General features: G+C 73.9%; 44 protein-coding genes and 1 pseudogene (2 of these 45 only partly in view). 5 read left to right on the top strand and 40 right to left on the bottom strand.

Features of this window, described 5'->3' with window-relative positions; all coding sequences use genetic code 11:
* The 3 genes from B056_RS0125160 to B056_RS0125150 all read left to right on the top strand — a co-directional run.
* Window positions 1-4,078: the 3' portion of an ATP-dependent helicase gene (locus B056_RS0125160; RefSeq protein ID WP_154677230.1), read on the top strand. It extends 725 nt beyond the left edge of the window; 4,078 of the gene's 4,803 nt are visible here — the last part of the coding sequence; its start codon lies off the left edge, out of view; its stop codon occupies window positions 4,076-4,078.
* Window positions 4,075-5,463 (top strand): MFS transporter, encoded by a 1,389-nt coding sequence (locus B056_RS0125155; protein WP_018504623.1) that lies wholly within the window; start codon window positions 4,075-4,077, stop codon window positions 5,461-5,463. The genes B056_RS0125160 and B056_RS0125155 overlap by 4 nt, the downstream gene beginning before the upstream one ends.
* Window positions 5,464-5,542: 79 nt before the next feature.
* Complete coding sequence (locus B056_RS0125150) at window positions 5,543-6,586, top strand: DNA-formamidopyrimidine glycosylase family protein (RefSeq protein WP_018504622.1); 1,044 nt, start codon at window positions 5,543-5,545, stop codon at window positions 6,584-6,586.
* Here B056_RS0125150 and B056_RS0125145 read toward each other — a convergent pair.
* The 35 genes and pseudogenes from B056_RS0125145 to rimP form a co-directional block, all read right to left on the bottom strand.
* Entirely contained in the window at window positions 6,543-7,115 is a 573-nt protein-coding gene (locus B056_RS0125145; protein ID WP_026240123.1) for an RNA polymerase sigma factor, read from the bottom strand. The two genes, B056_RS0125150 and B056_RS0125145, sit on opposite strands and share 44 nt — an antisense overlap.
* Window positions 7,116-7,525: 410 nt before the next feature.
* Window positions 7,526-8,518: a phage shock envelope stress response protein PspM gene (pspM, locus tag B056_RS37895; RefSeq protein ID WP_026240122.1), complete on the bottom strand. Its 993-nt coding sequence runs from the start codon at window positions 8,516-8,518 to the stop codon at window positions 7,526-7,528.
* A 64-nt stretch (window positions 8,519-8,582) separates the two neighbouring features.
* The gene (locus tag B056_RS37890) at window positions 8,583-9,512 is read right to left on the bottom strand and encodes a PspA/IM30 family protein (RefSeq protein ID WP_018504618.1); all 930 of its coding nucleotides are present in this window, start codon (window positions 9,510-9,512) and stop codon (window positions 8,583-8,585) included.
* Between the two features lie 169 nt (window positions 9,513-9,681).
* Complete coding sequence (locus B056_RS0125130) at window positions 9,682-10,149, bottom strand: Dps family protein (RefSeq protein ID WP_018504617.1); 468 nt, start codon at window positions 10,147-10,149, stop codon at window positions 9,682-9,684.
* Between the two features lie 90 nt (window positions 10,150-10,239).
* Window positions 10,240-10,560, bottom strand: coding sequence for a helix-turn-helix domain-containing protein (locus B056_RS0125125; RefSeq protein WP_018504616.1), 321 nt, complete (start codon window positions 10,558-10,560; stop codon window positions 10,240-10,242).
* A gap of 172 nt (window positions 10,561-10,732) precedes the next feature.
* Complete coding sequence (locus B056_RS0125120; protein ID WP_018504615.1) at window positions 10,733-12,049, bottom strand: competence/damage-inducible protein A; 1,317 nt, start codon at window positions 12,047-12,049, stop codon at window positions 10,733-10,735.
* Complete coding sequence (locus B056_RS0125115) at window positions 12,039-12,761, bottom strand: CDP-alcohol phosphatidyltransferase family protein (RefSeq protein ID WP_018504614.1); 723 nt, start codon at window positions 12,759-12,761, stop codon at window positions 12,039-12,041. The genes B056_RS0125120 and B056_RS0125115 overlap by 11 nt, the downstream gene beginning before the upstream one ends.
* On the bottom strand, window positions 12,758-14,341 hold the full coding sequence (locus B056_RS0125110; RefSeq protein ID WP_026240121.1) for a MiaB/RimO family radical SAM methylthiotransferase: 1,584 nt from the start codon (window positions 14,339-14,341) through the stop codon (window positions 12,758-12,760). The genes B056_RS0125115 and B056_RS0125110 overlap by 4 nt, the downstream gene beginning before the upstream one ends.
* Window positions 14,342-14,457: 116 nt before the next feature.
* Entirely contained in the window at window positions 14,458-15,468 is a 1,011-nt protein-coding gene (locus tag B056_RS0125105; protein WP_018504612.1) for a helix-turn-helix domain-containing protein, read from the bottom strand.
* Window positions 15,469-15,577: 109 nt separating this feature from the next.
* Window positions 15,578-18,379, bottom strand: a complete 2,802-nt coding sequence (locus B056_RS0125100) for an FtsK/SpoIIIE family DNA translocase (protein WP_018504611.1) — start codon at window positions 18,377-18,379, stop codon at window positions 15,578-15,580.
* A 142-nt stretch (window positions 18,380-18,521) separates the two neighbouring features.
* Entirely contained in the window at window positions 18,522-19,640 is a 1,119-nt protein-coding gene (locus B056_RS43725) for a hypothetical protein (protein ID WP_018504610.1), read from the bottom strand.
* Window positions 19,641-19,654: 14 nt separating this feature from the next.
* Window positions 19,655-20,053: a PadR family transcriptional regulator gene (locus B056_RS0125090; RefSeq protein WP_018504609.1), complete on the bottom strand. Its 399-nt coding sequence runs from the start codon at window positions 20,051-20,053 to the stop codon at window positions 19,655-19,657.
* 121 nt (window positions 20,054-20,174) lie between these two features.
* Window positions 20,175-21,860, bottom strand: a complete 1,686-nt coding sequence (locus B056_RS0125085) for a ribonuclease J (RefSeq protein WP_018504608.1) — start codon at window positions 21,858-21,860, stop codon at window positions 20,175-20,177.
* Window positions 21,857-22,843: a 4-hydroxy-tetrahydrodipicolinate synthase gene (gene dapA, locus B056_RS37885; protein WP_051105732.1), complete on the bottom strand. Its 987-nt coding sequence runs from the start codon at window positions 22,841-22,843 to the stop codon at window positions 21,857-21,859. The genes B056_RS0125085 and dapA overlap by 4 nt, the downstream gene beginning before the upstream one ends.
* A gap of 429 nt (window positions 22,844-23,272) precedes the next feature.
* Complete coding sequence (locus tag B056_RS0125075; protein ID WP_018504606.1) at window positions 23,273-25,039, bottom strand: hypothetical protein; 1,767 nt, start codon at window positions 25,037-25,039, stop codon at window positions 23,273-23,275.
* Window positions 25,040-25,145: 106 nt separating this feature from the next.
* Complete coding sequence (locus tag B056_RS0125070; RefSeq protein WP_018504605.1) at window positions 25,146-26,312, bottom strand: acetate/propionate family kinase; 1,167 nt, start codon at window positions 26,310-26,312, stop codon at window positions 25,146-25,148.
* 84 nt (window positions 26,313-26,396) lie between these two features.
* Complete coding sequence (locus B056_RS0125065; RefSeq protein WP_018504604.1) at window positions 26,397-28,805, bottom strand: phosphoketolase family protein; 2,409 nt, start codon at window positions 28,803-28,805, stop codon at window positions 26,397-26,399.
* Between the two features lie 405 nt (window positions 28,806-29,210).
* Window positions 29,211-29,945, bottom strand: coding sequence for an FAD-dependent thymidylate synthase (gene thyX, locus B056_RS0125060; RefSeq protein WP_035752738.1), 735 nt, complete (start codon window positions 29,943-29,945; stop codon window positions 29,211-29,213).
* A gap of 670 nt (window positions 29,946-30,615) precedes the next feature.
* Complete coding sequence (gene hisS, locus B056_RS0125055; protein ID WP_020572696.1) at window positions 30,616-31,935, bottom strand: histidine--tRNA ligase; 1,320 nt, start codon at window positions 31,933-31,935, stop codon at window positions 30,616-30,618.
* 186 nt (window positions 31,936-32,121) lie between these two features.
* Window positions 32,122-34,734, bottom strand: a complete 2,613-nt coding sequence (locus B056_RS0125050) for a hypothetical protein (RefSeq protein WP_326828246.1) — start codon at window positions 34,732-34,734, stop codon at window positions 32,122-32,124.
* A 74-nt stretch (window positions 34,735-34,808) separates the two neighbouring features.
* A complete protein-coding gene (locus B056_RS0125045) occupies window positions 34,809-36,695 on the bottom strand; it encodes an Hsp70 family protein (protein ID WP_018504600.1) in 1,887 nt (628 codons plus the stop codon).
* A gap of 147 nt (window positions 36,696-36,842) precedes the next feature.
* Entirely contained in the window at window positions 36,843-37,586 is a 744-nt protein-coding gene (dapB, locus tag B056_RS0125040; RefSeq protein ID WP_026240120.1) for a 4-hydroxy-tetrahydrodipicolinate reductase, read from the bottom strand.
* A 43-nt stretch (window positions 37,587-37,629) separates the two neighbouring features.
* Window positions 37,630-39,063 (bottom strand): M16 family metallopeptidase, encoded by a 1,434-nt coding sequence (locus B056_RS0125035; RefSeq protein ID WP_018504598.1) that lies wholly within the window; start codon window positions 39,061-39,063, stop codon window positions 37,630-37,632.
* Between the two features lie 10 nt (window positions 39,064-39,073).
* Window positions 39,074-41,263 (bottom strand): polyribonucleotide nucleotidyltransferase, encoded by a 2,190-nt coding sequence (locus B056_RS0125030; protein WP_018504597.1) that lies wholly within the window; start codon window positions 41,261-41,263, stop codon window positions 39,074-39,076.
* Between the two features lie 247 nt (window positions 41,264-41,510).
* Window positions 41,511-41,780, bottom strand: a complete 270-nt coding sequence (gene rpsO / locus B056_RS0125025) for a 30S ribosomal protein S15 (RefSeq protein ID WP_018504596.1) — start codon at window positions 41,778-41,780, stop codon at window positions 41,511-41,513.
* A gap of 464 nt (window positions 41,781-42,244) precedes the next feature.
* The gene (locus B056_RS0125020; RefSeq protein WP_026240119.1) at window positions 42,245-43,174 is read right to left on the bottom strand and encodes a bifunctional riboflavin kinase/FAD synthetase; all 930 of its coding nucleotides are present in this window, start codon (window positions 43,172-43,174) and stop codon (window positions 42,245-42,247) included.
* 49 nt (window positions 43,175-43,223) lie between these two features.
* A complete protein-coding gene (truB, locus tag B056_RS0125015) occupies window positions 43,224-44,159 on the bottom strand; it encodes a tRNA pseudouridine(55) synthase TruB (RefSeq protein ID WP_407672417.1) in 936 nt (311 codons plus the stop codon).
* Window positions 44,156-45,253, bottom strand: coding sequence for a DHH family phosphoesterase (locus B056_RS0125010; RefSeq protein ID WP_018504593.1), 1,098 nt, complete (start codon window positions 45,251-45,253; stop codon window positions 44,156-44,158). The genes truB and B056_RS0125010 overlap by 4 nt, the downstream gene beginning before the upstream one ends.
* Window positions 45,250-45,816, bottom strand: a complete 567-nt coding sequence (rbfA, locus tag B056_RS37880) for a 30S ribosome-binding factor RbfA (protein ID WP_035752698.1) — start codon at window positions 45,814-45,816, stop codon at window positions 45,250-45,252. Before rbfA ends, B056_RS0125010 begins: the two co-directional genes overlap by 4 nt.
* A 279-nt stretch (window positions 45,817-46,095) precedes the next feature.
* Window positions 46,096-46,425 carry a DUF503 domain-containing protein gene (locus B056_RS0125000; protein ID WP_035752735.1) on the bottom strand — a complete coding sequence of 110 codons (330 nt, stop codon included), beginning with the start codon at window positions 46,423-46,425 and terminating at the stop codon, window positions 46,096-46,098.
* 77 nt (window positions 46,426-46,502) lie between these two features.
* Complete coding sequence (gene infB / locus B056_RS0124995) at window positions 46,503-49,418, bottom strand: translation initiation factor IF-2 (RefSeq protein WP_407672422.1); 2,916 nt, start codon at window positions 49,416-49,418, stop codon at window positions 46,503-46,505.
* 72 nt (window positions 49,419-49,490) lie between these two features.
* Window positions 49,491-49,634, bottom strand: a pseudogene (locus B056_RS46180) (translation initiation factor IF-2 N-terminal domain-containing protein); the annotation flags it as partial.
* A 232-nt stretch (window positions 49,635-49,866) separates the two neighbouring features.
* Entirely contained in the window at window positions 49,867-50,187 is a 321-nt protein-coding gene (locus B056_RS37875; protein WP_230203170.1) for a YlxR family protein, read from the bottom strand.
* A gap of 64 nt (window positions 50,188-50,251) precedes the next feature.
* The gene (gene nusA / locus B056_RS0124985) at window positions 50,252-51,337 is read right to left on the bottom strand and encodes a transcription termination factor NusA (protein WP_018504587.1); all 1,086 of its coding nucleotides are present in this window, start codon (window positions 51,335-51,337) and stop codon (window positions 50,252-50,254) included.
* Window positions 51,334-52,239: a ribosome maturation factor RimP gene (gene rimP, locus B056_RS0124980; RefSeq protein WP_026240116.1), complete on the bottom strand. Its 906-nt coding sequence runs from the start codon at window positions 52,237-52,239 to the stop codon at window positions 51,334-51,336. The genes nusA and rimP overlap by 4 nt, the downstream gene beginning before the upstream one ends.
* A 295-nt stretch (window positions 52,240-52,534) precedes the next feature.
* Between rimP and B056_RS0124975 the strand changes: the two genes are divergently transcribed.
* On the top strand, window positions 52,535-53,104 hold the full coding sequence (locus B056_RS0124975; RefSeq protein WP_018504584.1) for a hypothetical protein: 570 nt from the start codon (window positions 52,535-52,537) through the stop codon (window positions 53,102-53,104).
* On the top strand, window positions 53,101-53,559 hold the full coding sequence (locus tag B056_RS0124970; protein ID WP_018504583.1) for a DUF4439 domain-containing protein: 459 nt from the start codon (window positions 53,101-53,103) through the stop codon (window positions 53,557-53,559). The genes B056_RS0124975 and B056_RS0124970 overlap by 4 nt, the downstream gene beginning before the upstream one ends.
* Window positions 53,560-53,575: 16 nt before the next feature.
* On the opposite strand, the gene B056_RS0124965 is transcribed toward B056_RS0124970, so the two are convergent.
* From B056_RS0124965 to B056_RS0124945, 5 genes are all read right to left on the bottom strand, one after another.
* Complete coding sequence (locus B056_RS0124965; protein WP_018504582.1) at window positions 53,576-54,448, bottom strand: HAD family hydrolase; 873 nt, start codon at window positions 54,446-54,448, stop codon at window positions 53,576-53,578.
* Window positions 54,449-54,459: 11 nt separating this feature from the next.
* Window positions 54,460-54,915 (bottom strand): RrF2 family transcriptional regulator, encoded by a 456-nt coding sequence (locus tag B056_RS0124960; protein ID WP_018504581.1) that lies wholly within the window; start codon window positions 54,913-54,915, stop codon window positions 54,460-54,462.
* Between the two features lie 104 nt (window positions 54,916-55,019).
* Window positions 55,020-56,051, bottom strand: coding sequence for an ABC transporter permease (locus B056_RS0124955; protein ID WP_018504580.1), 1,032 nt, complete (start codon window positions 56,049-56,051; stop codon window positions 55,020-55,022).
* Window positions 56,041-56,802 (bottom strand): ABC transporter ATP-binding protein, encoded by a 762-nt coding sequence (locus B056_RS0124950; RefSeq protein WP_018504579.1) that lies wholly within the window; start codon window positions 56,800-56,802, stop codon window positions 56,041-56,043. The genes B056_RS0124955 and B056_RS0124950 overlap by 11 nt, the downstream gene beginning before the upstream one ends.
* 125 nt (window positions 56,803-56,927) lie before the next feature.
* Window positions 56,928-57,671, bottom strand: the 3' portion of a protein-coding gene (locus B056_RS0124945) for an ABC transporter substrate-binding protein (RefSeq protein ID WP_026240115.1). Its footprint extends 330 nt past the window's final position; 744 of the gene's 1,074 nt are visible here — the last part of the coding sequence; its start codon lies beyond the right edge, outside the window — the gene reads right to left on this strand; it ends in the stop codon at window positions 56,928-56,930.

Genomic DNA, 57,671 nt, shown 5'->3' with positions numbered 1-57,671 from the left:
GAAGACCCTCCAGATAGACGTGGTCGTCCCGGTCGAGGACATGGCGAACCTCGGCGAGGTGGCGGGCGCGGTCCCGGAGGGCTCCGCCGCCGGGGCGGCACCGCGGGCGTCGATCTGGCCGGCGGTCGAGGAGAAGGTGCTCGACCTGATCCTCGGTCACTCCTCGACGATCGTCTTCGCGAACTCCCGGCGGCTGGCGGAGCGGCTGTGCGCGCGGCTGAACGAGCTGTACGCCGACCGTCTCACCGCGGCGGACACCACCGGCGACGCCCACGGGCGGGAGACCGGTGGCTGGGCGGCGCCCGCGGAGATCATGGGAGCGGCCGGGGTGGCCGTGCCGCCGGCCGGGGTGGAGGTGGCGCGGGCCCACCACGGCAGCGTCAGCCGTGAGCAGCGCATGCTGATCGAGGAGGATCTCAAGGCCGGGCGGCTGCCCGCCGTGGTCGCCACGTCCAGCCTCGAGCTGGGTATCGACATGGGCGCGGTCGACCTGGTCGTGCAGATCGAGTCGCCGCCCAGCGTGGCGGCCGGCATGCAGCGGATCGGCCGGGCCGGCCACCAGGTCGGCGCGGCCAGCCGGGGGGTGGTGCTGCCCAAGCACCGTTCCGACCTGCTGGAGTGCGCGGTCGTGGCGGAGCGGATGAGCGACGGGCGCATCGAGGCCGTGCGCTACCCGCGCAACCCGCTCGACGTGCTGGCCCAGCAGATCGTCGCGATGGTCGCGGTCGAGGACCGCGAGGTCGACGAGCTGGGCGCGCTGGTCCGCCGCGCGGCGCCGTTCGCCACCCTGCCCGTCTCCGTCTACGAGGCCGTGCTGGACATGCTGGCCGGGCGCTATCCGTCCGACGACTTCGCCGAGCTGCGGCCCCGCGTCACCTGGGACCGGGCGACCGGGGTCCTCGCCGGCCGGCCGGGTGCCCAGCGGCTCGCCGTGACCAGCGGCGGCACGATCCCCGACCGCGGCATGTTCGGGGTCTTCCTGGTCGGCGAGAAGGCCAGCCGGGTCGGCGAGCTCGACGAGGAGATGGTCTACGAGTCCCGGGTCGGCGACGTCGTACTGCTCGGCTCGTCGAGCTGGCGGATCGAGGAGATCACCCCGGACCGGGTGCTGGTGACCCCGGCGCCCGGCCGGCCCGGCCGGTTGCCGTTCTGGCACGGTGACGCGCCGGGCCGGCCCGCCGAGCTCGGCCGCGCGCTCGGCTCGTTCCTGCGAGAGCTGTCGGCGGCGAGCCCGCGGGACGCCGCCGACCGGGTGCGCTCCGCCGGGCTGGACGACTGGGCGACCACGAACCTGCTGGCCTACCTGGACGAACAGCGTGCCGCCACCGGCCATCTCTCCGACGACCGCCGCGTCGTCGTGGAGCGGTTCCGCGACGAGCTGGGCGACTGGCGGCTGGCCGTCCACTCGCCGTTCGGCGCGCCGGTGAACGCGCCCTGGGCGCTGGCGATCGGCGCCCGGCTGCGGGAACGCCACGGCGCCGAGGTCCAGATCATGCACACCGACGACGGCATCGTCGCCCGTGTGCCCGACACCGCCGAGCCCCCCGAGGCCGAGCTGGTCGTCTTCGAGCCCGAGGAGGTCGAGGCGCTCGTCCGGGCCGAGGTGGGCGGCAGCGCCCTGTTCGCGAGCCGGTTCCGCGAGTGCGCGAGCCGCTCCCTGCTGCTGCCGCGACGCACTCCCGGTCGGCGCACGCCACTGTGGCAGCAACGCCAGCGCAGCGCGCACCTGCTGTCGGTCGCCTCGACCTTCGGCGACTTCCCGGTCGTGCTCGAGACGATGCGCGAGTGCCTGCAGGACGTCTACGACGTCCCGGCGCTGGTGGGCCTGATGCGTGACATCGGCGCCCGGTCGCTGCGGGTGGTCGAGGTCGAGACCCCGTCCCCGTCGCCGTTCGCCTCCTCGCTGCTGTTCGGCTATGTGGCCGCGTTCATGTACGACGGCGACGCGCCGCTGGCCGAACGGCGCGCCCAGGTCCTCTCCCTGGACAGTTCGCTCCTCGCCGAGCTGCTCGGTGAGACCGAGCTGCGCGAGCTCATCGATCCGGCGGCGCTGGAGCGGATCACCGCCGAGCTCCAGCGGCTGGTACCCGACCGGCACGCCCACGACGTCGAGTCCACCGCCGACCTGCTGCGTGCCCTCGGCGACCTGACCGACACCGAAGCCGAGGCGCGGGGGGTGGCACCGTCCTGGCTGGCGGCGCTCGTGGACGCCGGGCGGGTGATCCACGTGCGCATCGGCGGCGAGGCACGCTGGGCGCCGGTCGAGGACGCCGGCCGCCTGCGCGACGCGCTCGGCGTCCCGCTGCCAGTCGGGGTGCCGGCGGCGTTCACCGAACCGGTCCGCGATCCGCTCGGCGACCTGGTCTCCCGCTACGCACGCGCCCACGGCCCGTTCGAGGCCGCGGCCGTCGCCACCCGGTTCGGGCTGGGGGTGGCGGTGGTCGTCGGGGCCCTCGAACGGCTCACCGCGACCGGGCGGCTGGTACGCGGCGAGCTCCACCCGGATCGCGCGGGCGAGCAGTGGTGCGACGCGGGGGTGCTGCGCGCGCTGCGCCGCCGCAGCCTGGCGGCGCTGCGCAAGGAGGTGGAGGCCGTCCCCACCCGGGCGATGGGCGCGTTCCTGCCCGCCTGGCAGTCGGTGACGACCGGCCGCGGGCGCGGTGTGGACGGCGTGCTGCGCGCCGTGGAGCAGCTCCAGGGCGCACCGGTGCCGGCGAGCGCGCTGGAGCAGCTGGTCCTGCCGGCCCGGGTCAGCGACTACTCACCGGCGATGCTGGACGAGCTGTGCGCGACCGGCGAGGTGCTGTGGGCCGGGGCCGGTGGCCTGCCCGGCAACGACGGCTGGGTCACCCTCGTGCTGGCCGACTCGGCCGGGGAGCTGCTGCCCCCGCCCGACCTGGACGCCGCCGGCGGCGACCCGCACCGCGCGATCCTCGACGCTCTCGCCGGCGACCAGGCGCTGTTCTTCCGGACCCTCTCCGACCGGGCCGGCGCGCTCGACGACACCGCCCTGGCGGGCGCGCTGTGGGATCTGGTGTGGGCCGGCCTGGTCACCAACGACACCCTCGCCGCCCTGCGCGTCCAGCTCGGCTCCGGGCGTCCGGCGCATCCCGCGCATCCCGCGCCGCCGCGGCGGCGCTCGGCGCGCGGCCGGCCGGCCCGGTACGGCCGGCCGGCGATGCCGCGCCGGGCCGGCCCACCCACCGTCGGCGGCCGGTGGTCGCTGCTGCCGGAGCGGGAGCCCGATCCGACCCGGCGGGCGCACGCGCTGGCCGAGTCCCTGCTGGACCGGCACGGCATCGTCACCCGCGGCGCGGTCACCGCCGAACGCACGCCGGGTGGGTTCGCGGCGGTGTACCGGGTGCTGTCGGCGTTCGAGGACGCCGGGCGGTGCCGCCGCGGCTACTTCGTCGAGTCGCTGGGGGCGGCGCAGTTCGCCGTCCCCGGCGCGGTCGACCGGCTCCGCGCGATCGCCGGGGCGCAACGCGACGCCGCCGACCAGCCCGCCTGGGCGGTCCCCGACCTGACCGCCTCCGATCTGAGCGCTTCCGGGCTGAGCGCCTCCAGGCAGGGCGCCTCCGGCCTGGGGTCGGGCCATGCCGCGGCGGCGCGGCTGGGCGGGGCCGCGGAACAGTTCCCGGTCGCCGGAGTCGCCGGTCCGCCAGGTCACGGTGCCCGCCGCGGGGACACCGGCGCCACGGCGGCGGTCGTGCTCGCGGCCAGCGACCCGGCGAATCCCCACGGCGCCGCCCTGCCCTGGCCCAAACGCCCGGCGGCCGACGGCGAGGGCTCGGGCCACCGGCCGGGGCGCAAGGCCGGCGCGCTGGTCGTGCTGGTCGACGGTGAGCTCGTCCTCTACGTCGAGCGGGGCGGCCGGACTTTGCTGTCGTGGTCGGACGCGCCGGCCCTGCTCGGCCCGGCGGTGGACGCGCTGGCCGGCGCGGTCCGCGCCGGGTCCCTCGGCCGCCTCGCCGTGGAGAAGGCCGACGGGGCCGCGGTGGTCGGCAGCGGGCTCGGCGTGGCCCTGGAACGGGCGGGATTCCACCCGACCCCCCGCGGCCTGCGGCTGCGGGGGTGACCACGGCGCGGGAGGAGCCCGGCCGCGTGCCCACCCCGTGGGACCCGAGCCTGCGCGGCCTGACGATCGGCCTCGTCAGCACCGTCACGCTGATCGCCTTCGAGGCGATGGCGGTCGTCACCGTGCTGCCGGAGGTCGCCGCCGACCTGCGCGGCCTGTCCCTGTACGGCTGGACGACCAGCGGGTTCTTCCTCGGCCTGCTCGTCGGGGTGGTGATCGCCGGGGCGGAGACGGACCGGGTCGGCGCGGTGCGCCCGTTCACCGTCGGGCTCTCGCTGTTCGGCGCCGGCCTCGCCGTGGCCGCCCTCGCGCCGACCATGGAGATCCTGGTGGCCGGCCGCATTCTGCAGGGTCTCGGCGGCGGCGCGGTGCCCGCCGTGCTGTACGCGACGATCGGGCGCGCCTACCCGGAGTCGCAGCGGCCCAGGATGTTCGCGGTGACGTCCACCGCCTGGGTGGTGCCCGGGCTGGTCGGGCCGGTGACCTCGGCGCTCGTCGCCGAGCACGCCGGCTGGCGCTGGGTCTTCGGCGGGCTGCTCCCGCTGGTGGTGGTGGCCGGGGCGCTCACGGTCCGCGCGCTGGGCGGGCTGGGGCCGCCGCCGACCGCACCCGCCGGTGGGGCGGGGCGGCGTTTCGTCGCCGCGATCCGGGTGAGCGTCGGTGCCGGCCTCATCCTGGCCGGGCTGACGAGCCGGTCGCCGCTGGGGATCGCGCCGGTCCTCGCCGGCGGGCTGCTCGCCTACCGGCCGCTACGTGTCCTGCTTCCGGAGGGGACGCTGCGCGCGCGGCCCGGCATCGCGGCGGCGGTGGCCGCCCGCGGGTTGCTGACCTTCGCCTTCTTCGGCGCCGACACCTTCGTCCCGCTGGCCATCACGGCGGTGCGCGACCAGTCCACGACGGTCGCCGGCACGGCGGTCACCGTCGCGACCGTGACCTGGACCACCGGCTCCTGGACGCAGGCGCGGCTGGCCGGGCGCTACCCGGGGCGGGCGCTGATCCGCTCCGGCCTGCTCCTGGTCGCGGGCGGCACGGCGGGCTTCGGCCTGGTCCTGGTGGACGTCGTCCCGCTGGCGGTGCCGGTCGTCTGCTGGGGGATGGCCGGGCTCGGGATGGGCCTGGCGTACTCGCCGATCGTGAGCCTCGTCCTCGCCGAGACACCGCCGGAGCGGCACGGCACGGCCTCCAGTTCGGTGACCCTCTCGGACAACCTCGGAACGGCGTTCGGGACAGGTCTCGGCGGGGTGGCCGTCGCCGCCAGCGAGGCCTCCACCGGGACCCCCGCGACTGGGCTGGGTGTGGTCTTCGCGCTGACCGCGGCCGTCGCCGTGCTGGGCGCCGCCGTCATCCGCCGGGCGCCGTCCAGGACGTTCCCCGCGGCGTCCTGAGGGGCGCGTCCGGGCGGTCAGGTCGTGACGATCCGTGTCCTGACAGGTCGGCGGGTCCCGGCCGTGGGCACCATGGGGTGTGCCCGAAGGTGACACGGTCTGGCTGGCGGCGCGGCGGATGGACACCGCGCTCGCCGGCCGAATGCTGTTGCGCTCGGACTTCCGGGTGCCGTCACTGGCTACCGCCGACCTGAGCGGACGGCGGGTCAGCACCGTCCGACCACGCGGCAAGCACCTGCTGACCCGGGTCGAGGGTGGCCTCACCCTGCACACCCACTTCAGGATGGAAGGCTCATGGCATCTCTACCGGCCCGGCTCGCGCTGGTCCGGGGGACCGGCCTGGCAGGTCCGGGTGGTACTGGTCACCGCGGAACAGGTGGCCGTCGGCTACCGGCTGCCGGTCGTCGAGATCCTGCCGACCGAGCAGGAGGACCGGGTCGTCGGACACCTGGGCCCGGACGTCCTCGGCGTGGACTGGGACCTCGACCGCGCCGTGGCGAACCTGCGCGCCGAGCCGACCCGGGAGATCGGGTCAGCGCTGCTCGACCAGCGGCTGCTGGCCGGGCTGGGCAACATCTGGCGGACGGAGGCGTGTTTCCTCGCCGGAGTGAGCCCGTGGACCCCGGTCGGCGAAGTAGGAGATCTTGAAGGGCTGGTCCGCCGCGCCCAGGCGATGATCAGGGCCGGGGCACGGGGCGGGCACCAGGTGACGACCGGATCCGCCCGCCCGGGCGAACAGCATTGGGTGTACGGACGCGCAGGCAGGCCCTGTCGGCGCTGCGGCACGCTCGTCCGCCGTCAGGAGCAGCGGACGGCCACCCAGAGTTCGCCCGGGCGCGGATCGCCGGCGCGTGCCGCCGGGCCCCGTTCTCAGGGGTCCCACGGCCAGGCCCGGCGTGACCACGACCGGCGCGAGGACGGCCGGCGTGACGGTGGCCGGCTCGCCCGCGACGTCGGTGGGTCCGTCGACATCGAGGATCAGGACGGTCGGGTCACCGCGTGGTGCCCGACCTGCCAGCCCGGCCCCGCTCCGGGGGCCGCGGCCGGCGGGTGGGATGTTCGCCCCGGCCGCCGGGGCGTCACACCCGGCTGGCCGCCAGCAGGCGGGCACGGCCCCGGGTGAACGCGCCCTCGGCCGCCTTCACGCTGATGGACAGGTCGTCGGCGGCCTGTCGGGTGGTCCGGCCAGCGGCACGGGCCATCATGATCTGCCGCTCGCGGCCACGCAGGCGACGGGTCTGGTCGAGCAACCAGAGCGCCTCCGCGCGGTCGCAGGTCGAGTCCTCGGGGCCGGGGTCACTGGGCGCCGCGACGCTGCGGGCCATCGCACGGTCCGCGCGCATCCGCGCACGGTGATGATCAACGCACAGCCGGAGCACGGTCGTGGTCAGGAACTGACCGACTCGGTGGCTGTCGAGGTTGCGGAACCCCGCCGCGCGCACGAGTGCCTCCTGCGCGCAGTCCTCCGCGTCGGCGGTGCTGGGCAGCCGCCTGCGCGCAATGTGTACCAGTCGTTCGCGGTGCGGCAGGACGAGCGACCACCGGTCACCGCTGAACGGCTGGTCGACGGCAGCGAGCGGTGCCGCCTGAGCTGCCTGCCGGGCCGGCTGTGAGGTCGGGGACTCGTTCTCTTCCCCAATAATTAGCGTCATGGCACTTCCACCTGCCTGGCTGCGTCATGCCATCCGGACGTCCGGGACCGCCGGTCTGGCCATCGCACGGCGGCGATGAAAACGTGGACGACGCTCCCCTCGTCACCCGACGCCACAATCGCCGATCGGACATGTGGGACATTAAGGCAATCGCAGCGTGCGCGCCATAACCCCCGTCACATATTCAAACCCATCTCCCACTCCATGGTGCTAACCCGGGTGTACACCGCGCCGAAGGGAAAGCTAAATCTGCATAGTCACTGTGCACTTAAGCGGATGACCTTTATCTGACCCGGTCGGCGGAAAGTCGCTGTGGGGCAGGCACAACGGCTGGCCGACGCCCGGCCGAACGGCCCGCCGGCTCCGGCCGGACGTTAAGCGGAGGTGACACCTAAGAAGATCCTGCCGGTTCAGGTCGGGCGGCCTCGCCCGGTGGATCCCATCAGTTCGGATAGCCCATCGGCGTAGGCGCGCAGCCGATCGACGTCCTCGGTGAGCCGGCGCAGCTCGGCCGCGGGCGCCGCGACGGTCCCGACGATCTCGGTCGCGGCGGCCAGCAGGCCGTCCAGCGCGTCGGCCGCGCGGTTCATGCCGTCGAGCAGCTGGGCCGAGGTGGCCAGGATGCCCGCGCGCCGGGCCGGATCCGCCACCGCCCGCGCCGCGGCCTCGCAGGCCAGGACCTGCCCGGCGCTGACCCGCAGGCCGTCCACCAGCCGCACGGCGCCCGCCACCGCCGTACGCACCGGGGCCGCGGGTGGGTGGTCCGCCACCGAGCGGGCCAGCGCGACGAGCGCGGCCAGCCCCGCCTCCCCCCGGCGCAGCGGGCGCGCGGCCGCCGAGCGGCGCAGCGCCATCGCCGTCGGCGCGGGGACCACCGGCAGCGCGGGCGCGTCAGCGGTGTCCTGGAATGCCCGCAGCTCCCGATAGGACAGACCGGCCCGGACGAGCGCCGCTCCCCCGAACACGAACCATCCCCAGGAGTGGTCGATGAAGGCCGCCGCGGGTGACGCGGCGGCGGCGGCCGTCCAGGCCTGGGTGGAAATGGCGGCGCGCCGCCGCGCGCGCCGGACGGAACGCCCGAAACGGCGCTCCGACCTTTCCAGCGACCGGCGTTCGACGTCGGCCCTGATCCAGTCGGGCAACGCCGGCGTGACCGCCGCGGCGAGTTCCGCGGCGCGAATTCGATAACCCTCGAACGCGGTCCTGTCGACCGAATCGGCGAAGTGAAAAGAACTTCTTCCTTCTGGCCGCCAATGCGCCTGTTTCCCGCGCGCGCCACGACCGGAATCACCGCTCGTGACCGGCACCCCGGGAAATGCCGACGATTCCGGGCCGACCTGCCGGCCCGTTGGCGTGGCGGAGTCCGCGAGGCCGGCGGTGGGGTCGGCTCCGGAGTCGGTCATCGACAGCCTCCCGCAGTCACCACGGCCCAAACGACCATCGGATCAAACGATCATCGCGACCGGTTCAGGCTGGCGGAGCGTCCTGGGAACCGGGCGCGGGCGGCGTGGCGCCGCCCTGCGACGGCGCGGAGTCACCCGCCGCCTTACCCAACGACAGACGCTCGTCGCCGGTGCCCCCCGGCGCCCGGCCGGCGGAGAGGCCCGGCGGGGGTGGTACGGGCGGCATCGCCGGCCGGCCCGCCGACCCGGGCGCGACCGGGACCGCCCCGTGGCCGCCGGCCATGCTTCCGCGCAGCTCGGCGAGGCGCCCGGCGGCCTGGGCGTCCATGGTCGCGCGGCGCACCTCGAGCATCCGGGCCTCCATGCCCTGCGAGGCGAGCTCCTGGCGGCCGAGCGCCACCGCGTAGCGCTTCTCGACCTTGTCCCGCACCTCGGCCAGCGTCGGCGTGTCACCGGGCGGGGGAAGCGACGACATCCCCTCCATCGCCTTGCTCATCTGCTCGTGCATGGCGGCGTGCTCGATCTGGGTGAGCAGGCGGGTCCGCTCGGCGAGCTGGCGGTGCATGCGGGCGGTGTTGTCCTCGACCGCCACGCGCGCCTGCGCGGCCGACGCCGCGGCCTGCTCGTGCAGGACCTTGAGATCCTCCAGCGCCGCCTCGGCGGCGATCAGCTTGCTGGCGAACGCCTGCGCGGTCTGCTCGTACTGGACCGCCGTGGCCAGATCACCGGCGTCCCGGGCGTTGTCCGCGAGCATCAGAGCGGAGCGCGCCGACTCGGTGAGGTTGGTGACGTCCTCGACCTGGCGGCCCATCTTCATCTCGATCTCGCGCTGGTTGCCCACGACGAGGGCGGCCTGGGAGACGAGTTTCTCGTGCTGCTGGCGGGCCGCCTCGATCGCCTGGTCGATCTGGACCCGCGGATCCGCGCGGTTCTCCAGCTCGATCTCAGCCCGCTTCGACAGGTAGCGGAGGTACTTACGGACGACATTCGCCATACCTCGATCGTCCCACGGCGAGGCCGATCTGGTGAGCCGCCGACAGCCTCGTTCCGCGACCGGGCCGCGCCGAGCCCTGTCCGATTCCCGACGCGGCGCCCGATCCGCCCCGGCTCCAGCCGGATGCCCCGTTCGCCGGAGCGGACCGGGACCGGGCGAACCGGGGCGACTAGACCATCGCCTGGAACATCCAGTGCTGTTCCTCGAGGTCGCGGAGCACGCCGATGAACAGGTCCTGGGTCACCGGGTCCGGCTGCTCGGTCACGTCCATCCGGGTGCGCATCCTGGTGATCATCGCGGCCAGGACGTCCGTGATCAGCCGGATCGCCTTCTCGTCGTTGATGTAGCCGGGCTCGACACCGTGCAGGTGACTGCCGCGGGCGATGGTCCCGGCCTGGCCGTCAGGGTTCACCCCGATCGACACGGCGCGTTCGGCGGCCAGGTCGGTGTGGCGCCGGGCGAGCTCGACCACGGCGTCGAGCTGAAGGTGCACCGTGCGGAAGTTATGGCCGATCACGTTCCAGTGGAGCTGCTTGGCCAGCAGCGACAGATCGACCAGGTCCACGACGGCGCCCTGGAGCGCCTCGCCGGTGACCGTGCGCGCCTCGTCTGACAGCGGACTGCGGATCGCGCTCATGTTGATCCTCTCTCTGGAGCTCGGGCACGTCCCACGAAAAGGCGTGCCCGCAGAGAAGATCCGTACGCTGACCGGACAGGCCCGCGTGGCTCAGGCGGCGCGGTCGACCACCGCCGGGCGGGCCGGCACGACCACGGCGGACGGGCCACCGACCGGTGTCGGCGCGCTCGCCGCCAGCTCGGCGAGTTCCAGGTCGTCACTGACCTCGCGAAGAAGGTCCGCCAGCCGTACCCCCAACGCGTCGCAGATGGACGCGAGCAGTTCCGAGCTCGCCTCCTTCTGGCCGCGCTCGACCTCCGAGAGGTAGCCGAGCGACACTCTCGCCGCCGACGACACCTCCCGCAGTGTCCGGTGCTGATCCTGTCGGCGGCGGCGCAACGCCTCGCCGATCACGCGTCGGAGCAGGACCATCGAGCCTCCTCCTTCGTCCACGGGCTGCGTTCACCGTATACCCGCCGGGCGCCCCTCCGGGGCATCGTTGATAGGACTGTAACGCTGTAAGCACCCCCAAACGGGGATCGGCGCCGCCACCCGGCCGATCGGCCGCCGTCCATTCCACCAACGGGCGGCCGAGAGCGGATGATCAGTGCGCCCGGGCCTGTTCCGGCAGCGCCGACCCGCCGACGGCCGGACGGCCTTCCAGGGTACGGCGCAGCACGTCCAGAGCCTGCACGACGGCGAACTCACGGATCCGCTGCCGGTCGCCGGGCAGCCGCAGCGAACGGGACGTCGTGCCGTCCGGGCCGGCCAGCCCCAGATGCAGGGTGCCCACCGGCTTGCCCTCCTGCTCCCGCGGGCCGGCGACGCCGGTGGTGGCGAGCCCGTAGGTGGCCCCGAGCAGGTCCCGAACGCCGGCCGCCATCGCCTCGGCCGCCGCCGGCGAGACCGCGCCCTCGGTCGCCAGGACATCCCGGCCGACGTTGAGCACGGTGCCCTTGACCTCGGTGGCGTACGAGACGACCCCGCCGCGGAACACGGCGCTGGCCCCCGGGACGTCGGTCAGCCGGCCCGCCAGCAGCCCGCCGGTCAGCGACTCCGCGACGGCGAGCGTCGCCCCCTCCACCCGCAGCAGCTCCAGGACGACGCCCTCCAGCGACTCGTCGTCGCCGCCGTAGACACCGGCGCCGAGCGCCGCGCGCGCCGCCCGCTCCACCGGGGCGATCAGCGTCTCCGCGGCCGCCCGGTCCGCGGCGCGGGCGGTGATCCGCACCCGGGTCTGGCCGCCGCTGGCGAGGAACGCGATGCGCGGGTTCCCGATCGGTTCGAGCCGGGCGACCTCGTCCGCGAGCGCCTCGGCGACCATCGACTCCCACATGCCCGCCGTGCGCAGCACCCGGTGCACAACCACCGCGGGCTGCCCGGCCCGGCGCAGGATGTCCGGCAGCACGCTGCGGGTGAACATCTCGTGCATCTCGAACGGGACGCCGGGCATGGCGTAGACGACACCGGAGCCGATCTCCAGCTGGACGCCGGGCGCGGTGCCCGGGCCGTTGGGCAGCGGCCGCGCGCCGACGGGCAGGTCAGCCTGCCGGAAGTTCATCTCGGGGACCCCGCGGCCCCCCGCTCCCGAACGCGACCGGCCCAGCTCCTCGAAGCGGCGGCGCAGGGTGGCCTCCTCGGCCTCGTCCCGGCGCAGGCCGACGCCGGCGGCCAGGGCGATCCCCTCGCGGGTCAGGTCGTCCTGGGTCGGGCCGAGCCCGCCCGTCATGATCACGGCGTCGGCGCGCCCCAGCGCGACACCGATCGCGGTCGCGATGTCCGAGATCAGGTCACCGACCACGGTGGACGTCGCCACCTCGACCCCGACGTCGGCGAGCTGACGTCCCAGCCAGGCCGCGTTGCCGTTCACGATGTCCCCGTAGAGGAGCTCGTCCCCCACCGCCAGCAGTTCAGCGCGCATCGATCTCTCCTCTTCCGGGCCCGGTCACAGCCCCCTGATCCGGCGCCGTCAGCTCCCGTGCCGTCGGCTCCGGTGCCGTCGACTCCGACGCCACCTGCGCCTGCGCCGCCTGCGCCTGCGGCAGCTCCGGGCCGGCCTGGCGGCGCAGCGCCAGCGCCCGGTAGACGTAGTCCGCCCCGGTCACCACGGCGACCACGACCCCGCAGGCGAGGATCACCGCTCGACCGCTGGCCGCGACGCCCGCCAGCGGCAGCACGTAGAGCCCGAGCGAGATGTTGAGGAGCAGTGTCTTCGCCTTGCCGCCCCGACTGGCCGCGATCACCCCGTACCGGATGACCCACAGCCGTAGCAGCGTCACGCCGATCTCGCGGACGGCGACCACGACGGTGACCGCCCAGGGCAGCTCACCGAGGATCGACAGCGAGACCAGCGCGGCACCGGTGAGCGCCTTGTCCGCGATGGGATCCACCAGAATCCCGAAGTCGGTGACGAGGCCGCGGCGGCGGGCGATCGAGCCGTCGATCTGGTCGGTGACCGCGGCGACGGCGTACGCGCCGAACGCCGCGTAGCGCCAGCCGTCGGTGTCCGGGCCGGCGAACAGGAAGGCCACGAAGACCGGTACCAGCGCCAGCCGGAGGATCGTCAGGACGTTGGCGATGTTGAGAACGGGCGGCTTCGGCGCCGCCCGGTCGCCGGTGCCGGTGCCGGTCACGCCACACCCGAAGGGTGGCCCACCGCGTCCATCGGGCCGACCCCGTCCGGGATCGGCGGCAGCACGGAACCCGCCACGGCCGGCCCGGCCGCCACGGTGCCGGCCGGGCCGGCTCCGGCGCGGTCGAGCATGCCGGTGAACTCCGCGACCAGGTCGACGCCCTCGGCCGCCACGACCCGGGCCGCGATCAGGTCCCCGACGGCCACGCCGCCCGGTGGCCCACCCGCGGGCAGGCGGACCGTGCACGAGCCGTCGGCGTCGGCCTGCTGGTGCCCGGCGCAGCCGTACCCGAGAGCACCGGCCACCTCCTCGACGAGCACCTCGACGGTCGTGCCGATCCGGCGCTCGGCGCGGGCGGCGGTGAGCTGCTCGACGAGGTCGGTCACCTCGGCCCGCCGGTTCTCGATCTCCTCGGGGTCGACGTGGTCCGCCATGCCGGCGGCCTCCGTCCCCTCCTCGTCGGAATAGCCGAACACCCCGACCGCGTCGAGGTCGGCACGCTCGAGGAAGTTCAGCAGGATGTCGACGTCCTCGTCGGTCTCACCGGGGAAGCCGACGATCACGTTCGAGCGGGCGCCCAGGTCCGGGAGCAGCGCGCGGGCCCGCCGCAGCAGGTCCAGGAAGTCGGTCGAGCCGCCGAACCGGCGCATCCGCCGCAGCACCGCCGGGCTGGCGTGCTGGAACGACAGGTCGAGGTAGGGCGCCAGGCCCGGCGTCGTCAGCAGCACCTCCAGCAGGGACGGCCGCAGCTCGGCCGGCTGGAGATACACGGTGCGGACCCGGACGATCCCCGGGACGGCGGCCAGCTTCGGCAGCAGCTTCTCCAGCGCCCGCAGATCGCCGAGATCCTTGCCGTAGGACGTCGAGTTCTCGCTGACCAGGACCAGCTCGCGGGCGCCCTGCCCGGCCAGCCACTCGGCCTCGGCCAGCACGTCCTCCGGGCGGCGGGAGACATGCGAGCCGCGGAAGGACGGGATGGCGCAGAAGGCGCAGCGGCGGTCGCACCCGCTGGACAGCTTCAGCGGCACGACCGGGCTGGAGGTGAGCCGCTGCCGGCCGCTCCCCGCCGTGACCGCGCCCGCCGGCTGGATATGACCGGGGATGTGCGGCGAGTGCGCCGCGCGGGAGGCGTCCCCCCGCTCCACCGGGGAGATCGGCAGCAGCGTGCGCCGGTCGCGCGGGGTGTGCGAGGCCGGCGCCGAGCCGGCGAGCACCGCCTCGAGGTGCGCGGAGATCCGCGGGTAGGCGTCGAAGCCGAGCACGGCGTCCGCCTCGGGCAGGGTGTCGGCGAGCTCCCGGCCGTACCGCTCGGCCATGCAGCCCACGGCCACGACCGCGCGCGGCCCGCCGTCGCCGGGCTCGCGCAGGGCGTCCGCGGCGAGCAGGGCGTCGATCGAGTCCTTCTTCGCCGCCTCGACGAAACCGCAGGTGTTGACCAGGACGGCGTCCGCGTCGGCGGCGTCGTCGACCAGGTCCCAGCCGTCCGTGGCGAGGCGGGCGGCGAGTTCCTCGGAATCCACCTCGTTACGGGAACACCCGAGCGTGACGAGAGCTACCCGGCGTGCAGGACGAGGGGACACGGACCCAGGCTACCGGGGCGGCCCCGGACACCGCGCCGACGGCCCCCGCCCCGGCGTGGCCGGCCCAGGCCCGGGGCCAGCCCGCCAGGCCCGACGTCAGCCCGCCAGGCCCGACGTCAGCCGGTCGGTGCGGCCGTCAGCACCGGCCCGCCGGCCGCGAGGCCGCCCGTGCCCGGCCCGTCGACCGTGCAGCCGCCGCCGGTCGCGGCGAGCGCCACCCGGATCGTCACGACCTCGCCCGACCCGCCGGCCCGGTCCAGTCTCGTGCCGTTACACGAGAGGTCGACGGCGCCCGCGTTGCCCATCTTGATCTCCAGAGCACCCTCGGAGGACACCTCACGGCTGTCGCCCCGTTGCAGGAGCTGCGCGAACAGCACCTTGTCGCTGTCGTCGCGGACCTCCAGCCAGCTCTGCGCGTCGAGGGCCTGCATCCGCACGTTCACCCCGGGAGGTGGCGGGGTCGTGGGCACCGGGGACGGACCGGGCGACGCCGGGCCGGCCGGGGCGCTCGGCGACGCGCTCGGCCGGGGCGTGGCCGTGTCGTCGGAGTCGCCCCCGCCCGAAGGCAGCAGCAGGGCGACGAGTGCCAGCGCGCACACCACCACCAGCGAAATGATCATCGCTGGTACCCAGCGGAAGCCGCCGAACCCGCGGCCACGCCCCCCGCCACCGTGCAGCGGGTCGAACTCCGGCGAGGCGACCACGACCGGGGACGGCACGTGCTCGTGCCCGGCGTCGTACACCGCCAGCAGCGGGCCGGGCTCCAGCCCGAGCGTGGTCGCGATGCTGCGCAGGTGCCCGCGCGCGTAGACGGAGCCGCCGCAGCCGGAGAAGTCGTCCTGCTCGATCCGCTCGATCAGCGAGGCGCGGATCCGGGTCCGGTCGCTCACGTCGTCGATCGTCAGGCCGGCGGCCCGCCGGGCCGCCGCGATGGACGAGCCCAGGGACTCCGCGGCCGCGCCGCCCGGGCCCACCCGCTCCGGAGGTGCCGGCTGCTGCGGCGCCGGGATCTGGGCCGGCGGAGCCGGGACCTGAGCCGGCGAGACCTCGGCCGGCGGAGCCGGGATCTGAGCCGGCGGCACCGCGTCCACCGACTCAGGGGTCGCCGGGTCGTCCGCTGACCGCATGAGCGAACCTCCGCACCCGTTATGCCCTTGGCGCCGCTGGCGTGCGCCAGCCGATATTACGGTCGCCGGCCGACCTCCGACAGCTGGCGACGGACCTGTCCTGACTTTCTTAGCCGCTGCGGAGCGTCGTGAGAAGTCCTTCCAGCTCGTCGGGCATCACGAGTACATCGCGGGCCTTGGAGCCCTCGCTGGGGCCGACTATCCCCCGGCTTTCCATCAGGTCCATCAGCCGGCCGGCCTTCGCGAACCCGACCCGCAACTTGCGCTGAAGCATGGACGTCGACCCGAACTGGGTGCTGACCACCAGCTCGACGGCCTGGAGGAACAGCGCCATGTCGTCGCCGATCTCCTCGTCGATGTCCTTGCGCGGCTCGCCGCCGCCGTCGAAGACGTCCACCACGAAGGCGGGCTGCGCCTGCTCCTTGGTGTGGTCGACGATCGCGGAGATCTCGTCCTCGGAGACGAAGGCGCCCTGGATCCGGGCCGGCTTGCTCGCTCCCATCGGCAGGAACAGCGCGTCCCCGAGGCCGACGAGCTTCTCGGCACCGGCCTGGTCCAGGATCGTGCGGCTGTCGGCCAGCGACGCCGTGGCGAAGGCCAGCCGGGACGGCACGTTCGCCTTGATCAGGCCGGTGACGACGTCCACGGAGGGCCGCTGCGTCGCCAGCACCAGGTGGATCCCCACCGCGCGGGCCATCGCCGTGATCCGGCAGATCGCGTCCTCGACGTCACGCGGGGCCACCATCATGAGGTCCGCCAACTCGTCGACGATGGCGAGAATGTACGGATACGGGGTGTAAACCCGCTCCGAACCGGGCGGCGCCACGATCTCGCCCGCCCGCACCTTCCGGTTGAAGTCGTCGACATGGCGGACACCGCAGGCCGCCAGGTCCTCGTAGCGGTTCTCCATCTCCTTCACCACCCACTGCAGCGCGTCCGCCGCCTTCTTGGGATTGGTGATGATCGGTGTGATCAGATGGGGAATGCCCTGGTAATTCGTCAGCTCGACCCGTTTCGGGTCGACGAGGACCATCCGGACCTGGTCCGGGGTGGCGCGCGCCAGCACGCTCGTGATGAGCGTGTTGATGCAGGTCGACTTACCCGCCCCGGTGGCGCCCGCGATGAGGATGTGCGGCATCTTCGCCAGGTTCGCCAGGACGTAGCCGCCCTCGATGTCCTTCCCGAGGGCCACGACCAGCGGGTGCGGGTTCCCGGTCGCCTCACTGCTGCGCAGGACGTCGCCCAGCGACACCAGCTCGCGGTCGGTGTTCGGGATCTCGATGCCCACCGCGCTCTTGCCCGGGATCGGGCTGATGATCCGCACGTCCGGGCTCTTGACCGCGTAGGCGATGTTCTTCGCGAGCTGGGTGATGCGCTCGACCTTCACCGCCGAGCCCAGCTCCACCTCGTAGCGGGTCACCGTCGGACCCCGGGTGAACCCGGTGACCCTGGCATCGACCTTGAACTGCGTGAGGACGTCCGTCAGGGAGGCGATGACACCGTCGGTGGCCGCCGAGCGCACCTTCGGCGGGGTGCCGGAGCGCAGCAGCGTCGGCGACGGCAGCCGGTAGGCACCGTCCGTCGGCGGGACGAGGTACTCGATGTCATCCGGGCCGGGCGGCCGGGTCGGGGACGGGACGGACTCCGCTGCCACGTCGCCCGCGGCGGCACCCGCCCGGCCCCGCGCCCGCCGCGAACCAGCACCCGCGCCGCCCGCGCCGCCCCCGGCTACGACCGGGGCGACATCGTCTGCCTCCTCGTCGTCGGTCAGCCCGGCGACGTCGGCGAACAGGTCCGCGGGGTCGAGGGCCTCTGCGTCGGGCACCGCGGCCCGGCGGGACCGGCCCGGCCGGGAACGCCCGGCGCCGCTCGGCTCGTCCCGCGCACCGCCCGGCCCCGCGCCCGCCGGACCCGCGTCGACGTCGAAGACGCCCTCGCCGGACCCGGAGCGCCCAGCGCGCCCGGCGCGCCCACGCCGGCCCCGGGCCGGCGGCGCCTCGTCCTCGAGCAGCTCGTCGATGACACCGGTCCCGGCCGCGTCGTCGGCGTCGAGATCGTCGTACTCGTCCTCGAACTCGTCGTAGGAGTCGCCCGGTGCCCGGATCGGGACGGTGAGCCGCTCGGCGAGCTCACGCAGCTTCTCCGGCACCTGGCGGACCGGCGTCGCCGTCACCACCAGCAGCCCGAAGAAGGCGATGAGCAGCAGCAGCGGGACGGCCACGTAGGGGGTCACCGCGCTGACCAGCGGCGCGCTTCCGAGCAGCCCGAGCATGCCGCCGCCGTCGCGCAGCCGGCCCGTGCCGTCGGCGAAGTCCGGCAGCCCGCGGGCGATGTGCAGCACGCCGAGGATCCCGACGGCGACCGCGGCCCAGCCGATCACGACCCGGCCGCGGCTGTCCGGGTCGGACGGCGAGCGCACCAGCCGCCAGGAGGCACCGAGGAAGAACAACGGGACCGCCAGCGCGCCGACGCCGACGAACAGCTCCACCCCCGCGGCGACGAACGCGCCGATCGGCCCGCCGGCCCCGCCCCACAACGCGGCACCGAGCAGGATCGCGGCGCCGAACGCCGCCAGGCCGAGGCCGTCCCGCCGGTGCCCGGAGTCGATGCGCAGGTCCCGCGTCCCGCGGCCGAAACGGCGGAGCAGACCGCCGAGCATGCCGGCGGCGGCCATCCAGCCGTGGTAGACAGCTTTGATCACTGCCTGGGCGATCAGCAGCTGGACGGGAGCCTTCGGCGCGGTCGCCCGGCGGCGGGTGCTCGCCCCACGGGCGGCACCGCCGCGGGTGGACGACCCGGCGCGGCCCCCGGCCGGAGCCCGGCCGGTGGCACCGGATCCGCCGGATCGCGCCGTGGCCGGCCGCGGCTTGGATTGCGCCTGCGGGCGCGCGTTGGACGTGCGTGTGGCCACGCGGAGAAGGTACCCGGGAAGTGACGCGAGTCGCTGCAACCCAGACTATCCGGGCGCGCCACATCCGTGACCCCGGGCGTCCTCCCCGCCCGGTCGGGCCATCCACCCGCCCCGGCCGAGCTCTCGGCTGACGAGAAAACCATCAGACCAGTGTCGGCGGCACGCCAGCCGGCCCCGTGGGGCCCTTCGTCGACAGGATCCGCCGGGCCCGCCACGCGTCGACCAGCCCCGCGGACAGCAGAACGGCCAGTGTCAGAGCGATCTGGGTGATCCGCTCGTAGAAGGTCCAGTGGTCGATCCAAGCTCTCAGCACCGGGAGCACGCAGAGGACGACGCCGCAGGCGAAGACCGCGGCCACCCAGCCCGGTTGCCGAACACCCACGATCACGCCCAGCAGGCCACCCGCGAGCAGCCCCTGCGGCACCGTCTCGGTGAGAGATCCGTAGAAGGAGCTGCTCCAGTAGCCCGTCGTGGACAGTCGCACTGTGCCGAGGAAGCCGTCGTCGTGCGTGCCCCAGAATCCGAACTGGTAGCCGAAGACGCCGAGGAGCGCGGCCCAGCCGAGGACGGCGCCCGTCGCCGCCACCAGGTCCCGGGGGCCCGCGCCCCGGCGACCGGGCACCCGCCTGACCGCGGCCCCCGCCAGCGCCGGGACGGCCAGCACCGCCAGTACCAGGAGCAGCGACAGCGGTGGGCGCAACAGGTCGGTGTGACGGCCGAGCGCGAGCACCGCCCCGGTGGCGGGATACGTCACCACGAGGGCCACCCGCATGATCCGTCGCCGGCCGGCGACGGCGGCGGCGAGCGCGACCAGCCAGGGCACGAAGACCAGCGGGCCGGTGGTGAGGAAGGGCCCGAGCCCCCGGTCCGCCCACGGGTGCGCGGCGGTGGGCCAGGCCGCCAGGCGCTGGTCCGCGGCCGGCTGCCGCTCGGCCAGCACCAGGCAGACCGCGCTGAGCCCCGCGCCGATGGCCGGCGCCAGCGTCGCGGTCGCGCCGCGGACGCCGGCCGGCAGAACGCCGGCGCCGACAGCGCACCTGGTCGCCAGGCCGTGCACGACGAGGTCGACCGCCTCCGCCCCGCTCGGCCGGGTACGCCCGGCCGCCTCGGCGCCGTCGAGCAGCGTACCGAGGAGCTCCTCGCCGCGGGCCTCCCGCCAGCGACGCGGATAGCAGAGCAGCAACCGACGGTAGGCCCGCTCAGGCCCCGGCGGTTCAGTGCCGCCCCGGGACGGCCGCGGGTCGGGGATCTCCAGGTTCATCGTCGGCCGGCCCCTCAGCCGATCGCCGGCGCGCTCAGGGGCGCCGGCCTGGCCAGCCGCGCGAACGCCGTCGCCGGGCCGGCCGCGGGCCGGACGCGCAGGCGCAGTCTGCGGTCGGCCTCGGCGACGTTGGCCCGCAGCCGTTCGGTCTGCTCCGCGAGAACGCCAGCCCCGTCGTCGGTCAGCGTGTAGTACCGCCGCAGCCGCCCGTTGACGACCTCCTCACGCTCGACGCGCACGAGGCCCTCGGCGGCGAGGCGGTCCAGGGCGCCGTAGAGCGTGCCGGGCCGCATGGTCACCCGACCGCCGGAGATGTCCGCGACCTCGCGGATCACCGCGTATCCGTGGCGCGGGCCGTCAGCCAGCGCGGCGAGCACGAGGAACGTCGGTTCCCGCATGTCCTCCACTGTCATACCCGGACTATATTACGCCGAGCGGTATATATCGACTGGCTGACCTTCAGGGCAAAAAACCGGCCCTGGGCCAGGGGACTGGTCCAGGGCCGGGCGGTCTTCCTCAGACTTCCAGGACGACTCAGACTTCCAGGACGACCGGGAGGATCATCGGGCGGCGACGGTAGCGGTCGTTGACCCAACGGCCCACCGTGCGCCGGACGAGCTGCTGCAGCGCGTTCGTGTCGGTCATGCCGGAGCGCATCGCGTCGGCGAGGGCGTCCGCGAGCTTGCCACGGATCTCCTCGAACGCGGCCCGGGAGTCGGAGAACCCGCGGGCGGAGAGATCCGGGCCGACGACGACCTTGCCGGCGGCGGCATCCACCACGACCGTGATCGTGATGAAGCCCTCCTCGCCGAGGATCCGCCGGTCCTTCAGGCTCGACTCCCCGACGTCGCCGACGGCGAGCCCGTCGACGAAGACCATCCCGCAGGGGACCGCCCCGGTGATCTCCGCCTGGCCGTCGATGAGGTCGATGACCATGCCGTCCTCGGCGATGATGACCCGGTCCGGCGGGACGCCGGTGGCCTCGGCGAGCGCACCGTGCGCGCGCAGGTGCCGCCACTCGCCGTGCACGGGCATCATGTTCGACGGCTTGGTCGCGTTGAGCACGTAGAGCAGCTCACCGGCCGGGGCGTGCCCGGAGGTGTGGACCATCGCCACGCCCTTGTGCACGACCCGGGCGCCCCACCTGGTCAGGCCGTTGATCACCCGGAACACGGCCGTCTCGTTGCCCGGGATCAGGCTGGAGGCCAGGACGACCGTGTCGCCCTCCTGGATCCGGATCGCGTGGTCCCGGTTGGCCATGCGGGACAGCGCGGACAGCGGCTCGCCCTGCGACCCGGTCGAGACCAGGCAGATGTTGCGGTCGGGAAGCGAGTCGACGTCGCGACTGTCGATCACCAGGCCGGGTGGGACGCGCAGCAGGCCGAGATCACGGGCGACACCCATGTTGCGGACCATCGACCGGCCGACGAAGCAGACCGACCGGCCGTGCGACTCGGCGGCGTCGAGCACCTGCTGCACGCGGTGGACGTGGCTGGCGAAGCACGCGACGACGATGCGCCGGTCCGCCTCGCGGAAGACCTTGTCGAGCACGGGGGCGATCGCGCGCTCCGAGGCGACGAAACCGGGGACCTCGGCGTTCGTCGAGTCCGAGAGCAGCAGGTCGACGCCCTCGCGGCCGAGCCGGGCGAAGCCGCCCAGGTCGGTGAGCCGCCCGTCCAGCGGGAGCTGGTCCATCTTGAAGTCGCCGGTGTGCAGCACCAGGCCCGCGTCGGTGCGGATGGCGACCGCGACGGCGTCCGGGATGGAGTGGTTGACGGCGAGGAACTCGAGGTCGAACGGACCGAAGGAGTGCTTCTCCTCCTCGCGGATCTGCATGGTCACCGGCTGGATCCGGTGCTCGGCGAGCTTGGCCACCATGAGCGCGAGCGTCAGCCGGGTGCCGACCAGCGGGATGTCACGCCGTTCACGAAGCAGGTACGGGACGGCACCGATGTGGTCCTCGTGCGCATGCGTGAGGATGACCGCCTCGATGTCCTGCAGGCGGTCCCGGATGGCGGTGAAGTCCGGCAGGATGAGATCGACGCCGGGCTGGTCCGTCTCGGGGAAGAGCACCCCGCAGTCGACGATGAGCAGCCGCCCGGAGTGCTCGAACACGGTCATGTTGCGACCGATCTCGCCGAGGCCGCCGAGCGGGATGATCCGCAGGCCGTCGGCGCGCAGCGGCGGCGGCGGGCCCAGCTCCGGGTGCGGACGCGTCATGAAGCCGCCGTCCCCGGGACGACCACGGCGGCGCCCGACCCCGAGAGCCCGGGCGGGGACCCGGGATCGAGCCCGGCCGCGGCCAGATCGGCCCGCAGCCGGGCACGCTCGGCGTCCGTCGCGTCGACGAGCGGGGAGCGGACCGGACCCGCGGGCAGGCCGGCCATGGCCAGCGCCGCCTTCGTCGTGATCACACCCTGAGTGCGGAAGATTCCCTGATATGCGGGCAGCAAGCCCTTGTGGAGCGCGATCGCCCGACCCACCTCACCGGCCCCGAAGGCCTCGATCATCGCCCGAATGGCGGGGCTGGCCACGTGACCGACGACACTGACCACACCGCACGCACCAACGGACAGAAGCGGAAGATTGAGCACGTCCGTGCCCGAGTAGTAGGCGAGGCCGGTGTTGGCCAGTACCCACGAAGACGCGGAGAGATCGTCCTTGGCGTCCTTGACCGCGACGATACGCGAGTGTTCGGCCAGCTTCAGGAGAGTCTCGGTCTCGACCGGTACACCGGACCTGCCGGGAATATCGTAGATCATCACAGGCAGCGATGTCGCGTCGGCGACCGCCCGGAAGTGCGCGAGCAGCCCGGCCTGCGGCGGCTTGTTGTAGTACGGGGCGACCACGAGCAGGCCGTCGGCGCCCGCTTTCTCGGCCGCCTCGGCCAGCTCGACGGTGTGCCGGGTGTCGTTCGTGCCGACGCCGGCGATCACCTGGGCCCGGCTGCCGACCGCGTCACGGACGGCCCGCACCAGGATGTCCTTCTCGGCATCCGACGTCGTGGGCGACTCGCCCGTGGTGCCGTTGATGACCAGCGCGTCATTTCCGGCGTCGACGAGATGCTCCGCGAGCGCCGCGGCGCCGGGGACGTCCAGGCCGCCGTCCGCGGTGAACGGCGTGATCATCGCCGTGATCATCCGCCCGAACGGGGCCGGGGGCAATGCTGACATACCTGCCACGCTAGCGGGCACCTCCGACATCTCCTCCGACGGTCACCGAGCGGCGCCAGTCGGCGGACCCCCGCCGCGAGCGGGCGGCACCGACCGGACGGTCAAACCGGGTCGGCCGCCGCACCGGCGGGCCGGGGCAGGAACCAGGAACTACTTCTGAGCGGCTTTCATGACCCGGACGCCACCCCCGCCGCGCCCGGGGAGGCGGCGGGAGGATGGCTCGCAGACCCTCGACGGGCACCGGCGACCATGTTTCGGTCGAGCCGCATCCACAGCTCACGACGACCGAGACGGACGAACGACAGCGGGCCGCCCCGGCGAGCCGCGCCACCGGCGACCGCACCGCCAGTGACCGCGCCGCAAGTGACGCCTGCGCCGTAGTTCTTCGGCATGCCCACCGCCCCGTCTCGCACGACAGTGGGTTCAGGGTACCGCCACGGCCGGTGCCGCGGTCGCCGTTCAGCGGCGCGGACCAGCCCCCGCCGCCCGCCAGGTGCCCGGCTGGTCCGGCACGGCCACCGATAAGGACAAGCCCACCGCACGACCCGGCCGCGAAGCCGGTGCCAGCGCCCCGAGCTGGGGCGACGCTCCCGGAACGTACGTGATCGACCCACCGGGATCCGGCGGCGGAGTGTGCCAGCCCAGCGCGCGCAGCCCCGAGAGCACCGCCAGCGCCACCAGCAGCGCGAGCAGCGCCTGCTTGGCCGGCCCGAGCACCCAGGCCGCCAGGCTCGACCGCTCCCTGGTCAGCAGCAGGGTCGCCGCGAACGACGACGGCACCGCGACGACCGCGACCGCGTCGGCCCCGAGCTCGAACGGCAGCGCCGACAAGGCCACGGTGAGACACATCAGGACCAGGATCGCGACCGTGACGCGGGCGACGTCCGGCGACACACTGAGGCCCACCACCAGCTTCGCCCGCGCCGCCCGCCGCGCGTCGGTGGTGTAGAACGCGTACACCTCACGGTTCTGGTGGACGTCCTCGACGTAGGTCCGGGCGATCCGGCGGTGCTCCAGGTCGACCGTGATCGGCGTGCTCAGCTCGATGCTGGTGTCGTCGGTGCCCACGCTCACGTGATAGCTGCCCGGCCCGCCCGGGTCGATGTCCACGAGCGCCACCGGCGTCAGCCACCGCTGCCGCGGGGTGAGCGACTCGTCCTGGACGGGGCAGCGGCGGGTCAGCACCGTGCGCCGCTCCTCGGACATCTTGATCAGGCACGGGCGGTACGGGTCCAGGGTGACGGCGGCGAGCGCCTCCCAGCGCCGCCCGTACTCCGCCACCGTGCTCAGCACCGGCACCGCGGCCGGGCCCGCCAGGCTCAGCTCGTCGATCCAGCCGGTGAACTCCCGCAGGTAGTGACCGATGTGCGCGACCTCCAGCGGGGTGGGGACGTCCGGATCACGCCAGAGCTCGCCGGCCGCGAGCAGCATCGTGTCCGCGCTGCTCAGTGGGTCGAAGGGTTCCGCCAGCACCGAGCGCAGCAGGAGCTGGGCCGGTTCGAGCAGCGCCTGCCAGGACCGCAGTGTCACCTCCGGCACCGACAGATCCGCCTCGCGGGCGAGGTAGGTCGCGACGGCGTCGAGCGGAAGCGGACGCCCCCGGCGGGGCACCAGGCCGGGCAGGTTGCCGGACAGCCGCCCCGGGCGGAACCTGGAGATCGCGTCCACGACGCGGCGCGCGGGGCCGGGCAACGGGCAGCCGGCGGCGTCGGCGAGCAGCGCGATCAGGTTGCCCTGGATCGCGACGGACGTCCCGTACGGCATCAGGTGGGCGTCGGAGCCGCCCGGGCCGGCGAGGTCGAAGCCGACCAGGGCGCGCTTGGGCAACGTGGAGATCGGCAGCAGCAGGCAGACCTCCGGCGGCAGCCGACCGGCGGTGTCCAGCCGCCCGGTGCCCGGAACGATGCTGTTCAGCAGCCCGTCGAGCGGGCCCCAGTTCACCGAGCGGGTGAGTCGGCAACGGTTGGCGCTGACGATCGTGAACTGGTCGACGACCCGGCGCCGCAGCCCGGCGTACTCGGCCGGGGGCGCGAGCAACATCGTGGTGACCTCGTCGACGTCGGTGAGGTCGAGCACCGGGGCGCTGTCGGCGTCGTCCCGCCTCGTCCACCGGCGCAGCCGGCTGACCGGCCCCGAGCCGCCGGCACCACCGGCCCCGCCGCCGGTTCCCCCTGGACCGCCGAAGCCACCGAAGCCGCCGAAGCCGCCGCCGCCCGAGCCCGCCACTCAACGGCCCCCGGCCCGGAAACCGGGAGGAACACTCCGGAATGTGCCGATCACACCACGAGACCGTAGCAGCCCACGATCTCCCCGGGCCGGCGCCCCGGACGGCTCAGGTCAGGGTGGCCAGGAGCTCGCGGGCGGCGCGGGCGATCTCGACGTCCTCGCGTGCCTCGACGATCAGGGTGCGCACGGGGGCGCCCGGCGCGCTGATGTCGAGGTCGCCGCCGGTGTAGGAGAGGTTGCGCTCCTCGTCGACCGTGACCCCGAGGAAGGCGAGCCCGGTGGCGGCACCCGAGCGCACCGGGCCGGCGTGCTCCCCGACCCCTCCGGTGAAGACCAGGGCGTCCAGGCCGCCGAGCGAGGCCGTCATCGCGGCGGTCTCGGCCCGCAGCCGGTGCAGGTAGACGGCCATGCCGAGCGCCTCGGGGGTACCCGCCCGGCGCGCGCCGGTCAGGATGGCCCGCATGTCCGCCGAGCCGACCAGGCCGGTCATCCCGCTCTCGTGGAAGAGCGCGTCGGTGAGCTCCTGCGCGGTCAGCCCCTGTTCGGTCTGCAGCCAGAGCAGGAGCCCCGGGTCGACCGTGCCGGAGCGGGTCGCCATCACCAGACCCTCCAGCGGGGTGAAGCCCATGGTCGTGTCGATGCTGACGCCGTCGCGGACCGCGGCCAGTGACGCGCCCGAGCCCAGGTGCGCGGTCACCACCCGGCGCGCACCGGTCAGTTCGGCCGCCCGCCGGGCGGCGTAGGCGTGCGACAGACCGTGGAAGCCGTAGCGGCGGACGCCGTACTGCTCACGCCACCGGGCCGGGACCGGGTAGGTGACGGCCTCGGGTGGCATCCGGGCGTGGAAGGCGGTGTCGAAGCAGGCCACCCGCGGGACACCGGGGAGCGCCTCCGACACGTCGGCCAGCGCCGCCAGCGCCGCGGGCTGGTGCAGCGGCGCCAGCGAGACGAGTTCCCGCAGCCGCCGTTCGACCTGTTCGTCGACGAGCACCGGGTCGGTGAACGTCGACCCGCCATGCACGACGCGATGCCCGGTGACGCTGACCTCGCCAGCGTGCGCGAGGGCGTCGACGGCCTGTTCCAGCTCCGCCGGGTCGGGCCGCCCGGCGACGGCGCGCAGGTCGTGCGCGGCCAGCACCCGGTCATCCGGGTCGAGCAGGCGCAGCTTCACGCTGGACGAGCCCGCGTTCACCACGAGCACGTTCACCGATGCCGCGACGACGGCCGCCGCCGCGACGGCGCCAGCCGTAGCCCGCGTCGGGACGTCCGCCACGTCTATCGGTCCTTCCGGGGGGGGGTGGGCGGGTGCCGCCCTCGGTCAGCGGGCCCAGCGGGCCCTGGGTGAGCAGGCCCTCGGTCAGTAGGGCCACGTCCAGTCACGGATGCACGGGTCGTCCTCGCCGTGGTCGCGGGTGTAGGCGCGGGCCGCGAGCCGGGCGTCGATCATCCGCTGCCGGACGTGCGCCGCGCGGGCGCCGAGGCTGGCCACCCGGTCGATCACGTCCACGACCAGGTGGAAGCGGTCGAGGTTGTTCATCATGACCATGTCGAAGGGCGTGGTCGTCGTGCCCTCCTCGATGTAGCCGCGGACGTGCAGGTTGCCGTGGTTGCGCCGGCGGTAGGTGAGGCGGTGGATCAGCCACGGATAGCCGTGGTAGGCGAAGATGATCGGGCGGTCCTCGGTGAACAGCGCGTCGAAGCGCGCGTCGGACATGCCGTGCGGGTGCTCGGCCTCCGCCTGCAGGCACATCAGGTCGACCACGTTGACGACCCGCACCTTCAGCTCGGGGAAGTTCTGGCGCAGGATGTCGACCGCGGCCAGCGTCTCCAGGGTCGGGATGTCCCCGGCGCAGGCCATGACGACGTCGGGGGTGCCGTCGCCGTCCTCGGTGTGGTCGTTGCTCGCCCAGTCCCAGATGCCCAGGCCGCGGGTGCAGTGCGCGATCGCGTCCGACATCGGCAGATAGTTCAGCGCCGGCTGCTTGCCGGCGACGATGACGTTGATGTAGTGCCGGCTGCGCAGGCAGTGGTCGGCCACCGAGAGCAGCGTGTTCGCGTCCGGCGGCAGGTAGACCCGGATGATCTCGGCCTTCTTGTTGACCACGTGGTCGATGAAGCCCGGGTCCTGGTGCGAGAAGCCGTTGTGGTCCTGGCGCCAGACATGGCTGGTGAGCAGGTAGTTCAGCGAGGCGATCGGCCGGCGCCAGGGAATGTGCCGGGTCGCCTTCAGCCATTTCGCGTGCTGGTTCACCATCGAGTCGACGATGTGGATGAACGCCTCGTAGCACGAGAAGAAGCCGTGCCGACCGGTGAGCAGGTAGCCCTCCAACCAGCCCTGACACAGGTGCTCGGAGAGCACCTCCATCACCCGGCCGTCCGGGGCCAGGTCCTCGTCGGTCGGCACCGTCTCGGCGTTCCAGGCCCGGGACGTGGTCTCGAACAGCGCCCCGAGACGGTTCGACGCGGTCTCGTCCGGACCCATCACCCGGAAGGTGTTCGGGTTCGACCGCATGACGTCGCGCAGGAAGCCGCCCAGCACCCGCGTCGCCTCGTTGAAGCTCACTCCCGGCTGCGGGACGTCGACGGCGTAGTCGCGGAAGTCCGGCAACGTCAGGTCACGCAGCAGCTCACCGCCGTTGGCGTGCGGGTTCGCGCTCATCCGGCGGGTGCCCACGGGAGCCAGCGACGCCAGCTCCGGGACCAGCCGCCCGTCGGCGTCGAACAGCTCCCAGGGCCGGTAGCTGCGCAGCCACGACTCCAGCAGGGCCAGATGCTCGGGGTTGCCGTGCAGCTCGGCGATCGGCACCTGGTGCGAGCGCCAGTTCCCCTCGACCGGCCGGCCGTCGACCGTCGACGGGCCCGTCCACCCCTTCGGCGTGCGCAGGACGATCATCGGCCACACCGGCCGGGACGAGTCGCCGCCGCGGCGGGCGCGGTCCTGGATGTCGAAGATCCGCGAGACGGCGGTGTCGAGCACCCGGGCGAACTGCTGGTGGACGTCGGCCGGGTCGTCGCCGGTGACGTGCAGCGGCTCGTAGCCGTAGCCGCGCATCAGCGCGTCGAGCTCCGACTCGGGGATGCGGGCGAGGATCGTCGGCTGCGCGATCTTGTACCCGTTGAGGTGCAGGATCGGCAGCACCGCGCCGTCGCGCACCGGGTCGAGGAACTTGTTGGAGTGCCAGCTCGCCGCCAGCGGGCCGGTCTCCGCCTCGCCGTCACCGACGACGGCGGCGACCACCAGGCCGGGGTTGTCGAAGGCGGCGCCGTAGGCATGGGTGAGCGCGTACCCCAGCTCACCGCCCTCGTGGATGGAGCCGGGCACCTCCGGTGCCACGTGGCTGGGAATCCCCCCGGGGAACGAGAACTGCCGGAACAGCCGGCGCAGGCCCTCTCTGTCCTGGGTGACGGAGGGGTAGATCTCGCTGTACGTGCCCTCGAGATAGGTGTTGGCCACGATGCCCGGCCCGCCGTGGCCGGGGCCGATCACGTAGATCGCGTCGAGGTCGTTGCGACGGATGACCCGGTTCATGTGGGCGTAGATGAGATTGAGCCCGGGCGTGGTGCCCCAGTGCCCGAGCAGCCGCGGCTTGACGTGCTCGGCCCGCAGCGGCTCGCTGAGCAACGGGTTGTCGAGCAGGTAGATCTGCCCCACCGCGAGGTAGTTGGCGGCACGCCAGTAGGCGTCGATCAGTCGCAGTTCCTCGGTGGACAGCGGACCCGTGCTCCGCACACCGGACTCCGCGTCGATCTCGGCGACGTTGATCATGCCCGCCCTCTCCAGCTGGTCCCGCCTCGGCGCCGTTGCCTCGTCTGTACCGTGCCTCGCCTGTGTCGTTGCCGTGTGGGTGCTGTACCGGTGCCGGTATCGCCGCCGGCGGCCCCACCATCGTTCCCTCGACACCGGACGGAACGCTGATCCGTTGTAAGGCTGGACCTGGTTAACTCCGCCCGGACAAAACCGGGGCGAACGTCGCGTGAACGCCGGGCCGGTGGTCCCTTGCGAGTGTCGGCCCGGCCCCGGCCGGGCGGCCCTTTCGACGCCCCGCGGCCGGGACGGCCTTCCCGAACGGCACCCCCGATCGGCCTGGGTGGCCTGGATGAACGGCCTGGATGGACGGCCCTGGGCCGGCGCGACAGCCCCGCCGGGCGCCGCGCCAGCCACCGGCCGCGGTCAGCCCTCGCCGACCAGCGGGCTGGAAGCCACCTCCGTGCCGTCGTCGAGGGTGGTCACCCGGAAGTCCGCGAAGACGTTCGGCGCCACGCCCCGCAGGGCGCGCAGCGCGGCGATCGCCAGCCCGCGGATCTCGACGTCGGCGTGCTCGCTGGCCCGCATCGCGATGAAGTGCCGCCAGGCACGGTAGTTGCCGGTGACGACGATCCTGGTCTCGGTCGCGTTCATCAGCACCGAGCGGGCGGCCTGACGGGCCTGCTTGCGGCGTGAGGTCGGCGCGGACACGTCGGCGAACCGCTTCTCCAGGCCCTCCAGCAGCCGCGCGTACGCGTCCATGGACGCGGCGGCCGCCTCGGTGAACAGGGCGTGCAGCTCCGGATCGGTGGCGATCACCTCGGGTTCGACGACCGCCGCGTCGTGCTCGGGGACATAACGCTGGGAGAGCTGGCTGTAGGAGAAGTGCCGGTGCCGGACGAGTTCGTGGGTCAGGCTCCGGGAGACACCGGTGATGTACAGCGAGACCGTTCCGTGCTCGAGCACCGACAGGTGGCCGACGTCGAGGATGTGCCGCAGGTAGCCGGCGTTCGTCGCCGTCGCCGGGTTCGGCTTGCTCCAGCTCTGGTAGCAGGCGCGCCCGGCGAACTCCGCGAGCGCCTGGCCGCCCTCGGCGTCGGTGCTCCACGGGACGTCGTCCGGCGGGAGGAACTCCGTTCGGGCTATGACCTGGACCTTCATCCGGGCCGCCGCGGGGGCGGGGCTCGGCTCGTCGAGCTGCTCCGACCCGGCGGTCTCGTCGATCTCGTCGATCTCGTCAGGCACTCCGACCTCCACCACAGCGACCTCCACCGTCTCCACTCGTGGACGTCCGCGCGGCCGGGCCGCGTTCGCGCCAGGGTGGTGCACGCGCCGGACCGCGTCCAAACCGCTCGGCGCGGGACACGAGCGGCTGCGCCCCACGGTATCGGCTCCACCGGTGCCGTCCGGCGGCAGCATCGACGGAGCCACGACGAGAAACCAACCCACGCCCGCCGGCTGGCATCGGCATGCACCGGACCGGTTACGTTCGAACCGCCCAACCGGCCCGTGTCGTCACCCACTTACCCGTCCGGTGACCCGTCCGGAACACCGCGGTGGCACCGGCGACGCGCCGTGGTACACCGGATGTGGGCGCCTCGCCACAGTCGGCGAGGGGTCCGGTGCCCGCTCCAGTGGCGCGGTCCGGCCGGGGGTCTCCGCCCCCGTCAACTCCCGGCCGGCTCCGCGCCCGCAGCGGGCACCGTGTCTCCCACGCGGCCGCGACCACCGACCGGCCCGTCTCCCGCGCCGCCGGCCGGCGGCGCGGCCGCGTGGCGCTCAGGCGGCCCCGCGACATCCCGGGTGGCGCCTCCGGGTGTCCAAGCGGGTGTCAGCCCGCGGGTGCCCACACCGCCGGGTCGGCCGGGCCCTGGTCGCCGGTGGCCATGTTCTTCACCTCGTGCGGGCGGTCGTCGGCGAACGGCGGGAACCAGACGTGCCCGATGCCCTTGCGTGAGGCGTACCTGATCTGCTTCGCCAGTTTGTCCGCCTGGTGGTACGTCTCCACGTTGAGGCCCCGGCCGCGCAGCAGCCGGGCGGTCGCGAGCGCCTCGGGCCGGCGCTCGTCGCTGGGGATCACCATGAGCACCTGGGCCGGGCTGGACGGGCCCGCGCCGATGAGGCCGTCCGCGACGAGCTTGGCGAAGATGCGGGTGAGACCGATCGAGATCCCGACCCCGGGGAGGTTGCGCCGGATGAAGGTGCCCGCGAGGTCGTCGTACCGGCCGCCGGAGCAGATGCTGCCGTATCCGGGTGCGTCGACGAACTTGGCCTCGTAGACGGTGCCCGTGTAGTAGTCCAGGCCGCGGGCGATCGACAGGTCGGCCACGACGGAGCCGGCCGGCAGGTCGGCCAGGTCGTCCAGCACCCGGGCCAGCTCGTCGAGACCCTCCGTCAGCAGCTCGGACTTGACCCCGAGCCGGCCGATCTCGTCGACGACACCGGCGTCGGAGCCCCTGACCTGGGCCAGGTCGAGGCAGGCACGCGCCTGCTCGGCGGTGAGCCCGACCGGCCCCGTCAGCAGCGCCTCGACCCCACCCGGACCAATCTTGTCGATCTTGTCCGCGGCCCGGATGACGGCGAGCGGGTCACCGATCCCGAGCCCCTCGTAGAACCCCTGCAGGATCTTGCGGTTGTTGATGTTCAACGTCCAGGACGGGACGGCGAGCGTCGTCAGGACCTCGTGCACGATCCGGGGCAGTTCGGCGTCGAAGTGCAGCGGGACGTTGTCGACGTTGATGACGTCGATGTCACACTGGGTGAACTCCCGGAACCGGCCCTCCTGCGGCCGCTCGCCCCGCCACACCCGCTGGATCTGGTAGCGCTTGAACGGGAAGACCAGGTCGTTGAAGTGGGCGGCGACGTAGCGGGCGAACGGCACGGTCAGGTCGAAGTGCAGGCCGAGGCGCGCGCTGTCGTCGTCGTCCTCCGCCTGCAGGCGACGCAGGGTGTAGACCTCCTGCGAGGTCTCCCCCTTGGCCATCAGGGCCTCGAGGGCCTCCACCGACGGGGTCTCCACCGAGCAGAACCCGTACCGCTCGAAGGTGGCGCGGATGGTGTCGAGCCAGCGGAGCTCGACCATCCGGACGTCGGGAAGCCACTCGGGGAACCCGCTGACCGGGGTGGGGCGGACTATCGGTGCGTCGGCCATGGCCGGGACAAACTCCTCGTTCTCGACACTGCTGCGTGCGCACGCCTGGGCGGGGCGCACTCATCGGACCCTGGAAGCGCGGCGATCACCGATGTCGAGACAGGAGAAGCACGATCGAAACCATACAACGCCGCCCGCGGGTCCCTCCGGACGCGGAAACCGCGGCGGTCGGATGACAGCCGTGGCTCACTCGTCCTCCTGGACGCTCCCGGCCACACCCGCGGCGGCGGCCTGCGCGCCCCCGCCCGGCTCCGGGCGGACGAGGGTCAGGACACCGGTGGGGTCGACCAGGCACCGCCCGGCCGCCGTGCCCGCGACGACCAGTTCGCCGCGCACCCGCACGCACGCGAAGAGCGCCACGTGCAGTGGGCGGACGGCCGGCAGCAGGAAGCCACCGTCGATGTCGTAACGGGTGTTGGTCACCTTGCGCGTGGTGGAGCCGAGCTCCTGCGCGCCCGCCGGCGGCAGGTCCGCCCGGGCCGTGACCATCATCTCCGTGCAGCCGGCCGGCCAGGTCCAGCACAGGCGTCCGTCGACCATCCGCAGGTCGGACACGGGACCCGCGTCGTCGGCCGCGGTGCGCGGCCCGGCCGGTGGCACGACGAACGACGGCTGCCCGACCTCGATCCGCGCCGCGGGGTCGGGAACGGGAGCGGCGGTGGGAACCGGAGCAGCGGTGGGAACGGGAGCGGCGGTGGGAACGGGAGCGGGAGTCGGGCTCGGCCAGCGGGCCGGGCGCGACCAGGTGCCGTCGATCCCGGCGATCACCTCGTACTCGGGGATCGACGCGCCGCGGAAGACACCGCCGTCCTCGATGGTCGTGGCCGAGGTGACTCCGACCGCGCGCGAGTTGCCGTCCGAAGTGATCCGGCGGATCCGGTAGCGGGCCTCGCCCGGGGTGGGCGTCGGCCGCCAGCTGATCACCACGGAGGCGCCGTCCCACCGGGCGGTCACGCCGCTCGGCGGCTCGACGACGCGCTCGGCCTGCGCGGGCCGGCCGGCCTCGACCGGCGACCCGCACGGCTGGCCCGCCGGCGGCCCGCCCGGCCGGCCGGCGGCCGGGAGCGGATCGGCACCGGATCCCCCCACTGCCGGCCCGGCCGACGCCGCTGTCGCCGACGCCGAGGACTGCGGCTGCGGCTGCGGCTGCGGCTGCGGCTGCGGCTGATGGTCGCCGGATGAGGAGAAACCCGCCAGCTCCTGTGCCTCATCGTGGTCCGCAGCGAGCGCCAGCGCTTCGCGGGCGAGCCGGCTCCGTTCCAGGCCGGACCGCGCCCGGGCCCGCTGGACGAGGTCGTCCGCCTGGGCGCACCGGGCCCGGGCCGCCGCGAGCACCTCGTCGAGGACGCGTCCGTCGGGGCCCGGCACGTCCGCGCCGAGGCGGGCCAGCTCGTCGGCGAGGCGGACCACGGCATGTTGGCGGTTGGCGGCGAGCTCCGCGACGATCGCGCGCCAGCGCTCACCGGCCGCCCGGATGGCCCGCTCCACCTCGTCGCCGACCGCCCGGATCGGGGGCAGCGTCTCGCCGGCGATCTCACGGGCGCGGGTGATCTCGTCGCTGGCGGCGATCGGGCGGCCGGCACGCAGCGCGGCCCGCGCCCGGGAGAGCGCGCTCTGCCAGTCGGCGGCCCGCACCGGCTCCGGACGCACCGGCACCGGGTTGACCGGCACCGGGCGGCCCGGACCACCGCTCCCCGGCACGGCACCGGCACCAGCACCGGCGTCACCGTCGCCGTCGAAGGCCGCGCCCGTGGCCGGCCCACCGGCGGGTGAGCCGCCCCCGGGCCGCGGGCCGGAGGCGACGACCGGCGCGTCCACCCCGTTCTCACGGGCGAGGTCGGCGACGACCGCGCGCGCCCGGCCGGGGTCGAGGCCCTCCGCCTCGGCCTGGGCGACGAGCTCGGCGGCGGCCGAGGGCAGCAGGCGGTCCTCGATGAGCACGGCGGTGGCGACCCGCGGGCGCAGCACCGCCCGCACGGGTTCGACCAGCGCGTCCAGATACGCCTCGGGGTCGCCGTCGACGAGCAGGGCCCGCACGGCGGTGAGCAGATCGTCCAGCAGGGCCCGCCGCCGGTCCGGCCGGCGCTCGCGGTTACGGGCCGCGGCGGCGTCGCGCACGGCCCTGATCTCCTCCCGGCCGGCGCCCGGGGCGACCCCCAGCAGGTCGAACAGGCTCCGCGGCGGGGTCACGCCCGCGATCCGGCCGAGCTCGTCGAGGTCGGCCCGGATCTGGCGCAGCACCTCGGCCGGGACGGGTCGGCGCGGCGTCGCCGCGCCGGCCCGCTCGGACGCGCCCACCGGCAGCACCCGGTACCTGCGGGTACGCGTCGCGAACGCCGCGTCGTCGACGCCGTGCGCGGCGGCGAGGGCCCGCAGCCCGGCCAGTTTGTCCTCGGGGAGGCCACCGAACCGACTGACCAGCCGGCGGACGGCGGCGTCGAGCTCGGCGAAGCGCTCGCCGTCCCGCGCCTCGCGCGCGGCACCGACCCGGGCGGCGAGCTCGGCGCGCGACGCGGCGGTGGCGAGCGCTGCGGACAGCTCGTCGTGCAGGCCCAGCAAAGCGATGATCACGCCCCGGTAGCGGGGATGGTCCCGGCTGCGCTGCCAGAACGCCCAGACGGCGTCGATCCGCGCGCGGACCTGCTCGTCGCCGAGCCGGCCGGCCTCCTCGATCGGGATGTCGTACAGCTCGAAGGGGTCGCTCTGCTCGGCGCCGCCACGGGCGTGCACGGCCGCGAGCACGCGCCGCCGGTAGTCGTTCGAGTCGAAGGGCAGCACCGTGGACTCCCTTTCCGTCACGCTCTCCGGCCGTTCCGTCCGGCGCCGGCCCGCCCCTTCCGGCACGGCCGGCGCCACCAGCGCAGGGCGGCGGCCTACGTCCAGCCGGGCGCGCCGGGCGAGCCGCCCAGCCCGCCGCGGTCGTCCCCGGGCCGGTTCTTGCGCAGCGGGTCTCCCGCGCCGCCGCCACCGGACGGCCCAGCGCCCGACGGCCCAGCGCCCGACGGCCCGGAGCCGAAAGGCCCCTCGCCGCGTTCGCGCCGCGCCCGGGCGACCTGCTCCCGCTCGCGGGCGACGTCGGCCTGGCTCAGCGCCGCCGAGGTCTCCACCCGGACGGTCAGCGGCCGGTCGGCGAGCCCCTCGTGGCGTGCCGTCACCTCGAGGATGCCGTCGAAGCCCATCCGAAACATGATCTCAATCTGGGTTCCGGCGGGATAGCCCGGTGGGATTCCGGTGATCTCCGCCTCGGCGATCACCTTGTTGTCCTCGACCCGCGGTGACTCGACCCCGCCGGCCTGCTCCACCACGTAGACGGTCACCGTGTCCTGATCGTCACGTACCGTTCCGAAGGGGCGGCGGACCGCGACCGGCAGCCGGTCGTTGCGGTGTACCAGGAAGACCGCGCCCTGGTCACCGAACCGGTTCAGCGCGAGCACCCCGAAGCCACGGGAGACCACGTTGACGACCTGGACCTCGACCGTGCGCCGGACCCGCTCGGCGGACAGCCCGAGGGCGTCGGCCAGCCGGGCGCACGCGGCGTCGAGGTCCGCGGCGGCCGCGGTGTCGACGGCGGCGCCGTCCACCAGCTGGCCACGGGTGACCAGGTCGACGGCGACCATCCGCTCCAGCGCCTTCTTCTCGCCGTAGATCGCGGCGCCGCGGGCGACGGCGAGATCCGGGTCGGTCAGCTCCACCGGGACGGACAGCTCCGCGGCCAGCCGCCGGGCCACCGCCGGCATCCGCGAGGCCCCGCCGACGAGCAGCACCCGGTCGATCCCGCGCACCCCGCGCTCCCGGGCCGCGTCGATCGCGGCCCGGGTCAGCGTGACGGTGCGGTCGAGCAGGCCGGCGGTGAGCCGCTCCAGCTCGTCCCGGGTGAGCGTGATGTCCAGCGACCTGCCGCCGTGACTGACCGTAACCACGGTGGACGTCGCGTCGGTCAGCTCGATGCGGGCCCGCTCGGCGGCGAGCTGCAGCTCCTGGGCCGCCTCGCCGTCGTCGAGCGGGTCGTCGGCCTCGGGATGGGCGGCGAGGAAACGGTCGGAGAGGAACAGCACGATCTTCTCGTCCCAGTCGGCCCCGCCGAGCTGGTGATCACCGTCGGTGGCGACGACGGACACCCGGCGGTCGGCCAGCTCGACGATGGTGACGTCGAACGTCCCGCCGCCGAGGTCGTAGACGAGCGCGACCTCCTCGGCGATCGTGCCCGGGCCGGCGAGGGTCCGCCGGCTGCCGACCTCGAAGCGGGCGAAGCCGTAGGACAGCGCGGCGGCGGTGGGCTCGTTGATGACGTCCACGACGTTCAGGCCGGCGTACTCGCCGGCGAGCACAGTGGCCCGCCGCTCCTCGTCGCCGAAGTAGGCCGGGACGGTGATCACCACGTCCCGGACGGGCTCGCCGGTGGTCAGGCCGGCGTCCGACACGAGCGCCTTGAGGATCAGCCCGCTCACCGCCGGGGCGGACCAGGCCGCCCCATGGGTCACGAACCGCCAGTCGCCGTCGCCCATCCGCCGCTTGACCAGGGCGCACACGTCGTCGGGACGGGCCCGCGCCAGGCGGCGCGCGGTCTCACCGGTGATGTAGTCGTCCTGGCCGACGAACAGGACGACGCTCGGCAGGGTCCGCGCCCCGTCCATCAACGGGATGATCTCGGGGTCTCCGGCGCCGGAGACCCGCGCCAGGCAACTGAAAGTCGTCCCGAGATCGATGCCGAAAACCGTGCCGGTGTTCGGCCCCGCCCGCCCGCCCGCTTGTCGCACCACACCCGAAACCTATCCATCCGGGCAGGGCCGGACCGCCACCGGACCGGGTGACGGGTTGACGACACCCGGTTCGGGACATGGTCGGGCGAGGTCCCGGAGGCAGTCGACCGAGGGCCGGGAGGTGGTCGGCCGGAGGCGGGCGGCCTCTCAGCCGAGGTCGAGCAACGGCTCCAGGCCGACCGTCAGCCCCGGGCGGGCGGCCACCTCGCGCACCGCCAGCAGGACCCCCGGCATGAAGGAGGCCCGGTCCAGCGAGTCGTGCCGGATCGTCAGCGTCTCGCCCGCGCCCCCGAGCAGAACCTCCTGGTGGGCGACGAGCCCACCGAGGCGGACGGCGTGCACCGGCACACCCGACACCCGTGCCCCGCGCGCCCCGTCCAGCGCGGAGGTCGTCGCGTCGGGACCGGCGGCGGGTACCCCGGCCGCGGCCCGGGCGGCGGCGATCAGCTCGGCGGTGCGCCGCGCCGTGCCGCTGGGCGCGTCGGCCTTGTTCGGGTGGTGCAGCTCGACGATCTCCACCGACTCGAAGTACGGCGCCGCGCGGGCGGCGAACATCATCATCAGGACGGCGGCGATCCCGAAGTTGGGCGCCACCAGCACGCCCACCGACGGCTCGGCAGCGAGCCAGCCGCGCAGCGTGGCGAGGCGGGCGTCGTCGAAACCGGTCGTCCCGACCACCGCGTGGACGCGGTTCTCCACCGCCCACCGCAGGTTGTCCATGACCGCGTCGGGATGGGTGAAGTCCACCACGACGTCGGCCTTCGCCGCCGGTGAGCGGTCGTCGCCGGCGTCGAGTTCGGCCACCAGCTCCAGGTCCGGCGCCGCGCGGACGGCGTCGCAGACGGTCGCGCCCATCCGGCCACGGGCTCCGAGTACCCCGACGCCGATCATTCCGTGCCCTCCACGTGTCCGGTACCGCCGGCGGCCGCGCGGATCACCGCGCGACGGCCGCGCTGAAGTCGTGGTCCTCGAACGGGCCGATGACGCCGAGCGCCCACGGCTGGTCGACTAGCTCGCCGGCGACGGCCCGCACGTCGTCGAGGGTGACGGCCTCGACCCGGGCGAGCACCTCGTCGACCGAGAGCAGCTCGCCGTGGACGAGCTCGCTCTTGCCGAGCCGGCTCATCCGCGACCCGGTGTCCTCCAGGTTGAGCACCAGGCCGCCGCGGTTCTGGCCGCGGGCCCGCTCCAGCTCCTCGGCGGTGATCCCGTGCTCGGCGATCCGGTGCACCTGCTCGCGGCAGATCTCCAGCACCTCGTCGGCGCGCCCCGGGGTGCAGCCCGCGTAGACGCCGAACAGCCCGGCGTCGGCGAACTGGTTGTCGAAGGAGTACACGGAGTAGGCCAGCCCGCGCTTCTCCCGCACCTCCTGGAACAGCCGCGAGCTCATCCCGCCGCCGAGGGCCGTCGACAGCACGCCGAGGGCGTACCGGCGCGGGTCGTGCCGGGAGATGCCGGCCGTGCCGAGCACCACGTGGGCCTGCTCGGTCGGCCGGTTGGCCACGACGATGCCCGGCGGCGGCGGGAACGGGTACTCGCCGCGACGCACCTCCTGGTGCGTCGCGGGCCCGGTGAGCCGGTCGGCGAACGCCGCGACCACCCGGTCGAGGGCGTGGTCGTGCTCGATGTTGCCGGCGATCGAGACGACCAGCGCGGGCGGCGCGTACCGCTCGCGGTAGTAGTCGAAGATCGTCTTCCGGCCGAGCGCCTCGATGGTGTCAACCGTGCCGAGCACCGGGCGGCCGAGGACGGAGGAGCCGAGGACGGCGTCGGCGAAGACGTCGTGCACGACGTCGCCCGGGTCGTCCTCGTGCATGGCGATCTCCTCGAGGATCACGCCCCGCTCGGCCTCGACGTCGTCGGCGGTCACCAGCGAGTTGGCGACCATGTCACAGACGACGTCGATCGCCAGATCCATGTCCACGTCGAGCACCCGCGCGTAGTAGCAGGTGTACTCCTTGGCGGTGAAGGCGTTGAGATCACCGCCGACGGCCTCGACGGAGGCGCTGATCGACAGGGCGTCCCGGCTCGGGGTGCCCTTGAACAGCAGATGCTCCAGGTAGTGCGAGCAGCCACCGGTGAGCGGCGTCTCGTCCCGCGAGCCGACGCCCACCCAGATCCCGATCGCCACCGACCGGACCCCGGGAACCTTCTCCGTGATGACCCGCAGGCCGCCCGGCAGGACCGTGCGGCGCACGGTCCCGGCGAGCAGGGTCTCGGAACCGGGACCCGCCGCGAGAAGCTCGGCCACCCGGGCCGGGCGCGGGCCGGAGGTGTGCTCCGGCCCGGCCTGGCCCGGGGTGCCCTCGTGCGAGGTACGACCGTCCGACGTACGACCGTCCGACGTGGACAGATCCGTCTCCGTCACTGCGCTCCTGTCAGGATCCGGCACCGACGGCGTCGATGGACTCCGCGCCCGGCGCGAGGCTGATCTTGCCGCGGGCGTCGATCTCGGTGATCTCCACCTGGAGCTTCTGGCCCACCGACAGCACGTCCTCGACCTTCTCGACCCGCCGGCCGCCGGCCAGCTGCTTGAGCTTGCTGACGTGCAGCAGGCCGTCCTTGCCGGGCGTCAGCGAGACGAAGGCGCCGAAGTTCGTGATCTTCACGATGGTGCCGAGGTAGCGCTCGCCGACCTCGGGCATCTGCGGGTTCGCGATCGCGTTGATCGCGGAGCGGGCGGTCTCGGCCGCCGGCCCGTCGGCGGCACCGATGTAGATCGTGCCGTCGTCCTCGACAGTGATCTCCGCGCCGGAGTCCGCCTGGATCTGGTTGATCATCTTGCCCTTGGGCCCGATGACCTCACCGATCTTGTCGACCGGGATCTTCACGGAGATGACCCGCGGCGCGTGCGCGGACATCTCGTCCGGCCCGCCGATCGCCTCGGCCATCACCTCGAGGATGGTCAGCCGGGCCGCCCGCGCCTGCTGCAGCGCGCCGGCGAGCACCGACGCCGGGATGCCGTCGAGCTTGGTGTCCAGCTGCAGGGCGGTCACGAACTCCTGCGTGCCGGCGACCTTGAAGTCCATGTCGCCGTAGGCGTCCTCGGCCCCGAGGATGTCGGTCAGGGTGACGAAGGCGTCGCCCTCCCGGATCAGGCCCATCGCGATGCCCGCGACCGGGGCCTTCAGCGGCACACCGGCGTTCAGCAGCGACAGCGTGCTGGCGCAGACCGAGCCCATGCTCGTCGAGCCGTTGGAGCTCAGCGCCTCGGAGACCTGGCGGATCGCGTAGGGGAACTCCTCGCGGCTGGGCAGCACCGGCAGCAGCGCCCGCTCGGCGAGCGCGCCGTGGCCGATCTCGCGGCGCTTCGGCGAGCCCACCCGGCCGGTCTCACCGGTGGAGTACGGCGGGAAGTTGTAGTTGTGCATGTACCGCTTGGTGCGGTCCGGGTTGAGCGTGTCGACGGTCTGCTCCATCCGGAGCATCGCCAGCGTCGTGACGCCGAGGATCTGCGTCTCGCCCCGCTCGAACAGCGCCGAGCCGTGCACCCGCGGGATGTAGTCGACCTCGGCCGACAGCTCGCGGATCTCGGTGGTGGACCGGCCGTCGATGCGCACGCCGTCGGTGACGATGCGCGAGCGGACCAGCTTCTTGGTCAGCGCCCGGTAGGCCGGGCCGATCTCCTTGTCGCGGCCCTCGAACTGACCGGAGACCTTCTCCACGGCCAGCGCCCGGACCCGCTCCAGCTCGGTCTCGCGCTCGGCCTTGCCGGCGATGCGCAGCGCCGCCGCCAGCTCCTCGCCGACCGCCGCCGTCAGGGTCTCCAGCACGTCGTCGTGGTAGTCGATGAACAGCGGGAACTCACGCACCGGCTTCGCCGCGCCCGCGGCGAGCTCGCGCTGCGCCCGGCACAGCTCACGGATGGCCGGCTTGGCGGCCTCCAGGCCCGCGGCGACGACCTCCTCGGTCGGCGCCGGCGCGCCACCGGCCACCAGGGCCACCGTGCCCGGCGTGGCCTCCGCCTCGACCATCATGATCGCGACGTCGGAGCCGTCCTCGAGCACCCGGCCGGCCACGACCATGTCGAAGGTGGCCCGCTCCAGCTCGCTGTGCGTCGGGAAGGCGATCCAGTCGCCGTCGACGTAGCCGACCCGGGTGGCGCCGATCGGCCCGCTGAAGGGCAGCCCGGCCAGCATCGTCGACGCGCTCGCCGCGTTGATCGCGACCACGTCGTACAGGGTGTCGGGGTCGAGGGCGAGCACGGTCGCCACGACCTGGATCTCGTTGCGCAGCCCCTTGGTGAACGACGGGCGCAGCGGCCGGTCGATGAGCCGGCAGGTGAGGATCGCGTCCTCGCTGGGACGGCCCTCGCGGCGGAAGAACGAACCGGGGATCCGCCCGGCCGCGTACATCCGCTCCTCGACGTCCACCGTCAGGGGGAAGAAGTCCAGCTGCTCCTTCGGCGAGCGGCTGACCGTCGTCGCCGAGAGGACCATCGTGTCGCCGAGGTGGGCGACGACCGCGCCGGCGGCCTGCTTCGCCAGCCGACCGGTCTCGAAACGGACCGTGCGAGCCCCGGCCGGGGTCGTGATGACGGCCTCTGCCGCCTGTGTCGAGTCGTCCACTCGATACTCCATCCTCAATCGTGGGCCGGGCCCGCGCCATGGAGGATGCCGGTGCTCAGTCGAAGTCTCCGGGGCGGCGCCGACGGCGCTCGTTCCGGCGGCCACGACCGAGGACCGGCGGCTCATGCCGCGCGGACCCGGCTGGGTCCTGCCGACCGCCGACGGCCCTCGGCCGTCGGCGGCCCGGCACACCGGTATCTACCCCCGATGTGCCGAGGGAGCGCCACCGGGGCGCTCCCTCTCCTGACTATCGACGCAGACCGAGTCGCTCGATCAGTGCGCGGTAACGGCCGATGTCCGTCTTCGCCAGGTAGTTCAGCAGCCGCCGGCGGCGCCCGACGAGCAGGAGCAGCCCGCGCCGGCTGTGGTGGTCGTGCTTGTGGACCTTCAGGTGCTCCGTCAGGTCACTGATGCGACGGGTCAGCATCGCGACCTGCACCTCGGGTGAACCGGTGTCCCGGTCGACCGTGGCGTAGTCCGACATGATCTTCTGCTTGACGTCGCCAGAGAGCGGCACGCCCCACCTCGTTCCTCGTCCGGGGCGGCGCGCGCTCGGGGTCTGCATCACCCGAGCCTCCTGCCGGTGTACGCCGTCGGCCGCGGCTCCACCGCCGGCGACCACCCGGGGACATCGGCCTTCACCGAATCTCCCGACCACCACCGAGCCTCAGCGACCACTGAGCGTCAACACCTGTGAGCGTCAACACCCGCGTGTCAGCGCTCCGCGCGGAACACCTGCGCACGAACGTCAACACCTGCGAACATCAGCAACCGCCACGAGCCAACCACCGGCACGCCGTCACCGGACACACCGCTCCCGCTTGAAAGGGAAGCTTATCAACCTCGGGAGACCCGCCCCGGCACCGACCGTCGGCATCCGGGCACCGACTCCGTTCGGCCCCCGCGCCGCGCCGGACGGGAAGCCGGGTCGGACGCGGAACCGGGTCGGACGCGGAACCGGTGTCAGACGCGGAACCGGTGTCAGACGGGGAGCGTGGCCGCGCGGGTGGCGTCGACGTCGCGCGCCATCTGCACGACGAGCTCGTCGACCGAGTCGAAGCGCAGCGTCGGGCGCAGCCGGTGGGTGAACTCGTAGACCATGTACTCGCCGTAGAGGTCACCGTCGAAGTCGAGCAGGAACGCCTCGACCCGGCGGTCGCGGCCCTCGAAGGTCGGGTTCGTGCCGATCGAGATCGCGGCCGCCCGGCGCTGGCCGGACCACCGCGCGAAACCGGCGTACACCCCGTCGCCGGGAACCGCCGCCCACGGCGTGCACTGCAGGTTCGCCGTCGGGAAGCCGATCAGCCGGCCCCGCGCGTCCCCGTGCACCACCACGCCCTCGACCCGGTGCGGCCGGCCGAGGGCCACCGCGGCGCCCTCGACGTCACCGTCGGCCACCCGCCGGCGGATCGCCGTGGAGGAGAGCACCTGCTCGTCGGCGTGGACGAGGCCGATCCCCTCCACGGTGAAGCCCTCGGCGCCGCCGCCACGGGCCAGCGTCTCCACGTTCCCCGCGGCGCGGTGGCCGTAGGTGAAGTTCTCCCCCACGACCACGCCGGTCGCCCGCAGCCGCCCGGCGACGATCTCGTGGACGAAGTCGTCGGCGGTCATCCGGCTGAAGTCGAGGGTGAACGGGGCGACGCACAGCGCGTCGACGCCGACGGCCTCGAGCAGTTCGGCCTTGTGCCGCAGCGTCGTCAGCAGCGCGGGATGGGTCCCGGGGCGCAGGACCTCCGCCGGGTGTGGATCGAACGTCACCACGGCCGCCTGCTGCCCACGCTCACGTGCCAGCTCCACCGCCCGACCGATGATCCGCCGGTGCCCCAGGTGGACGCCGTCGAAGAAGCCGATGGTGACGACTCCTCCCGGCCAGTCGTCCGGGGTGTTCTCCACTCCGCGCCAACGTCGCACCTGCCGAAGCCTAGGGCATCACGAGTCGATCTACGATCGCGATGGGGCGTTACGCGGGTGCGAAGACCACGATCGGCCGGGCCGCGCCGTCGCGTTCCTCGAACAGCGCGAGCAGCGCCCCGTCCGGCCCGAACACGCCGTACGGCCCCGGGCTGCCGAGCACGGGCAGCCGCCGCCCGTAGGCGACGTCCCGGGCCTGCTCGCCGTCCACGTCGCGGCGTGGGAAGGTCGCCGCCACCGCCGCCCCCAGCGGCAGGACCGCGGCGTTCCCGGCCTCGGCGAGCGCGTCGAGGGTCACCGCCCCGGCCAGCCCGAACGGCCCCACCTCGGTGCGCCGCAGCGCGGTGAGATGGCCGCCGCAGCCCAGCGCGGCCCCCAGATCCCGGGCGAGCGCCCGGATGTAGGTCCCGCTCGAACACTCGACGACGACGTCCAGGTCGGTCCCGTCGCGCCGGGCGAGCAGCTCGAACCGGCTCACGGTGACCCGCCGCGGCGCGAGCGTCACCTCCTCGCCGGCCCGGACCCGGTCGTAGGCCCGCACCCCGGCGACCTTCACCGCGCTGACACTGGACGGGACCTGGTCGATCTCCCCGGTCAGCTCGGCCATCGCCGCCGCGAGCGGGCCGGCGGCGACGTCGACCGGGCGGTCCGCCACCGGGTCGCCCTCGGCGTCGTCGGTGGTGGTGGTGCGGCCGAGGCGGATCGTGGCCTCGTACACCTTGGCGGTCAGGGCCAGCCGGCCGAGCAGCCGGGTCCCCCGGCCGACACCGAGGACGAGCACGCCGGTCGCCATCGGGTCCAGGGTGCCGGCGTGGCCGACGCGGCGGGTACCCAGCAGGCGTCTGGACCGCGCCACGACGTCGTGCGACGTCCAGCCGGCGGGCTTGTCCACGACGACGAGCCCGTCGACGGCCGCGGGCCGCTCGGCCGCCACGGGACGTCCAGCCGCCACGGGATGTTCAGAGGAGGGCACGGGAGGGATCATCCGGCGAGGCGGGGAGCACGGGTGAGCTCCTCGCGGAAGACGCCCATCACGGTCTCCAGCGGCGCCGACGAGGAGATACCGGCCGCGAAGCGGTGCCCGCCGCCGCCGAGCGCGGTGCAGACCGCTCCGACGTCCACCGCCCCCTTGGAGCGCACCGAGATCTTCCAGACGTCGCCGTCCTGCTTGCAGACGACGGCCACCTCGGCCTCGGACACCGTGCGGACGGTGTCGATGACCGCCTCGATCTCGTCGTAGCCGATGCCCGCCACCCGCAGGTCGGCCTCGGTGCACCAGGTCCAGATGAGGTCGAACTCGGGTTCGAGGCGGGCGCGTTCCAGCGCCTGCCCGAGCAGTTTGAGATAGCCGAAGCGGTGGGTGTCCCACAGCGTCCGGCCGATCAGGTCGTGCCGGATGCCGGTCGCCAGCAGGCGGGCGGCGAGCTCGTGGACGGCCGGCGTCGTGGCCGCGAACCGGAACGAGCCGGTGTCGGTGACCAGCCCGGTGTAGACCGCGGCGGCGATGTCCTGGTCGAGCTCGACGCCGAGCGCGTCGATGATGCGCACCACCATGACGCTCGTGGACGCCGCCTCGATGTCGACGACGTTGATGTCACCGAACAGGGTGTTCGAGGCGTGGTGGTCGACGACGACGACGCGGCGCGGCACGGCGAGCCGGCGGGCCAGGCAGCCCAGGCGCTCCTCACTGCCCGCGTCCAGGGTCACCACCAGCCGCGGGCTGTCGCCGAGCTCACCGGGCGCCACGAGCAGGTCCTGGCCCGGCAGGAAGCGCAGTGTGCGGGGCACCACGAACGGATCGGCGTCGAACGAGACCTGTGGGGAGGCCCCGAGACGGCGCAGCGCCAGCCCGAGCGCGATCGCCGACCCGAGGCTGTCGCCGTCCGGGTTGACGTGCGCGAGCAGGAGGATTCCCTCGCCCGCGTCGAGCGCGCCGCGCAGCGCCGCCACCGCCTCGGCCAGGCTCTCGGCGGCGTGCCGCGACGCGAGCTGGACCGCCGTGGGCGTTGGGGCCCCACCCGACACCCCGGCCGAGGCCGGCCGACCGGCGGACTCGGTATCCGTGGACACGACCGTCATGACGCCGACTCCTGCCGGGCGGCTGTGCTGTCCTCACCGGCCCGCGGGCCGTCGTCCAGCGGGCCCCCGTCGAGCGCGTCGACGTCGAGCCCGCCAACGTCGAGCGCATCGCCGTCAAGCGCATCGCCGTCGAGCGCGTCGACGTCCCGGGGGCGCCGGTAGGGGTCGGGCTCGCCGGCGGGCGTCGCGTCCTGGCGCACCCGGGCGAGCTCCTCGTCGCGCCGACGGGCGACGTCGAGCAGATCCTCCAGGTGCCGGGCGTCGTCCGGCAGCCGGTCGTGCACGAACGCCAGTGTCGGGGTGACCTTGATCCCGGTCGCCCGGCCCACCTGACTGCGCAACATGCCCTTGGCGGACTCCAGCGCGGCGGCGGACGCCTGCCGGGCCACGTCGTCGCCGTAGACCGTGTAGAAGACGGTCGCGTCCATCAGGTCCGGAGTGACCCGCGCGTCGGTGATCGTCACCATCCCCAGCCGGGGATCCTTCACACCGCGTTCCAGCGTGGACGCGACGATTTCACGGATGCGTACCGCCAACCGGCGCGCACGAGCCGGATCAGCCACCGTCCACCTCCCTCGTCGCCCGGTCGACCCGGGTGGCGGACACCGCGGTGCCCGGCCGAACCGGTCGACACCTCACTGTTTCTGCCCCTGCTGTCCCCTGTGCCATGCCCCGCCCCACGGACACCCGGCTCCGGGCGCCCTCGTTCCGTGTACCCGCTGTTCCGTGTACCCCGCCGGGAGCGGGGATGTGCCCGCGACGCGAGCCGGCCGGACTGGACGGCTCGGGGCCGGGCAGCTCGGGCGGCGCCGGGTCACGTGCACCGGACACGGATCCGCCGACTACGGCGAAATCGCCTCAGAACGGGTCATGTCGTCGGCATCGTCCTCGGAGAGGTACCGTACTCGCGCCGAAAGGATCTCCAACTCCGGCCGCCGCGCGACGAGTTCCTCGCACGCGCCGAGAACCTCCACGCAGTGCGCGCGATCCGCGGCGACGACCGCTACCCCGATCTCCACCCGGCGGTGCAGGTCCAGGCCACCGGTCTCCGCGGCGCTGACCGCGAACCGCCGGCGCAGCTCGGCGACCACCGGTCGGACGACCGACCGTTTCTCCTTCAGGGAGTGGATGTCCCCGAGGAGGATGTCCAGCGTCAGGCTTCCGATCCACATGATCGTCTCCCGCCAGGACACCCGGCGCGCCGAGGCCGGCCGGAATGGTCATCCGGCCGGCCCCAGGCGTTTCGGGGTCAGGTGCGGGGAACCTCCCGCTGCTCGAAGGTCTCGATCACGTCATCGACCTTGATGTCGTTGAACGAGCCGAGCCCGATACCGCACTCGTAGCCCTCGCGGACCTCGGTCGCGTCGTCCTTGAACCGCTTGAGCGACTCGACGGTGAGGTTGTCCGCGACCACGACGCCGTCCCGGATGAGGCGGGCCTTGGTGTTGCGGCGGATGATGCCGGACCGGACCAGCGAACCGGCGACGTTGCCCACCCGCGGTACGCGGAAGACCTCGCGCACCTCGGCGGTGCCGAGCTGCGCCTCCTCGTACACCGGCTTGAGCATGCCCTTGAGGGCGTTCTCGATGTCCTCGATGGCCTGGTAGATCACCGAGTAGTAGCGGACCTCGACGCCCTCGCGGTCAGCCAGCTCCGTCGCCTTGCCCTGCGGCCGGACGTTGAAGCCGATGATGACCGCGTCGGAGGCCGACGCCAGCATGACGTTGGTCTCGGTGATCGCGCCGACACCGCGGTCGATGATCCGAAGACCCACCTCGTCGCCCACGTCGATCTTGAGCAGGGCGTCCTCGAGGGCCTCCACCGAACCGGAGACGTCGCCCTTGAGGATGAGGTTGAGCTGGGTCTTCTCACCCTCCTTCATCCGCTCGAGGATCGTTTCGAGCGTCGGGCGGCCACGGCTCAGCGCCAGTTCGGCGTTGCGCTCGCGAGCCTGCCGGCGCTCGGCGATCTGGCGGGCGACCCGGTCCTCCGGAACGACCAGGAAGTTGTCGCCGGCGTCGGGGACGCTGGTGAAACCGAGGACCTGCACCGGCCGCGCCGGACCCGCCTCGGACACCTGGGCGCCGTTCTCGTCGAGCATCGCCCGGACGCGGCCGAAGGCCTCGCCGGCGACGACCGAGTCACCGATGCGCAGCGTGCCGCGCTGGACGAGCACCGTGGCCACCGGGCCACGACCGCGGTCGAGACGACCTTCGATCGCGACGCCCTGAGCCTCGGTGCCGGTCGGGGCGCGCAGGTCGAGCGAGGCGTCGGCGGTCAGGATGACCGCCTCCGTCAGCTCGTCGATGCCCGTCCGGTTGCGGGCCGAGACGTCGACGAACATCGTGTCGCCGCCGTACTCCTCCGCCACCAGGCCGTACTCGGTGAGCTGGCCACGGACCTTCGCCGGGTCCGCGCCCTCCTTGTCGACCTTGTTCACCGCCACCACGATCGGCACGTTGGCCGCCTGCGCGTGGTTCAGCGCCTCGATCGTCTGCGGCTTCACACCGTCGTCGGCGGCCACCACCAGGACCACGATGTCCGTCACCTGCGCACCACGGGCACGCATCGCGGTGAAGGTCTCGTGGCCCGGGGTGTCGATGAAGGTGATCGGGCGCTCGGTCCCGTCCACGACCGCACGCACCTGGTAGGCGCCGATGTGCTGGGTGATGCCACCGGCCTCGCCGCCGACGACGTCCGTGGAGCGGATCGCGTCGAGCAGCTTCGTCTTGCCGTGGTCGACGTGACCCATGACGGTCACCACCGGCGGACGGGCCGAAAGCTCGACGTCGTCGGCGTAGTCGCCGCCGAAGGACAGGTCGAAGCTCTCCAGCAGCTCCTTGTCCTCGTCCTCGGGGCTGACGATCTGGACCTCGTAGCCCAGGGTCACACCGAGCAGCTGCAGGGTCTCGTCCGTGCAGGACTGCGTCGCCGTGACCATCTCGCCGAGCTGGGTGAAGACCACCTGGACGAGGGCGCCGGGGTTCGCGTCGATCTTGTCCGCGAAGTCGGCGAGCGACGCGCCACGCGGCAGCCGGATCGCCTGCCCGTTACCGCGCGGGACCATCGCCCCCATGCGCGGCGCCTCGAGCCCGCTCTCCCATTCCTGCCGCTTCGCGCGCTTGGACTTGCGCTGCCGGCCGGGACGCCCACGGCCACCGGGACCGAAGGCACCCGCCGTCGTCCCACCACGACCACGGCCACCGGCAGCCGGACGACCGCCACCACCGGGACCGCCGCCACCGGGACGACCCGGAGCGCCACCGCCACCACCGGGACGGCCGGGGGCTCCCCCACGGGGAGCGAACCCACCGCCACCGGGACGCGCGCCACCGCCGCCGCCACCACCGGGACGACCGGGGCCGCCACCGCCGCCACCGGGACGACCGGGAGCGCCACCCGCCGGACGGGGCTGGAACATGTTCGAGTTCGGCCGCGGGCCGCCCGAGCCACCAGGACGCGGAGGCATCGAGCCCGGGCTCGGCCGGGGACCGCCGGAGCCGCCCGGACGCGGGGGCATCTGCCCCGGCGACGGACGCGGGCCACCGGGGCCGCCCGGACGCGGGCCGCCCGGACGCGGCGCGCCCGGACGGGGCGCACCGGGACGCGGCGGCGCCGAGGGCGAACCACCCTGACCGGACGCGGCCCGCGGGCCGGCTGCCGGGGAGGTGTAGGGGTTGTTACCGGGAGCGGCCGGGCGCGGGCCGGGCCGAGGCCCGGGACGCGGGCCGCCGCCAGGGCCACCGGGAGCACCGGGGCCGCCGGTACGCGGACGGTTCGGCGCGGCGGGACCCGGGCGCGGCCCACCGGAAGCCGGTCGCTGCGGCGCGGCCGGCGGCGCGGCGGCCGTCGGGGCCGAGGCGACCGGAGCCGGGGCGGGCGACGTGGGTGTCGGGGCCGGTGCCACGGGCGGCGCGGCGGAGGCCGCAGCCGCGGCCGGACGCGGAGCCTGTGCCGGCTGCGGCGTCACCGGCTGGGACTGGAGCGGCTGGGGCTGAGCCGGCTGGGACTGGGGCGCGGCCGTCGGAGTGGACGGGCGCGACACCCCGGGCACCGGGGCCGGGCCGGGACGACCGGGGACCGGACGCCCACCGGGGCCGGGCCGGGGACCGGTGCCACCTGGGCCGGGGCGGCCGACGGCCGGCCCCGGACGGGGCGGCGGCATCGGTCGCGCGCCGTTACCTGGACGACCGCCGGAACGCGAGGACGCAGCGGAGCCTTCCGCGGGGAAGGCCTCCTTCAGCTTGCGAACCACGGGTGCCTCGACTGTGGACGAGGCGGACTTCACGAACTCGCCGAGATCCTTGAGCTTGGCGAGCACGGTCTTGCTGTCGACGCCGAGCTCCTTCGCAAGCTCGTGTACGCGGGCCTTTCCTGCCACGGTGCTCCTTCTTTCGGCCCGCGGTCCGTGCCCGCGTGACCTCGTTACCTGCCGGTCGTGATCATGGCTGCGTTCTCACTGCGCGGTCATCGCTGTCTCGACCTGCTTCCGTGTCGACGTCGATCTGGCGTCGCCTGCCGGCGCGGCCACCCGGGACCGATCTCTCGGCCCTGGCCGCCGCTCCGCTGTCCTACCGGCCCCCGCGTCAGGACGCGCGGCCCGTACCACTGTTCTACATGCACACGTTGCGCGTGCGCTGTTCCAGGTGCGCTCTGACCTGCTTCAGCCCGAGCGGCCCCGCAACCCTGAGCGCCCGCGGGAACGCCTTGCGGCGCTCCGCGAGATCGACGCAGGCCAGATCGGGATGCACATGGGCGCCCCGGCCCGGCATTCGGCGGCGAGCATCCGGGAGGAGCTCCCCGCCGACAACGACGATACGCAACAGGCTCGACCGCGCCGCCCGGGTTCGACAACCGACACAGGTACGAATCGGCCCAGAGCCCTGGAGAGAACCCCGCTCGACGTTCGAACGTGATACTCGGTCGGGGATCACTCGAGAACTCTGGTCTGCAGTAGCACCTACACGAGTAGGCGCCGCACGGCGCGCCACCACAAGTCTATCCCGTTGCGCCCCGAGAGTGGCCGCCCGTCGCGGACGACCTCCGGGGCCCGGTTCCCGCCCCCGAACGACGGGGGGCCTCCCCTGCCGGCCGGTCCGCACGCGGCTCGCCACCCTCTGTGTCGGAATGGATGTCGATCCGCCATCCGGTCAGCCGGGCGGCCAGCCGAGCGTTCTGCCCCTCGCGGCCGATCGCCAGCGAGAGCTGGTAGTCGGGAACCACCACCCGGGCCGAACGGCTCGCCAGGTCGGTGACCTCGACCCGGGACACCCTCGCCGGCGAGAGCGCGCTGCCCACGAAGGACGCGGGATCCGCCGACCAGTCGACGATGTCGATCTTCTCGCCGTGCAGCTCCGCCATCACGGCACGCACCCGGCTGCCCATCGGACCGATGCAGGCGCCCTTCGGGTTCACCCCGGCCGCCTTCGAGCGAACCGCGATCTTCGTGCGGTGGCCGGCCTCGCGGGCGATCGCGGCGAGCTCGACCGTGCCGTCGGCGACCTCGGGCACCTCCAGCCGGAACAGGCCCTTCACCAGCTCGGGATGGGTCCGCGACAGGGTGACCGTCGGGCCGTGCATCCCACGGGCCACGTGCACCACGTAGCACTTGATCCGGTCGCCGTGCTCCAGGCGCTCGCCGGGAACCTGCTCGGCCGGGGGCAGCACACCCTCGATCGTGCCGAGGTCGACCAGCACGACACGGGAACCGGCCCGCTGCTCGTGATGCTGGACCACGCCCGAGACCACCTCGTGCTCCCGGTCGGCGTACTGACCGTAGGTGACCTCCTGCTGGGCCTCCCGCAGGCGCTGCATGATGACCTGCTTGGCGGTCATCGTGGCGATCCGACCGAAGTCCGCCGGGGTGTCGTCCCACTCGCGGGAGGTCCCGTCCGGGGCGCTCTCCCGCGCGAAGACCGCGACCTCGCCGCTGGTCCGGTCGATCACCACCCGGGCCTCGTCGGCGGATCCGGTGGTGTGCTTGTAGGCGGTCAACAACGCGGTCTCGATCGCCTCGACGAGTGTGTCGAAGGCGATCTCCTTCTCGCGCTCGATTCCCCGCAGCGCAGCGACGTCGAGCTTCACCGGTTCATCTCCTTGCCGGTCCGGCCGATCAGGCCCGCTTCCGTGTCCACGGCACCGTGATCTTCCTCTACCTCACCCGCCGCCGACGCGGCGGGGGCGCCACCGTCGGTGGCGCCGTCCTCGTCCTCAGGACCGTCCTCGTCCGCGGGCTCTTCCCCATCCTGAGGCTCGTCGTCGTCGTCGAGCTCGTCGTCGAGATCGAAGTCGCTCTCGGAGTCGAGGTCCAGGTCAACCCCGGCACCCGTGTCGGTGTCGGTGTCGGTGTCGGTGTCGCCGGTGTCGCCGTCGGCCGCCGACCCGAACTCGACCTGGACCGCCGCGCGTGCCACGGCCGAGTAGACGACCCGCTCGACCCGCCGGCGGACGGGACGCCCGCGCCGGGCCGGTGCCGTCGGCACGGCCAGGTCGGCGCCCTCGTCGTCGGCGGAGAGCACCCGGCCCGTCACCTCGACACCGTCGGCCCGGCGCACCTCCACCAGCCGGCCGACCGCGCGCAGCCAGTGCCGCGGCTCCACCAGCGGCCGGTCCACCCCGGGCGAGGTCACCTCGAGCACGTAGGGCCCGGAGATCGGGCTCGCACCGGAACCCGCGGCACCACCGGTGCCACCAGAACCACCGTCTTCGCCGTCCAGGACCGCCGACACCAGCCGGCTGGCGTCCGCGACGGCGTCGAGATCGATGCCGCCGTCCCGGTCCACGACGACGCGGACGACGCTGCGCGCCCCGGCCCGCGTGACCGAGAGGTCCTCGAGGTCGAAGCCGGCCGTCGCCAGGCTGGGCTCCAGGCGACTGCGCAGCTGCGCACGCACCGCGTCCGCGGCGGCCCGCGCTCCGCCCGTCCCCCGGGACGGCGCCGTCGACCGACGGACCCCCGCCCGGCCGGACTCTCCCGCCCTAGCCACCTCGCCCGTTCCTTCCCGCGCCGACGCGGCGCCCGTGCCCGTGGACCGCTCGGCCCCACCCGGTGTCACCCCGACCGGTGCCCTCGGTGAACCGGCCGCGGCAGCGGCGGAGATCGACGGCACCGTCGTCCCGGATGCGCGGGCCCATGGAAACGGGCGTCGAGCGTCACACGGTCGAGATCCTTAGCCTACGTCCGCCGCCGGAGCACTCCAATCGGGGCCCGGTCCGGCTCGCCCGTCGACCGGTGCCACCGGCGCGCCGACGGCGGCGCGCCGATGTGCGAAGCTGCCAGCCGTGCCCACCGCCGCCGGTCCCGGTCCGTCCCGCCGGGCCCTCCTGGCCGCGCTGCCGCTGGCCGGGACGGGCGGCCTGCTCCTCGCCGGGATGTCCGGCTGCACCACCTCGAGCAACGGTGCCCCCGCCAGCCGGGTGACCCCCGCCGACGTCACCGCCGCGGGAGCGGCGCGCACCCGGGAGACCGCGCTGATCGCGGCCTACGACAGCGCCATCGACCGGCATCCGGACCTCGCGCGGACGCTGCGGGCGATCCGCGCGCAGCACGCCGGGCACGCCCGCGAGCTGGCCGCCCGGGGCTTGCCCGAAGCCGCCACCACGACTCCCGCCACCACGACTCCGACGGCGACGGCGACCGCGACCGCGACCGCCGGCACGGACACTGCGCGGACCCTGGCCAGCACGCTGAACGCCCTGGCCGAGCTCGAGCGGACGACCGCCGCGGCGCACCGCGCCGGCTGCCTCTCCGCCGGCGCCGGCCTGGCCCCGCTGCTGGCGAGCCTGTGCGCGGCCGAGTCCGCGCACGCCGAACTCGTCACGGCACTGGGCGCGCCGGGGGCGGCCGGATGACCGCCGAGGACCCGGCGGTCGTCGCGCTGTCCGCGATGCTCGCGGCCGCGCACGCGGCGGTCTACGCGACGGCGACCGCGGGCGGGGTGCTCGCTCCGCTCGGCGCCGCCGCGGGACCGGCCCGCGAACTCGCCCGGGTGGCGCACGACGCTCACCGGACGCTGCGCGACACGCTGGTCGCCGCCCTGCGGGCCCGCGGGGCGACCCCGCCGGCCGCGCTCGCCGCCTACCAGCTGCCGGTCGAGCCGGCCGGTGTCGCCGGGTCGCTCGACCTGCTCGCCCGGGTCGAGGACCGCTCCGCCGTGGCCGCCCACGACGCGGTCGGCGTCCTCACCGGCGCCGACCGCGAGCTCGCCGTCGACGCCCTGGTGGCGATGACCCTGCGCGGCCAGCGCGCCCGCCTCGCCGCGGGGACCCCCGCGGACTCCGCCACCCCCGTGCTCCCCGGAAGCTGACCCGCTCCCGCGGCGATCAGAGGCGGGGCGCGGGGGACCCGGGCCCCGGTGCGCCGAGCAGGTCGAGGACGTCGAGCAGGTGCCCGAGGCGGCCGATCACCGCGTCCGCGACCATCGGCGCGGCGCCGTCCAGCGGGCCACCGCGCGCCGGACCGCCGTCCGGTGGATGGCCGTCCGCGACCAGCACCGCCCGCATGCCGGCCGCCCGCGCGCCGTGGATGTCCGTGCGCAGCCGGTCTCCGACGAAGACCACCCGGGACGGATCGGCGACGCCCAGCGCGTCCAGCACCGCCTGGAACGCGATCGGGTGTGGCTTGTCGAAGGGCAGATCGCTGGTGTAGATCCTGGCGTGGAACAGGTCGAGCAGGCCGTCGCGCTCGAGCAGGCTCTCGTGCCAGGCCCGCGGCCAGCGGGTGTTGGTGAGCAGGCCGACGAGCAGGCCGCGGGCGCGCACCAGGTGCACGAGCAGCAGCGCCTCGGGATCGCACACCGTGTGCGGGGTCCAGGCCACGAGGTCCCGCCGGCTCACCGCACGCAGCACGGCCGCGGCGACGTCCACGCCGAGGGTCGCGGAGGCGGCCGCCAGCAGCTCGGTGACCGACCCGGTCATCCCGCCCGCCGCGCCGTTGCCGGCCAGGCCGTCGCTGCCGTCCCGGGCCTGCCACCAGGCTGTCTCCAGGCCGGCCAGGATCGCGGTGATCTCCTCGGCGTGTGGGGGCGAGATCTCCAGCGCGGTCATCCGCCACAGGTCGAGCAGGTCGACGTCGTGGAAGAGGGTGAGCGTCCCGCCCCAGTCGAAGACCACGGCCGCGAGCGGCTCGCGGTCGCCCGGGAGGGGTGTCCCGGCGACGGCCGGCACCGCGTCCGGGGCGAACCAGGAGAAGCCCACCGGCGCCCGCGCTATCGGGTGACCCAGGCGTCAGGCTCGTCCCGCAGGTCACGGACGATGTCCGGCAGCTCACCGCTGGCGACGTCCGCGAGGGTCACAGACTCGAGTACCCGGCGCAGATTGACCCGGACGGCGATCCAGACGTCCTGCAGGTGCTTGGCCGCGCCCTCGTACTGGGCGTTCTCCGGCGGGCGGCCGCGCACGCTGGCCAGCGGGCCGTCGGTCGCCCGGATCACGGTCGCGATCGTGATCTCCTCGGCTGGGCGGCACAGCTGGTAACCGCCGTCGGCGCCGCGGCGGCTCTGCACGAGGCCGCTGCGGCGCAGGTCGGTGAGGATGTTCTCGAGGAAGCGCAGGGGAAGGTCCTGGGCCGAGGCGAGCGTCTCCCCCTTCACGAGGCTGCCGTCCGACGCGGCGAGCGTGAGCAGGGCCCGCAGTGCGTAGTCGGCTCGGGCGGAGATCTGCATGTCCCCCATCTTGCCGTCCGCACCGCGGGCGGGCTTCCCGTGGGCTCCTCCTGGCCGGCCGGACCGCCCGTCCGGCCGGCACCGGGCGAGGGCCGGACGGGTGGTCAGGCCGCTGACGTGTCCCTGCCGGAGAGTGGCCCGACCGGCCCGGTCGGCCCGGTCGGGTCCTCCTTCGGACGGCCGTTGCGGGGACGACGGGCCGCCCGCACCGCGGTCGAGCCCTCGGCGAGCAGCCCGCGGCGCTCACGCATCCGCCGGTCGAGGATGTTGAAGACCGCGTCGACGGCGACGCCGATCGCGAAGATCGTCAGCATCGACACCAGCACGCCGACGGTGTCCGAGAGGTCCCGGGCGTTCTGCAGGTCGGCACCGATCGAGGGATGCCCGGGCACGATGACGATCAGCTCACCGGCCATCAGGCTGCGCCAGGCGAACGCCCAGCCCTGCTTGAGCCCGGCGAGGACCGAGGGGAACGCCGCCGGCGCCACGACGTGGCGGTACAGCGTGAACCCGCGGGCGCCCATGCTGCGCCCGACCCGCACGAGCAGCGGCGGGACGTAGTCGACGCCGTAGATGACCCCGTTCGCCACGGACGGCGCGGCGCCCAGGACCACGACGAACATGATCGCGGATTCGTTGAGCTTGAACAGCAGGATCGCGAGCGGGACCCAGACCACCGACGGCATGGTCTGCAACGCGGTGATGAACGACCCCACCGCCGCGCGCAGCAGGCTGAACCGGGCGACCACCAGGCCGACGACCCCGCCGAGCACGACCGCCACCGCGTAGCCCTCGCCGGCGCGGGTGAGGGTGCGGCCGAACGCGTCCCAGAAGTCGGCGGTGCCGAGCTGGTCGAAGAACTCCGGCAGCGTGTCGCCGGGGCCGGGCAGCACATAGGTGGGCTTCCACCCCGACCAGACGACGATCTGCCAGGCCAGCAGGAACAGCACCAGCGCGGCGATCTTCGGCCAGGTGACCGACCAGATCCGGCCCGCGGCCGGCCGCCGGGACGTGACGGGGAGGTCGAGGGCGTCCAGGCCGGCGAGCGTCTCGTCGGACGTCCGCTGCGCCGGGGCGGCCGGTGCGCGGCCGGTGCCCAGGGAGACCCCGGAGACCGTGTCGGTGTCAGTGGCCATGCCGGGCGACCTCCTGCCGCAGCCGCGCCGTCACGACGGAGGCGAGCTCGGATACCTGGTGTTCGTCGATGCGGCGGGGACGGTCCATGTCGACGTCGAAGACCTCCGCGACCCGCCCGGGACGGGAGGAGAGCAGGACGATCCGGTCACCGAGGCGCACGGCCTCCCGGACGTCGTGGGTGACGAACAGGACGGTGACCCCGGTCTCCCGCCAGATCCGCTCCAGCTCGTCGTGGAGCAGGTCGCGGGTCATCGCGTCGAGGGCACCGAACGGCTCGTCCATGCAGAGGATGTCCGCCTCCTGGGCGAACGCCCGGGCGAGGCTGACCCGCTGCCGCATACCGCCGGAGAGCTCGTGCGGGCGGCGGTCGCCCTGGCCGGCCAGCCGCACCATGGCGAGCAGTTCGTCGACCCGGGCCCGGCGGGTCGCCTTCGGCACCCGGCGCAGCTTCAGCGGCACCTCGACGTTGCCGCCGGCGGTGAGCCAGGGCAGCAGGGCCGAGTCCTGGAACATCATCCCGACCCGGCGACCACCGGTGTCGACGGTGCCCGCCGACGGCCGGTCGAGCCCGGCGACCAGGCCGAGCAGGGTCGATTTACCGCAGCCCGACGCCCCCAGCAGACAGACGAACTCGCCCGGACGGACATCCAGGTGGATGCCGTCAAGGGCGTGGACCTGACCGGCGCCGGTACCGAAGACCCGGCTGACGCCGTCGATCCGCAGCGCCGTGTCCGTCGCGAGCGCGGTCACAGCTTGCTCCCCTCGGGTAGATCGTGATCCGGGTGCGGAACGGGCTGCGCGGCCGGTGTGGCACCGGCCGCGCGCCCCACTTCCCTTTTACTTACTTTGTCTGCTTTGTTTGTTTTGTTCGCCGCTTACTTGTCCGAGACCGCGGGGTCACCGGCGCCGGACAGCAGCTCATTGAGGATCTTCAGGTCGAAGATCCCGTCGAGCTTGGGGTCCTCGATGAGCCCGAGCTCCTCCTGGTGCGCAGCGGAGAGGAACAGCGACTTGGCGATCGGGTCCGGGGTGAAGGTCAGCGTCTTCCACGCCGAGGCGACGACGCCGGCGGCGAGCGGCTTGCCGGTGAGCTTGTCCAGGGCCTCGTTCGCGGCGGTCTGCCCGGCGGCCGGGTCGGCGTTGAGCTGGTCGATCGCCGCGATGTTGGCGGCGATGAGCCGGCGGACGATCTCCGGGTTCTTCTCCAGGTACTCGGTGCGGACAACCAGGAGGGTCGTCACGAACTTCCCGTCGGTGGCGGCCCACTCGTCGGCCTCGTTGACGAGCACCTTGCCGCCCTCGGCGACCAGCCGGGAGGCGATCGGCTCGGGCACCCAGGCTCCGTCGATGGCGCCGGACTTGAAGGCGTCGACCGTGACCGAGTTCTCCTGCGGGCGGATGGAGACGTCACCGCCGCCCTTGGTGTCGGTCACGAGCCCGTTCTTCTTCAGGTAGTACCGCAGCGCGACGTCCTGGGTGTTGCCGAGGCTCGGGGTCGCCAGCGTCTTGCCACGCAGCTGCTCGACCGAGGTGATCTCGGGCTTCACGACCAGGGCCGCCCCGCCGGAGGTGACGCCGGAGACGATCCGGATGGCCTCACCCTTGGACTTGATGAACGT

It is taken from the genome of Parafrankia discariae (assembly GCF_000373365.1).
Taxonomy (GTDB): domain Bacteria; phylum Actinomycetota; class Actinomycetes; order Frankiales; family Frankiaceae; genus Parafrankia; species Parafrankia discariae.
Note: the sequence above shows the minus strand (reverse complement) of the source record. Positions and strands in the feature narration are given on the sequence as shown.

Bases quoted from the DNA above. Each gene is read 5' to 3' on its own strand.
- B056_RS0125105 (WP_018504612.1), bottom strand. From the start codon at position 15,468: ATGCGGTCAGCGGACGACCCGGCGACCCCTGAGTCGGTGGACGCGGTG.
- B056_RS0125000 (WP_035752735.1), bottom strand. From the start codon at position 46,425: ATGTGGATCGGAAGCCTGACGCTGGACATCCTCCTCGGGGACATCCAC.
- B056_RS0125065 (WP_018504604.1), bottom strand. From the start codon at position 28,805: ATGATCAACGTCGCCGAGATCGACGCGGAGTCCGGTGTGCGGAGCACG.
- B056_RS0125145 (WP_026240123.1), bottom strand. From the start codon at position 7,115: ATGACGCTAATTATTGGGGAAGAGAACGAGTCCCCGACCTCACAGCCG.
- B056_RS0124960 (WP_018504581.1), bottom strand. From the start codon at position 54,915: ATGCAGATCTCCGCCCGAGCCGACTACGCACTGCGGGCCCTGCTCACG.
- dapA (WP_051105732.1), bottom strand. From the start codon at position 22,843: ATGTCGGAGGTGCCCGCTAGCGTGGCAGGTATGTCAGCATTGCCCCCG.
- thyX (WP_035752738.1), bottom strand. From the start codon at position 29,945: ATGAAGGTCCAGGTCATAGCCCGAACGGAGTTCCTCCCGCCGGACGAC.
- B056_RS0125085 (WP_018504608.1), bottom strand. From the start codon at position 21,860: ATGACGCGTCCGCACCCGGAGCTGGGCCCGCCGCCGCCGCTGCGCGCC.
- dapB (WP_026240120.1), bottom strand. From the start codon at position 37,586: ATGATCGGCGTCGGGGTACTCGGAGCCCGTGGCCGGATGGGCGCGACC.
- B056_RS37890 (WP_018504618.1), bottom strand. From the start codon at position 9,512: ATGGCGAATGTCGTCCGTAAGTACCTCCGCTACCTGTCGAAGCGGGCT.
- B056_RS0125130 (WP_018504617.1), bottom strand. From the start codon at position 10,149: ATGAGCGCGATCCGCAGTCCGCTGTCAGACGAGGCGCGCACGGTCACC.
- pspM (WP_026240122.1), bottom strand. From the start codon at position 8,518: ATGACCGACTCCGGAGCCGACCCCACCGCCGGCCTCGCGGACTCCGCC.
- B056_RS0125120 (WP_018504615.1), bottom strand. From the start codon at position 12,049: ATGCGCGCTGAACTGCTGGCGGTGGGGGACGAGCTCCTCTACGGGGAC.
- B056_RS0125010 (WP_018504593.1), bottom strand. From the start codon at position 45,253: ATGACGGTCGTGTCCACGGATACCGAGTCCGCCGGTCGGCCGGCCTCG.
- hisS (WP_020572696.1), bottom strand. From the start codon at position 31,935: ATGGCCGACGCACCGATAGTCCGCCCCACCCCGGTCAGCGGGTTCCCC.
- B056_RS0125125 (WP_018504616.1), bottom strand. From the start codon at position 10,560: ATGGTCCTGCTCCGACGCGTGATCGGCGAGGCGTTGCGCCGCCGCCGA.
- B056_RS43725 (WP_018504610.1), bottom strand. From the start codon at position 19,640: ATGAACCTGGAGATCCCCGACCCGCGGCCGTCCCGGGGCGGCACTGAA.
- B056_RS0125090 (WP_018504609.1), bottom strand. From the start codon at position 20,053: ATGACAGTGGAGGACATGCGGGAACCGACGTTCCTCGTGCTCGCCGCG.
- truB (WP_407672417.1), bottom strand. From the start codon at position 44,159: ATGATCCCTCCCGTGCCCTCCTCTGAACATCCCGTGGCGGCTGGACGT.
- infB (WP_407672422.1), bottom strand. From the start codon at position 49,418: ATGCCGCCGCCCCGTCCGGGGCCGGCCGTCGGCCGCCCCGGCCCAGGT.
- B056_RS0124970 (WP_018504583.1), top strand. From the start codon at position 53,101: ATGACCGCCGAGGACCCGGCGGTCGTCGCGCTGTCCGCGATGCTCGCG.
- B056_RS0124955 (WP_018504580.1), bottom strand. From the start codon at position 56,051: ATGGCCACTGACACCGACACGGTCTCCGGGGTCTCCCTGGGCACCGGC.